Source organism: Streptomyces sp. NPDC096013 (assembly GCF_044763565.1).
Taxonomy (GTDB): domain Bacteria; phylum Actinomycetota; class Actinomycetes; order Streptomycetales; family Streptomycetaceae; genus Streptomyces.
Window position 1 is genome coordinate 454,289 of sequence record NZ_JBIWGK010000006.1, and the last position, 57,671, is coordinate 511,959.

General features: G+C 69.5%; 49 protein-coding genes, 9 tRNA genes and 1 other RNA gene. 37 read left to right on the top strand and 22 right to left on the bottom strand.

Annotated features, from left to right (window positions below; all coding sequences use genetic code 11):
• Positions 1–417 precede the first annotated feature (417 nt).
• A complete protein-coding gene (locus ACIRB1_RS22920; RefSeq protein ID WP_403466750.1) occupies positions 418–1,725 on the top strand; it encodes a hypothetical protein in 1,308 nt (435 codons plus the stop codon).
• 294 nt (positions 1,726–2,019) lie between these two features.
• Positions 2,020–2,586 (top strand): hypothetical protein, encoded by a 567-nt coding sequence (locus tag ACIRB1_RS22925; RefSeq protein ID WP_403466751.1) that lies wholly within the window; start codon positions 2,020–2,022, stop codon positions 2,584–2,586.
• A 1,442-nt stretch (positions 2,587–4,028) separates the two neighbouring features.
• On the opposite strand, the gene ACIRB1_RS22930 is transcribed toward ACIRB1_RS22925, so the two are convergent.
• Positions 4,029–5,138 carry a DUF1152 domain-containing protein gene (locus tag ACIRB1_RS22930; RefSeq protein WP_403466752.1) on the bottom strand — a complete coding sequence of 370 codons (1,110 nt, stop codon included), beginning with the start codon at positions 5,136–5,138 and terminating at the stop codon, positions 4,029–4,031.
• 82 nt (positions 5,139–5,220) lie between these two features.
• On the opposite strand from ACIRB1_RS22930, the gene ACIRB1_RS22935 reads away from it, so the two are divergent.
• The 14 genes from ACIRB1_RS22935 to ACIRB1_RS23000 all read left to right on the top strand — a co-directional run bounded on the left by ACIRB1_RS22935 (position 5,221) and on the right by ACIRB1_RS23000 (position 14,199).
• Entirely contained in the window at positions 5,221–5,961 is a 741-nt protein-coding gene (locus tag ACIRB1_RS22935) for a GntR family transcriptional regulator (protein ID WP_352179720.1), read from the top strand.
• Positions 5,962–6,237: 276 nt separating this feature from the next.
• A complete protein-coding gene (locus ACIRB1_RS22940; RefSeq protein ID WP_352179719.1) occupies positions 6,238–6,675 on the top strand; it encodes an ATP-binding protein in 438 nt (145 codons plus the stop codon).
• 86 nt (positions 6,676–6,761) lie between these two features.
• Entirely contained in the window at positions 6,762–7,490 is a 729-nt protein-coding gene (locus ACIRB1_RS22945; RefSeq protein ID WP_403466753.1) for a GntR family transcriptional regulator, read from the top strand.
• 191 nt (positions 7,491–7,681) lie between these two features.
• On the top strand, positions 7,682–8,032 hold the full coding sequence (locus tag ACIRB1_RS22950; protein WP_403466754.1) for a hypothetical protein: 351 nt from the start codon (positions 7,682–7,684) through the stop codon (positions 8,030–8,032).
• Positions 8,033–8,037: 5 nt separating this feature from the next.
• A complete protein-coding gene (locus ACIRB1_RS22955; RefSeq protein WP_403466755.1) occupies positions 8,038–9,411 on the top strand; it encodes an FtsK/SpoIIIE domain-containing protein in 1,374 nt (457 codons plus the stop codon).
• A gap of 81 nt (positions 9,412–9,492) precedes the next feature.
• Positions 9,493–9,756, top strand: a complete 264-nt coding sequence (locus tag ACIRB1_RS22960) for a hypothetical protein (RefSeq protein ID WP_403466756.1) — start codon at positions 9,493–9,495, stop codon at positions 9,754–9,756.
• Positions 9,756–10,382, top strand: a complete 627-nt coding sequence (locus ACIRB1_RS22965; protein WP_403466757.1) for a DUF2637 domain-containing protein — start codon at positions 9,756–9,758, stop codon at positions 10,380–10,382. The genes ACIRB1_RS22960 and ACIRB1_RS22965 overlap by 1 nt, the downstream gene beginning before the upstream one ends.
• 20 nt (positions 10,383–10,402) lie before the next feature.
• Positions 10,403–10,594, top strand: a complete 192-nt coding sequence (locus ACIRB1_RS22970) for a hypothetical protein (protein WP_403466758.1) — start codon at positions 10,403–10,405, stop codon at positions 10,592–10,594.
• Positions 10,594–10,785, top strand: a complete 192-nt coding sequence (locus tag ACIRB1_RS22975) for a mobile element transfer protein (RefSeq protein WP_403466759.1) — start codon at positions 10,594–10,596, stop codon at positions 10,783–10,785. The genes ACIRB1_RS22970 and ACIRB1_RS22975 overlap by 1 nt, the downstream gene beginning before the upstream one ends.
• 9 nt (positions 10,786–10,794) lie before the next feature.
• On the top strand, positions 10,795–10,989 hold the full coding sequence (locus ACIRB1_RS22980; RefSeq protein WP_403466760.1) for a hypothetical protein: 195 nt from the start codon (positions 10,795–10,797) through the stop codon (positions 10,987–10,989).
• Positions 10,990–11,006: 17 nt separating this feature from the next.
• Positions 11,007–11,252, top strand: coding sequence for a SpdD protein (locus ACIRB1_RS22985; RefSeq protein WP_403466843.1), 246 nt, complete (start codon positions 11,007–11,009; stop codon positions 11,250–11,252).
• Between the two features lie 131 nt (positions 11,253–11,383).
• Positions 11,384–12,688, top strand: a complete 1,305-nt coding sequence (locus ACIRB1_RS22990) for a replication initiator (protein ID WP_403466761.1) — start codon at positions 11,384–11,386, stop codon at positions 12,686–12,688.
• Positions 12,681–12,914, top strand: coding sequence for an excisionase family DNA-binding protein (locus tag ACIRB1_RS22995; protein ID WP_352179707.1), 234 nt, complete (start codon positions 12,681–12,683; stop codon positions 12,912–12,914). Before ACIRB1_RS22990 ends, ACIRB1_RS22995 begins: the two co-directional genes overlap by 8 nt.
• A gap of 10 nt (positions 12,915–12,924) precedes the next feature.
• Entirely contained in the window at positions 12,925–14,199 is a 1,275-nt protein-coding gene (locus ACIRB1_RS23000) for a tyrosine-type recombinase/integrase (protein WP_403466763.1), read from the top strand.
• Between the two features lie 79 nt (positions 14,200–14,278).
• On the opposite strand, the gene ACIRB1_RS23005 is transcribed toward ACIRB1_RS23000, so the two are convergent.
• Positions 14,279–14,366, bottom strand: a tRNA-Ser gene (locus ACIRB1_RS23005).
• Between the two features lie 71 nt (positions 14,367–14,437).
• Between ACIRB1_RS23005 and ffs the strand changes: the two genes are divergently transcribed.
• The 6 genes from ffs to ACIRB1_RS23035 all read left to right on the top strand — a co-directional run bounded on the left by ffs (position 14,438) and on the right by ACIRB1_RS23035 (position 23,305).
• Positions 14,438–14,536: signal recognition particle sRNA small type (gene ffs, locus ACIRB1_RS23010), an RNA gene on the top strand.
• A gap of 110 nt (positions 14,537–14,646) precedes the next feature.
• The gene (locus ACIRB1_RS23015; protein ID WP_403466764.1) at positions 14,647–16,899 is read left to right on the top strand and encodes a DNA polymerase III subunit gamma and tau; all 2,253 of its coding nucleotides are present in this window, start codon (positions 14,647–14,649) and stop codon (positions 16,897–16,899) included.
• Between the two features lie 118 nt (positions 16,900–17,017).
• On the top strand, positions 17,018–18,271 hold the full coding sequence (gene purD / locus ACIRB1_RS23020) for a phosphoribosylamine--glycine ligase (RefSeq protein WP_352179704.1): 1,254 nt from the start codon (positions 17,018–17,020) through the stop codon (positions 18,269–18,271).
• A gap of 412 nt (positions 18,272–18,683) precedes the next feature.
• Positions 18,684–20,531: a hypothetical protein gene (locus ACIRB1_RS23025; RefSeq protein ID WP_403466845.1), complete on the top strand. Its 1,848-nt coding sequence runs from the start codon at positions 18,684–18,686 to the stop codon at positions 20,529–20,531.
• Between the two features lie 281 nt (positions 20,532–20,812).
• Positions 20,813–22,312, top strand: a complete 1,500-nt coding sequence (locus ACIRB1_RS23030) for a N,N-dimethylformamidase beta subunit family domain-containing protein (RefSeq protein ID WP_352179703.1) — start codon at positions 20,813–20,815, stop codon at positions 22,310–22,312.
• 93 nt (positions 22,313–22,405) lie between these two features.
• Positions 22,406–23,305 carry a phosphoribosylaminoimidazolesuccinocarboxamide synthase gene (locus ACIRB1_RS23035; protein ID WP_352179702.1) on the top strand — a complete coding sequence of 300 codons (900 nt, stop codon included), beginning with the start codon at positions 22,406–22,408 and terminating at the stop codon, positions 23,303–23,305.
• 46 nt (positions 23,306–23,351) lie between these two features.
• Here ACIRB1_RS23035 and ACIRB1_RS23040 read toward each other — a convergent pair.
• From ACIRB1_RS23040 to ACIRB1_RS23075, 8 genes are all read right to left on the bottom strand, one after another.
• Positions 23,352–23,424 (bottom strand) — tRNA-Gly (locus ACIRB1_RS23040).
• A 23-nt stretch (positions 23,425–23,447) separates the two neighbouring features.
• On the bottom strand, positions 23,448–24,065 hold the full coding sequence (locus tag ACIRB1_RS23045) for a response regulator transcription factor (RefSeq protein ID WP_352179701.1): 618 nt from the start codon (positions 24,063–24,065) through the stop codon (positions 23,448–23,450).
• Between the two features lie 844 nt (positions 24,066–24,909).
• Positions 24,910–26,148: a histidine kinase gene (locus ACIRB1_RS23050; protein WP_352180084.1), complete on the bottom strand. Its 1,239-nt coding sequence runs from the start codon at positions 26,146–26,148 to the stop codon at positions 24,910–24,912.
• A gap of 17 nt (positions 26,149–26,165) precedes the next feature.
• Entirely contained in the window at positions 26,166–26,939 is a 774-nt protein-coding gene (locus ACIRB1_RS23055; RefSeq protein WP_403466765.1) for an ABC transporter permease, read from the bottom strand.
• Positions 26,936–27,874, bottom strand: coding sequence for an ABC transporter ATP-binding protein (locus tag ACIRB1_RS23060; protein WP_352179699.1), 939 nt, complete (start codon positions 27,872–27,874; stop codon positions 26,936–26,938). The genes ACIRB1_RS23055 and ACIRB1_RS23060 overlap by 4 nt, the downstream gene beginning before the upstream one ends.
• A gap of 122 nt (positions 27,875–27,996) precedes the next feature.
• Positions 27,997–28,072, bottom strand: a tRNA-Gly gene (locus tag ACIRB1_RS23065).
• 83 nt (positions 28,073–28,155) lie between these two features.
• Positions 28,156–28,227, bottom strand: a tRNA-Gly gene (locus ACIRB1_RS23070).
• Between the two features lie 125 nt (positions 28,228–28,352).
• A complete protein-coding gene (locus ACIRB1_RS23075) occupies positions 28,353–28,670 on the bottom strand; it encodes an Lsr2 family protein (RefSeq protein WP_019073805.1) in 318 nt (105 codons plus the stop codon).
• A gap of 371 nt (positions 28,671–29,041) precedes the next feature.
• On the opposite strand from ACIRB1_RS23075, the gene purS reads away from it, so the two are divergent.
• Genes purS through purL form a run of 3 tightly spaced genes read left to right on the top strand, consistent with a single transcriptional unit; the run spans position 29,042 to position 32,237 of the window.
• The gene (gene purS / locus ACIRB1_RS23080) at positions 29,042–29,305 is read left to right on the top strand and encodes a phosphoribosylformylglycinamidine synthase subunit PurS (protein ID WP_266770661.1); all 264 of its coding nucleotides are present in this window, start codon (positions 29,042–29,044) and stop codon (positions 29,303–29,305) included.
• Entirely contained in the window at positions 29,302–29,982 is a 681-nt protein-coding gene (purQ, locus tag ACIRB1_RS23085) for a phosphoribosylformylglycinamidine synthase subunit PurQ (protein ID WP_352179698.1), read from the top strand. The genes purS and purQ overlap by 4 nt, the downstream gene beginning before the upstream one ends.
• The gene (gene purL, locus ACIRB1_RS23090; protein WP_352179697.1) at positions 29,979–32,237 is read left to right on the top strand and encodes a phosphoribosylformylglycinamidine synthase subunit PurL; all 2,259 of its coding nucleotides are present in this window, start codon (positions 29,979–29,981) and stop codon (positions 32,235–32,237) included. Before purQ ends, purL begins: the two co-directional genes overlap by 4 nt.
• Positions 32,238–32,326: 89 nt before the next feature.
• On the opposite strand, the gene ACIRB1_RS23095 is transcribed toward purL, so the two are convergent.
• Positions 32,327–33,484 carry an FAD-dependent oxidoreductase gene (locus ACIRB1_RS23095; protein ID WP_403466766.1) on the bottom strand — a complete coding sequence of 386 codons (1,158 nt, stop codon included), beginning with the start codon at positions 33,482–33,484 and terminating at the stop codon, positions 32,327–32,329.
• A gap of 160 nt (positions 33,485–33,644) precedes the next feature.
• On the opposite strand from ACIRB1_RS23095, the gene ACIRB1_RS23100 reads away from it, so the two are divergent.
• The 5 genes from ACIRB1_RS23100 to purM all read left to right on the top strand — a co-directional run bounded on the left by ACIRB1_RS23100 (position 33,645) and on the right by purM (position 38,203).
• Entirely contained in the window at positions 33,645–34,241 is a 597-nt protein-coding gene (locus ACIRB1_RS23100) for an O-methyltransferase (protein ID WP_403466767.1), read from the top strand.
• Positions 34,242–34,473: 232 nt separating this feature from the next.
• Positions 34,474–35,271: a sterol carrier family protein gene (locus tag ACIRB1_RS23105; RefSeq protein ID WP_352179695.1), complete on the top strand. Its 798-nt coding sequence runs from the start codon at positions 34,474–34,476 to the stop codon at positions 35,269–35,271.
• Positions 35,272–35,302: 31 nt separating this feature from the next.
• Positions 35,303–35,476, top strand: a complete 174-nt coding sequence (locus tag ACIRB1_RS23110; RefSeq protein ID WP_352180083.1) for an META domain-containing protein — start codon at positions 35,303–35,305, stop codon at positions 35,474–35,476.
• A 61-nt stretch (positions 35,477–35,537) separates the two neighbouring features.
• Positions 35,538–37,064, top strand: coding sequence for an amidophosphoribosyltransferase (purF, locus tag ACIRB1_RS23115; protein ID WP_352179694.1), 1,527 nt, complete (start codon positions 35,538–35,540; stop codon positions 37,062–37,064).
• A 38-nt stretch (positions 37,065–37,102) separates the two neighbouring features.
• Positions 37,103–38,203 (top strand): phosphoribosylformylglycinamidine cyclo-ligase, encoded by a 1,101-nt coding sequence (gene purM / locus ACIRB1_RS23120; RefSeq protein WP_352179693.1) that lies wholly within the window; start codon positions 37,103–37,105, stop codon positions 38,201–38,203.
• A gap of 133 nt (positions 38,204–38,336) precedes the next feature.
• On the opposite strand, the gene ACIRB1_RS23125 is transcribed toward purM, so the two are convergent.
• On the bottom strand, positions 38,337–38,591 hold the full coding sequence (locus ACIRB1_RS23125) for a DUF3073 domain-containing protein (protein ID WP_352179692.1): 255 nt from the start codon (positions 38,589–38,591) through the stop codon (positions 38,337–38,339).
• 303 nt (positions 38,592–38,894) lie between these two features.
• A complete protein-coding gene (locus ACIRB1_RS23130; protein WP_352179691.1) occupies positions 38,895–39,989 on the bottom strand; it encodes a Glu/Leu/Phe/Val dehydrogenase dimerization domain-containing protein in 1,095 nt (364 codons plus the stop codon).
• A 222-nt stretch (positions 39,990–40,211) separates the two neighbouring features.
• Here ACIRB1_RS23130 and ACIRB1_RS23135 point away from each other — a divergent pair, with 222 nt between their 5' ends.
• On the top strand, positions 40,212–41,057 hold the full coding sequence (locus ACIRB1_RS23135; protein WP_352179690.1) for a hypothetical protein: 846 nt from the start codon (positions 40,212–40,214) through the stop codon (positions 41,055–41,057).
• Between the two features lie 530 nt (positions 41,058–41,587).
• Positions 41,588–41,794, top strand: coding sequence for a developmental transcriptional regulator BldC (bldC, locus tag ACIRB1_RS23140; protein ID WP_003949541.1), 207 nt, complete (start codon positions 41,588–41,590; stop codon positions 41,792–41,794).
• Positions 41,795–42,195: 401 nt separating this feature from the next.
• Here the strand turns inward: bldC and ACIRB1_RS23145 are convergent, their stop codons facing one another.
• The 9 genes from ACIRB1_RS23145 to ACIRB1_RS23185 form a co-directional block, all read right to left on the bottom strand.
• The gene (locus tag ACIRB1_RS23145; RefSeq protein ID WP_352179689.1) at positions 42,196–42,372 is read right to left on the bottom strand and encodes a DUF6274 family protein; all 177 of its coding nucleotides are present in this window, start codon (positions 42,370–42,372) and stop codon (positions 42,196–42,198) included.
• 152 nt (positions 42,373–42,524) lie between these two features.
• Positions 42,525–42,599, bottom strand: a tRNA-Asp gene (locus ACIRB1_RS23150).
• A 95-nt stretch (positions 42,600–42,694) separates the two neighbouring features.
• Positions 42,695–46,678, bottom strand: coding sequence for an ATP-dependent RNA helicase HrpA (hrpA, locus tag ACIRB1_RS23155; protein WP_403466768.1), 3,984 nt, complete (start codon positions 46,676–46,678; stop codon positions 42,695–42,697).
• Between the two features lie 54 nt (positions 46,679–46,732).
• Positions 46,733–47,095 (bottom strand): hypothetical protein, encoded by a 363-nt coding sequence (locus ACIRB1_RS23160; protein ID WP_352179687.1) that lies wholly within the window; start codon positions 47,093–47,095, stop codon positions 46,733–46,735.
• 69 nt (positions 47,096–47,164) lie between these two features.
• A tRNA-Phe gene (locus ACIRB1_RS23165) sits at positions 47,165–47,238 on the bottom strand.
• Positions 47,239–47,262: 24 nt separating this feature from the next.
• Positions 47,263–47,337 (bottom strand) — tRNA-Asp (locus ACIRB1_RS23170).
• Between the two features lie 50 nt (positions 47,338–47,387).
• Positions 47,388–47,460: transfer RNA gene (locus ACIRB1_RS23175), tRNA-Glu, on the bottom strand.
• 80 nt (positions 47,461–47,540) lie between these two features.
• On the bottom strand, positions 47,541–49,175 hold the full coding sequence (locus tag ACIRB1_RS23180) for a metallophosphoesterase (protein WP_403466769.1): 1,635 nt from the start codon (positions 49,173–49,175) through the stop codon (positions 47,541–47,543).
• Positions 49,176–49,217: 42 nt separating this feature from the next.
• Positions 49,218–49,568 carry a metallopeptidase family protein gene (locus ACIRB1_RS23185; RefSeq protein WP_266770685.1) on the bottom strand — a complete coding sequence of 117 codons (351 nt, stop codon included), beginning with the start codon at positions 49,566–49,568 and terminating at the stop codon, positions 49,218–49,220.
• Between the two features lie 275 nt (positions 49,569–49,843).
• Here ACIRB1_RS23185 and ACIRB1_RS23190 point away from each other — a divergent pair, with 275 nt between their 5' ends.
• From ACIRB1_RS23190 to ACIRB1_RS23210, 5 genes are all read left to right on the top strand, one after another.
• Positions 49,844–50,353, top strand: coding sequence for a hypothetical protein (locus tag ACIRB1_RS23190; protein WP_352179685.1), 510 nt, complete (start codon positions 49,844–49,846; stop codon positions 50,351–50,353).
• 221 nt (positions 50,354–50,574) lie between these two features.
• Positions 50,575–52,767, top strand: a complete 2,193-nt coding sequence (locus ACIRB1_RS23195) for a DEAD/DEAH box helicase (RefSeq protein ID WP_403466770.1) — start codon at positions 50,575–50,577, stop codon at positions 52,765–52,767.
• 166 nt (positions 52,768–52,933) lie between these two features.
• Positions 52,934–55,702: an FG-GAP repeat domain-containing protein gene (locus ACIRB1_RS23200; protein ID WP_403466771.1), complete on the top strand. Its 2,769-nt coding sequence runs from the start codon at positions 52,934–52,936 to the stop codon at positions 55,700–55,702.
• A 69-nt stretch (positions 55,703–55,771) separates the two neighbouring features.
• Positions 55,772–57,331, top strand: coding sequence for an amino acid permease (locus ACIRB1_RS23205; protein ID WP_403466772.1), 1,560 nt, complete (start codon positions 55,772–55,774; stop codon positions 57,329–57,331).
• A 131-nt stretch (positions 57,332–57,462) separates the two neighbouring features.
• Positions 57,463–57,535, top strand: a tRNA-Lys gene (locus ACIRB1_RS23210).
• Positions 57,536–57,671: the final 136 nt, after the last annotated feature.

Here is a 57,671-nt window from a genome sequence, read left to right on the forward strand (position 1 = left end):
CTGGAACGGTGCGGAGGCGGTCGCCGACTTGTTCCCCGCTGTTCCCCGTGGTTCTCCGCAGGATCTGGCACATATCTGGCACGTCCGATAGCCCGGCTGAGAGGCTGTGCCGTGACTGATGGTGAGGTTGTCGAGGCGTTGCGGATCGTCGCCCTGGCGGGGACTTTTCCACCGCCCGCGACACCAGAGGCTGCCCCGGTTGCGGCAGTTGGAGAGACACTTCATTGGTCTCGGTTCCGAACTCTGTCCTCGACATGGACTGCCGACGGATGGGGGGACCCAGGCGCTGTAGAGGTGCTGAACTGACGGGACCTCAACTGTCAGACCTGGCCGCTACGCTGGAAACGCGCAGGCTCGGACATTCCACGTTCGTCTACCCAACCTCGCGCAGAAGTGCATCATTCAGCGGAGGCGCTCGTGAGCGTGGATAGCCTGTGGTCCAAGATCGATCTCTCAGTTCAGGCTGCGCCTAGCAATGGGGTGGCGAGCGAGGGGGAGGAGCCCAGCTTCGAGAGCCGTTGGAAGGCATGGCCCAAGTGGACGTTCCGCCTGCTCGACGGCGCTGGCTCCTTTGTTTGGATTTATGTTTTCTTCAAGCTCTTTGTCTTTGATGTTGACAACTATCTGATCGAAAGATTCTTTCCGGGCGCTGGCTCAATTATCAGCTACCGCTTCCTATTCGCCGGTGGCATTTTTGTGCTGCTCGTCCTATTTTCGAAAGGGCGGCGGATGAAATATCTCTACGTGGGTTTTTTCCCCTTTGTTGTCGCGTTTTGGAAAGTTCCCAAATGGCTCTATAAGGCGAAGAGTTGGGTTGCGGTATTCACCTTTGTCAACGTGGCTGCCACGGCGGTCGGGCATCTTAAATTCAATGTGACGACGCGATTCTGTGCCATTCTTGCTCTTGTGGGAGTGGCTGTGGCCTCCAATCATGTGGTTTTGGCTCTTTGTGCAGCCTATTTGGGTCTCTATTTCTTTCTTCTCATGGCTCGAACAATTTGGTTCTCAGTGAGGCCCTCGCACTTTCTCAAGTCTCAGCAAAAGCTGATCGATCAGGTCTCCAGTGCAGGTTTCATTGCTCAAGTTACTTCGGTCAGCCCGCAGCTCAGGGATGCCAGCGTTGAGAAGTTTAGTGCCGCTCAGCTGGTCACGTTCCAATCGAACTTGGGAATGGCGGTGCTGTGCAGCAGGGCAACGTATTACTGGGCCTATCAACTGGAGAAATACAGGAAGAGTGCTGCGGCATTCATCTTGAGCATGGTCGCGTACGTTAGTCTTTACCTGCAGGGAACGGTTGCATTCTCGGCAATTAACTGGGCGATTCTTAAAATTGACCCTGTGGCCTTCTCTTACTCGGGACATCCAAGCTATCTACAGGTGGCGTACTACTCGCTCTTCAATGGCGCAGGGTCCGCCCTTACGCCGATTTCTGGAATTGCGATATTTGTGAAGATTGCAACCAACGTTGTGGCGCCGCTTTTCATTACGGCACTTGTTACTCAGTTTCTAATTAATCGCCGTCAGGTTGAGCAGGATGCTGCTGCGCAAGAGGCTGTGAAGAAAATCAAAGCTGCGGGCGTGGAGCTTGAGAAGAGATTTAGACAGGAATATGAGATTTCGACTGAAGAGGCTATTGTGCGACTCCGGGATTTGGGTGAGTCAATCTTCATGACTCTCATTATGGCCATGTCCTCTCAGCTGCCGCCCGATTACGACAGCGACTAGCCCATGAAGCGGTGGAGCGTCAATGAGCGCGTTCAGCACCACCAGTTGGAATCAGCAGCCTCGGGGATTAAATCTTCAGGCCTACTGGACGTTATGCGGCGCTCAGCCCTTCGATGCGAACTACGGGCCGGACGGTCGCTGCGGTCTGCTCGGCTGCTCAGACGGTCGTGCGGCGCTGCCGGCGGTGCCACCTTGGTGCACCCCCGTTGTCTGGCACGAGAGGGGCACGGCTTATCATGCCCAACCTTGTAATTGCGACGCGCCGTCAGGGCCAGGTGCGGGAAGGTGATGGTCATGACCGATTCACCCAGCGTGGCCTACGACTTCGAAGATCTCTACCCTGCCCTCGGGCAGCTCGTCGTGGCGAGCGCTGACATGGAGTCGCGCCTCCGATACGTCGTTTCTGAGCTGGCAGGGAACGATGATGCTGGCTGGATCGTCTTTGAGGGGCAGTCGGTGGAATGGCTTGTCTCAAATGGCATAGCGCTGTTGGGACAGCTTGAGGAGATGCGTCGTTGGCCGACGGCGAACTCGCAGCGAATCCGTTCGGCCCTTCTCGCCGCACAGGAGGTGAACCGATTGCGCAACCTAATGGTTCACGGCGAATGGCGTGCGGAGTGCGTCCTGCCCGGTGAGGGGTGCGTAGGCCGGCCTGGCGGTAGCCCGCCGGATCATCGCGTGTTCCACGTCTGTCGAAGCCGTTACAGGAAGGGCTTTGAAGAGCGCCAGTTCGCTGTCATCGATGTTGAAACCATCGCGAGCAAGATGTGGGATCTCGAAACCGAGCTTAGAGAGGCCAGCAAGGCGGCTGTTGACGCGTGGCTGGGGAGGAGCGCCGTAGTGCCGCACCTGCCAGCATGATCAATCTTGAAAACCGTCGTCGCAGCGATGTGACCGTGGGTTCAAATCCCACACCCACCGCGGGTGAACGGCCCCTGACCAGGTAACTCGGTCGGGGGCCGTTCTAGTACACGCTGCCTGTGAGCGACCGTCATTCCCCGTTGCTTCCCGGCTGATCGGGCACGGCAGGGGCACGGTGGTGGGGTAGGTCAGCTCCGGTACAGCACGGCCGCGAGGCCTGTCAGGGCAGTGATCAGATTGGCGAGTGCAGAGATCATCACGGCTGTGTTGGGGGCCTTGACTGCTCTGCCCATTGCCCCGGGTGTACTATTCTGAGACGGGCAACAAGTGTTGCCCGTCTTTGAGAGCGGTAGAGGTTCGTCATGCTCAGACATGACTTCCTTTCATGTATCGGTGACCCGTATGGCGCTGTGTCTTGTCGGACGCGCCGTACGGGTCTTCGGTGTGAAGTTGCGCAACCCTAGCAGGGCCTGCACATGAACTACGTGAGACCGCTTGACAGTTGTTCCTGCCGGGTGAGCTGATCCGCTCGGAGACCGTAGCAGCGGCTCGCCTACGGCCCAATTCAGTCACCAGGGAAGCGTTCACTTCCAGCAACAAAGCGCTTGGCGTCAGGCCAGTTCTATGGTGCGAGGCATTTCGGCGTTGGCGCTGGTTACGAGGTCAGGGTGTATCTACACTGTGTAGTCAACGTGTGGCTACAGTGCACCCGTTAACGTTGGCTGGAAAGTATCCACAGACGTGTTCCCCAACGTCCTGGCCCACCACTCGCCCCGCTTCCATCCCGTCCGCCGTCGACCCACACACCGTGGAGCGGGCGTGGTTCATGGCGTCCAGGTGGAGCGCGCCACTGTACGAACGACCTGGACGCCATGGGCCGCGTCTGCTCGGCTCTGCCTGGGTCGATGGTGGTCGGGATGGAAGCACCCCACGCACACCCCTACGGGCCCGCAGTCGCGCACGGCGCCCCCTCCATCCCGGTGCCGGCTGATCCCCCGCCGGAGGCATTGCCCGGACAGTGGCGCGCGTACGGTGCTCACCCATCACCCCGGACCCCCACGTGGGCGCGCGTCGGCGCAGCGCGGGCGGAGCGAGCCGAAGGCAGGAGCGGCGCCCGCAGCGGAGCCGAGAGCGCGCCCGGCGGAGCGGAGCGCAGCCGGGGCTTGAACCCGTAAGGAAGGTTGTAACTCAGGCGTCCGATGGGCGTTGTGGGCCTGGTGAGCTCTCAGGCTTCGAGGCTGCTGCCATGTGTCGGGATTCCGCTGCGGCTCGCTGAAGGGCTTGGGCTACCTGCTCGGCGTCCTCTGGAGAAAGCTGCATCTCTTGGGTCCAGAGGATCGACAGCCTGATGTTGCCGGTCACTAGGTTCAGGGCAACGTCAGCTTCGGCTCCGGTGCCGGTGGCGTCATGCACAGCCAAGTCGAGGTCGCTCCTGAACACGCTCACGATGATGGGGTCTCAGTGGCGGTGAGATCCCACAGCGGAGCCGCGTACTGCTCCGGCGCGGTCTCCAGGAGTAGCGACCGTAGTGCTTCTCGCTGGCTGCCAGGAAGGCCGAGTGCTTCAGCGAGGCGGCGGAACGTCGTGTGAGTGACTCCGCGGCTTCTGGCCTCGTTCTCGAAGCGTTCGAGCTGAGACAGCACCGTGCCGGGGTCGAACTCTTCCGCAGGCTGGTCCTTAAGCCACGTCGCCTTGTTGCGCTCGTAGTCGATTTCGGAGAAGCCGCAGACCTCGCGGCTCAGTGCCTCTACCTCGCCCAGGGTGGTTGTCGTCATGATGGCGCGAGCCAACTCGTTGCGGCTCAGGGCCTCGTCCAGGTCGACCAGGTGGACCGCTGGGCTCTCGTCGGTAAGGGATATGGGAAGTCCCGCGTCTCGGACCTCGCATGTGCCCCTTACGCCCCGCGCTGTTGCAGCGAGCATCCCTGTCGCCTCGGAGGGATGCCACTCCAGGACCGAGCCGATCGGTTCCGCGTCCTTTGCCGTGAACGTGTGGACGACTGGGCCGAGTATGCCGCGCAAGTCCTTGTGTGGCAGCTCGCCGTCCAAGCCGGGCCCTGCGACCAACAGCCGGATCGGCGCGTTCACTTGACCGCACGCAGCCAGCGTCAAGGAGTCGGCGAGAGGGCTCTTCAGAGTTGGCTCGTTGCCTCGGGCCAACACATCGCCGCCGACGTCCAGGAGATCGATTGTGGTCGGCCGCAAGCGGGTGACCAGTTCTTCGACTTGGCGCGTGACACCCTCGGCGCCTTGCCTTGGATCGATCAGCGCGAACGTGTGCGGGAGTTCTGCCGCGAGCCGTGGGAGCGTCGAACCTGCCGGAGCGATCGGGCGAGCCTTCGCCGGCACCTTCCAGACGGCCGGGGTGATCACTTCGAGGCCGGTGAAGTCGTCGACTCCTCTGGGGCCTGGTACCGGGTCGACCAGCAGGCGGTCCCACGCGTACGTGAGGATCACTGCATGGTCGCCCTCGTCGCCGTAAAGGGCGGCGTCAAGCATTGCGGCGGCGACTGCGTCGCCCCCTCCTCCTGCTGCGACGATCAACCGCGTCATGGTGCCCAAGCGTACGGGGTCGGTCCTTGACCACTCACCCTATAGTGGCTAGAGGCTATAGCCACTTGGACGAGGAGGGGACATGCCTCAGATTGAGGAGGCTCAGCCGAAGTATCTCCAGATCGCACACTTCATCCGCGATCAGATCCTTCGGGGTGACCTACGGCCGGGGGACGAGGTTCCTTCGGAACGGCAGTTGGCGGCGGACTGGAAGGTGTCCCGGCCGACGGCGGCGCGGTCGTTGGAGGCGCTGAGCCATCAGGGGCTCGTCGAGAAGCGGCAGGGGTCCGGCACATACGTGCGGAGTCTCGAAGTGAACCGGCGGGCACGGGAGTTGTACGGGCGGGCCCGGCAGACCGGGAAGATCTACACGCCCGGTGAGTACGCAGTGATCACGTCGGCCGGGTGGCTGGACGCGCCGGACCACGTTGCTGAGGCGTTGGGCCTCGTGAAGGATCGACGGGCCGTGCATCGTCGGCGCGTCACGAACAACCAGGACGGGCCTCTCTCGCTGTCCACCTCGTGGTTCGCGCCGGACGTCGGGCAGCGGGCGCCCAAGCTTCTGGAGCCGGAGCGGATCCAAGAGGGCACCTTGATGTACGTCGAGAACCTGACGGGACGGCAAGGGAGTTACGCGGAGGACCGCATGTGTGCCCGGCCGGCGACCGAGGAGGAGGTAGTTGACCTTCAACTTGAGCCAGGCTCCGCCGCGTTGATCGTGCATCACGTCGTCTTCGACCTCCAGGACCGGCCGTTGGAGTTCGCCGAAGCCACCTATCCCCCGCATCGCTGGGCGTTCGAGCAGGGGTATCCGCTTACCTGATGGGTCGTCACTTCGTTGAATCGCTTGCGCGTCGCAAGTGGCTAATGCCACTATCCATTAAGTGGCTAAGGCCACTTGATCGGAAGGGGGCACGGAGTGACGAGTCAGGAGCCGGACCAGGGAGCGCGCTTACCTTGCCGGAGTTGTCGGGGACGTGGTTGGAAGCGTGTCAGTTCGCGTACTTCCCTGGCGCTCGCCGCTGCTGCTGACCGCACCCGTGCCACATCGAAGCGGCGCTGCCTCGACTGCGACGGCAGCGGCAAGGAGTGAACGCGGATGACCTACGCGATCGACCACCACCCCTCTGGGGACTCACCGCGACTCGGTGCGATGAGCCTGCATCCGACTCCGGAGTCCGTCCCTCGGGCCCGACGCTGGTTCCGGAAGTTCATCGCCCCGTACAACCCGGCCTGCTCGGTCGAGGACTGTGCGCTGATGATCTCGGAACTCGTGACCAATGCCATCCGCTACGGGCGGGCTGACGAACCGTGGGTCGTGCGGGTGGAGTGGTTCCGGGACGGGGCCTCGCTCCGGGTCGAGGTCCACAACCCCGGATTTCCCGCGAACGTGCGGTTGCGGCACCCGGACGCGAACGACGCGCACGGGCGCGGACTGCTGCTGGTCGACTCCATCGCCGAGTCGTGGCACTCCGGGCCCAGTCGCTTCGGCGGCACGGTCGTCTCCTTCGTAGTGGCCGATGCCTGGCCGGCCTGAAGAGGCGTCTGGGTTCTCTTCCCCGTTCGCTGCCGCTAGTCTGGTTGACCGGTTGACTTGGCCAATCTCGACAGGCGGCGGCGTTCATGGCGTATGACGTGGAGGCACCGAAGTACGTTCGCCTCGCTCAGACCCTTCAGGGTCGCATCGAGGACGGCACATACGCCCCCGGAACCCGCGTACCCAGTGAAAACCAGCTGGTACAGGCTTTCGGGATGTCCCGCCCGACCGTCGTCCGGGCGCTGGAGCTGCTGAAGCGTGACGGCTGGCTGGAGTCCCGGCAGGGGTACGGCACGATCGTGCGCGGTCGTCCCGCTGTCGTCGAGCAGAAGGACCGCCGGGGGAGTGCAGCGCTCACCCGTGATGAGTCCCAAGCCCCGGGGCGGCTGGTTGAGGTCGGCCGTGTCTCCGTTCCGGCGCGCGTCGCCTCCGCACTCGGGTTGCCGAAGCGTGCCAAGGTCCTCATGCGCCGATTTCTGGTTGAGGAGGACGGCGAACCCGTCGAGCTGGTCTCGTCGTACTTCCCCGCGAGCCTGATCGAGGGCACTGAACTGGAGAGTGCCGCACCCCTGAGTGGTGGTACCCGTGCGCACCTGGAAGCGCGGAAGAAGGTCCGCTTCGACCACGTGACGGAACGCGTCTCGGCACGACTGCCGGACAGCGGAGAAGCTCAGCTACTCGGCCTGCCTGACGGTGTCCCTGTGCTCAGCGTCCTCGTCATCGCGCGCGACGCGTCGGGCCAGGCGTTGCAGGCCTCTGACGTGCTGCTTCCCGCTGATGGGCAGGAACTCGAAGACACCTACCGGTTGAGCTGACGGATTCTCTGGCTCTGGCTCATGTGTGTGGTTGACGGCTGGCCAGGCGGTAGACCCTGTACGTGATTCCCAGGATGTGGTTGAAGGCTACTCGCCAAGTGACTTGACAAGTCAACCTGGCAACTCTAACTTCGAACTTGCTAAGTCAACCTGTCATGCGACGGGTTGTCGATCTCAAAGGAGAACTCTCTGTGCGTGCAATCCGAGTTGACGCCTCGTCCGCCACGATCCTTCTCACCGAAGCGCCGGCACCGAAGGTGCGCGACCGGCAGACCGGTGAGATCGCCAAGGACGCCGTGAGCGGTGAAGCGCTGATGACTGTGGGCGTCGTCTACATCGACGGGGGAGACTCGTCGATCGTCCAGGTCACCATCCCTGAAAGCGGCGTGACGGAGGGCCTGACCGTCGGCGCTCCGGTGTCCCTGCCGGGGCTCGTCGCCCGGCCGTGGGAGAGCGTGTTCAACGGCCAGCAGCGGCACGGCATCGCTTTCCGCGCCACGGCCGTTGCTCCGGGTGCCTTCCCCATGGCTGAGGCGGTCTGATCGACGTGACCGACCTCGTGACGCTGGCCGAGCTGGGCGGGTCGCTCGCTGCGATAGGCGGCGCTGCCTACGCCCGGCACGCGTACCCGGCGGCGTACTGGTCCACGGTCGGGCTGCCAGTCTCGGTGGCCCGGCTGCTGGGCTCGTATACGTCGACCATGGACGCCTGCGGCCTGACGGTCGAACCGTCCCGTTGGCGGGCGCTCGCCGTCAAGGCGACAACTCGCCGTGAGGTACGGCCCGTTCCGCCTCGCCGGGGCGTGATCCGACCGACCTCGACGGGCCTCCGAATCCGGCTTCGGCTGGCTCCGGGACAGGAACCGGCGGACGTCGCCGCCTCGGCGGAACGGCTCCGTCACGCGTGGGGCGTACATGCCGTGTACGTCCGGGACGTCAAGCCCGGTGTCGTCGAACTGCGACTCGTCGGGTTCGACGTCCTACGCAAGGTGCGCATGCCGCGCCGAACCGCTGCTGACTTCCTACGGCTACCGGTGGCTCTGCGGGAGGACGCCACCGCGTTCGTACGCGACTACCGCGCCGTACCGCATGAACTCGTCCTCGGCGCCACGCTGTCCGGCAAGTCCATGTACCTGCGGAACCTGCTCACGAAGTTGGCTGCTCAGCCGGTTGTCCTTCTCGGCATCGACTGCAAGCGGGGCGTCGAGCTGGCGCCCTTCGCCGCCCGGCTCTCCGCGCTGGCGACCGATCCCGACCAGGCGGCCGAACTGCTTCCCGTGCTCGTCAAGGAAATGGAGGACCGCTACGACCTGATCAAGGCACGGCAGGGCATCGCCCTCGGCACTCCGGAAGAGCTGATCACGTCGGACATCTGGGGTCTGCCGGAACGCGAACGTCCCGCTCCCATCGTGCTGTTCATTGACGAAGTGGCCGAACTCTTCCTCATCGCAACGAAGAAGGAAGAAGAGCGGCGGGACGAGATGGTGACGCACCTCATCCGGCTCGCTCAACTCGGCCGTGCCGCCGGCATCTATCTGGAGGTCTGCGGCCAACGCTTCGGCGCCGAACTGGGCAAGGGTGCGACCATGCTCCGCGCCCAGCTCACGGGCCGCGTCTGCCACCGCGTCAACGACGAAGCCTCCGCCAAGATGGCGCTCGGTGACATCGCTCCTGAAGCGGTCTACGCCGCCTGCGCCATCGCCCCGGAACGCCCCGGCCTAGCCGTCGTCGGCGACACATCCGGCGGATGGTCCCGCATCCGAACCCCGCACCTGACCCTCGCAGACGCTGCGGCCATCTGCCGCGAGACGGCACAACTCGCCCCCGACGTACCGGCATTCACGCCCTTCCGGCCCTACGTCCCGCCCATGCCCGCAGAGGCATCCGGGTCGGTGGCTTCGCCTCACCCGGTCACCGAGTAAGCGCACCCGCTCCAACGGCCGGCGCGGACGTCCCGCGCCAAGTCCCTACCCAACCCATGCCCAAACAAGAGAGGACACCCTGTGACCGCCTCAATGTCCTTCTACGCGGACGCCGACACCACCGTTCGACTCAGTGAGTACGGCACGAACCGCGCTCCCATCCTCACCCTCGACGGAGAAGACCACTCCCTGTCAGTCTCCGCCTTCGACCGGGTACCGATCGCCGATCACCTGACCTTCGCCCGCGACCTGGCCGCTGCCTGCGCCGACTACGTCAAAGCTCTGGAGGCCTACGCCGCCGCCCTGGCCGACGACTGCGACCAGGAGCCGGACGAGGAGCGCTGATGCGGCTTCCGCTCCGCCTCGACGCCGTACTCGTCCAAGCACTCATCGCCGCTGCCCTGTCCTTCGCCCACCTGCACGACCTTGCCTCTGCCGCTGGACAGCACGGATGGAAAGCCTGGGCCTACCCGGTCTCCGTCGACCTCCTGTTGGTGGCGGCCTGGCGGCGGCTCCGCTCCGGCGGGGCGAAAACGGCCGGGTGGTGCTGGTTCCTGGTCGCACTGACCGCATCGCTCGGCGCCAACGTCTCCACCGCCGGACTACTCGACCTGAACGCAGTACCGGCCTGGCTCCGCATCCTCGTCGCCGGGTGGCCGGCCGTCGCCTTCCTCGGCGGAACGCTGCTCGCCCACGAAGCCCCGAGGTCCGAAGGGACCCCGGTGGTAGCGGAAGAAGCCACGGCCCCGCCCATCTCAACTCCCGAACTGCCCATCACGGAACCGGAGTCGAAGCCTGAACCCGCTCCGCTCCCTGCAACTTCCGTCCCGCCCGCGCTCGTCGCCATGGCTCGCAAGGTCGCCGGCGAACACCGCACCCGGACCGGAACCGCCATCGACACCTCGACGCTTCGCGCCCGACTCGGCGTCCCGATGCCGCTCGCCGAAGCCATTGCCACCCAACTCACCTGACCCCGGGAGAACTTCCAACCGTGCGTCCGACCACGCTCCGCGCGCTCAACCGTGCTGCCGAGCTGACCCGACAGAACCGCTTCACCGAAGCCGTGCTCATCGCCGAACCGGTGATCCTCACCGCCGACCACCACGAGGGCGAGGAAATCCGCCGCTGGCTCATCGACCACGTCACCGACTTCACCGACGAGAACTCGAAGGAGGCGGCCTGATGCCCGCCAACCCCCGCTTCCGCAGGGTCGTCCGAATCGGACCCGTCCAGGTCGCCACGTACTACGACTACCGGGGCGCCGAAAAGCACACCGCCGCCTGTACGGCCCCGCGCTGCGGCTTCGCCACCGACTACGACAGCCGCGCTGCCGCCGAACTGGCCGCCCGCACCCACCGCTGCCGCGTCCGCTGAGGAGATCCCGTGACCGTCTCGCTCCCGCTCGTCTTCGTTCTGGGCGTCATCGCCTGGACCGCGATCAAGTTCCTCGGTGTCCGCCTCTGGGTCGCCGTCGTGATCGCACTGTTCGGCTTCTGGCTCTCGCACACCTTCCTCGCCCCCGCCATCGAGACCGGCACCCGTTCAGGGGTCGGCGTCGTCAACGGCACCGACAAGTGACAAGGAGGTACGCCGTGTTGTTCCGTCCGCAGCTCCCCGACACTCCGCACTTGCCCCCGGCCGTCACCACGCAGCACCAGGTACAAGCTCCGGTGCAGTCCACCGGACGTCAGCTCACTCCCTACGTGGGTGCGGTCGCCGCCGTGGTCGTCGTAGGGATCGTGCTCACCGCGCTCCTGGCGGCCGTCGCCGTATCGGCCGTGTCCGTGGCCATCGCCGCCGTGGTCCTGCGCTCCCTCGTCACCAACGCGCACAAGCGCTGACCGGCCCCGGGGCGGTGACAACGCCGCCAAGCATCCCGCCGCCCCAGGGCCGTCCCTCCCAACCGCAGAAACAGCCGAAAGGAACCCTCATCATCACCCGGCAGACTCCGCCACCGTTGGCGGAACTCTCCATGCTGGCCTCCCTCGGCACCATGCCCGAGCTGGCCCGCCAACTGTCCGGCCTGGGTGGCTGCACCCACCCGGTCCGCCTCGACGGCCACCGCACGGAGTACACGGTGAACACTGCAACCGGCGAGATCGGCCGAGTCCTGAACCAACTCGACTCAGGGGCCCTCCCCGCCGGTCAGCTCCTCGTCCGCTGCAACAACCGTCGTGCGACCCGCTGCGCCGCCTGCGCCGAGACCTACCGGCGCGACACCTTCCACCTGATCACCGCCGGACTGCGCGGCGGCAAGGGCACATCGGAACAGGTCTCCACCCACCCACGCGTCTTCGCCACCTTCACCGCCCCCGGCTTCGGCCCGGTCCACAACCGCCGCACCGATGGCCGCCCCTGCCGCTGCGGCACCCACCACGACCAGGAGGACGCCGTACTCGGCACTCCGCTCGACCCGGACACCTACGACTACGAAGCGGCCGTGCTCTGGAACGCACACGCCGGAGCACTCTGGCGTCGCTTCTCGATCTACCTCCGCCGTGAGGTCGCCAAGCGCGCCGGCCTCACCCAACGCACCCTCCGCCACCATGCCCGCATCTCGTTCGCAAAGGTCGCCGAGTACCAGAAGCGCGGGGCCGTCCACTTCCACGCGGTGATCCGCCTCGACGGCCCGGAAGGCGGCGACACCCCGGCCCCGGCCTGGGCCACGGCCGAGCTGCTGACCGACGCCATCCATGCCGCCGCGACCGCCGCACGTATCGACGGCCCGGAGAACGACGGCAGGGCCCACCGTTTCGCCTTCGGGCGACAACTCGACGTCCGTCCGATCCGCTCGGCCGACTTCGACGGCGGCCAGGAGCTGACCGAGCGAGCGGTAGCGGCGTACATCGCCAAGTACGCCACCAAGGGCGCGGAAGCGGCGACCGGCACGCTCGACCGCCCCATCCGCTTCCTCGCCGAGCTGGCACAGGCCCGGATCACCGATCACGCCCGACGCCTGATCCGGATGGCCTGGGCGCTGGGCGCTCGCCCCGAGCTGGCAGACCTCCGCCTGAGGGCCTGGGCTCACATGCTCGGCTTCCGCGGCCACTTCTCCACCAAGTCCCGCCGCTACTCGACCACCCTCGGCGCCCTCCGTACCGCCCGTGCCGACTGGCGCCGTGCACAGGCCGTACCGCCCGTTCCACAGGACGGCGAAACCACGCTCGTCCTCGCCCACTGGATGTTCGCCGGAACCGGTCTCAGCGCTGGCGAGACCTGGCTCGCCGCGTCCCTCGAACCCGCCCCCGGAACGGAAGGAGAGCCCACACGTGGTTGATCCCCGAGTATCGGCGAGCACCCCGGACAGCGCTGATCCTTCCCTGGCCCTCCTGACCGTGGAAGAGGCGGCCAGACGGCTCCGCATCGGCCGTACGACGTGCTTCCGGCTCGTACGTGCCGGAGAGATCGAGTCCGTCACGGTAGGGCGGCTCCGTCGAGTCCCGGCCGACGCCGTGCCCGCCTACGTCACCAAGCTCCGTCACCGACCCGCTGAAGCGGCCTGAGAGGGACGTCATGCCAGAGAAGAAGCCGCGCACACGACAGCCCAACGGGGCCTCGTCCATCTACCTCGGCAAGGACGGGAAGTGGCACGGTCGAGTGACGGTCGGCGTCCGGGATGACGGCACCCCGGACCGCCGCCACATCGAGCGCAAGTCCAAGGCCGAAGTGACCCGGGCTGTCCGCGAAATGGAGCGGGCGCGTGACGACAAGAAGCTCCGGAAGCCGGGCCAGAGCTGGACGCTGCAAGCCTGGCTTGAGCACTGGGTCGAGAACATCGCCAAGCCGTACGTCTCCGAGAACACGTACGACGGGTACGAGGTCGACGTGCGCGTTCACCTCGTGCCGGGCCTGGGCGCTCACAAGCTCGACAAGTTGGAGCCCGAGCACCTGGAGCGCTTCTACCGGAAGATGCAGGAATCCGGGAGCTCCGCCGGCACCGCTCACCATGCTCATCGGACGATCCGAGTCGCACTCGGTGAGGCCAAGCGGCGTGGTCACGTGGTCACCAACGTTGCCGAGATCGCCAAGGCTCCGCGTCTCGAAGAAGAGGACATCGAGCCGTTCACGATCGAGGAGGTTCAGAGCCTCCTCGTCGAGGCCGCCAAGCTCCGCAACAGCACGCGTTGGGTCGTCGCCCTGGCGCTCGGCCTCCGGCAAGGGGAGGCGCTCGGGCTCCACTGGGAAGACGTCGACGTGGAGGCGGGATACGTCCGCATCCGCAAGAACCGTCTTCGTCCCAAGTACGCACACGGCTGCGGAGACAACCCGTGCGGCCGGAAGGCCGGTTACTGCCCCCAGAAGCAGCAGACCCGCCGAGAGCACAAGTCCACCAAGTCCCGCGCCGGACGCCGCACGATCGGCCTCCCCGATCCGCTGATCAAGCTTCTCCGCCAGCACCAGGAGCAGCAGGAGAAGGAGCGGAGCGAGGCAGGTACCGACTGGGAGGGCAAGGGATACGTCTTCGCCTCCCCGACCGGTGGCCCGCTCAGCCCGAACACCGACTTCCACATCTGGAAGCGGCTTCTCAGGGACGCGGGTGTGCGGGACGGCCGTCTTCATGACGCTCGCCACACCGCCGCGACCGTCCTCCTGATTCTCGGCGTCCCGGACGTCGTGGTGGACGCGATCATGGGTTGGGAGCCCGGGGGAGCGGCCAGGATGCGCGCTCGCTACATGCACGTCACCGGAACTCTTCTGCGGAAGGTCGCCCAACAAGTCGGCGACGCTCTTTGGGAGCCGGCCGGAGCGGACAACGAAACCGTCGGAGCGGGCAACAAAGCCAACTGAGACGGAAACTGAGACGGACAACGACGAAGGGCCCCGCTGCGAACAGCGGGGCCCTTCGACATCGTGCCCGGTGAGGCACTGGCGGAGGATACGAGATTCGAACTCGTGAGGGGTTGCCCCCAACACGCTTTCCAAGCGTGCGCCCTAGGCCACTAGGCGAATCCTCCGCGGCAAACAATACAAGACGTTGAGGAGTGCTCGCGAACTCGTTCCCCCCGCTCAGATCCTGTAGCCTGTGCGGAGCCCCTCACGCGGCGCTATCTGACTGAACTCCCCCAGGGCCGGAAGGCAGCAAGGGTAGGTTGGCTCTGGCGGGTGCGTGGGGGGCGCTTGCGTTCCCGGGGCGGGGAGCGCCGCCCTGGATGCGGGGAGCGTGGATGCGGGGAGCGCCGCAGCGGATCCTGTCGGCGGCCCGCGTTGTCAGTGGGCGCCTATAACCTCGTACGCGTGTCGTCTCTCGCGCTGTACCGCCGTTATCGCCCGGAGTCGTTCGCCGAGGTCATCGGGCAGGAGCATGTAACCGACCCGTTGCAGCAGGCGCTGCGGAACAACCGGGTCAATCACGCGTACCTGTTCAGCGGGCCGCGCGGCTGCGGCAAGACCACGAGCGCGCGCATCCTGGCCCGCTGTCTGAACTGCGAGAAGGGCCCCACCCCGACCCCCTGCGGAGAGTGCCTGTCCTGCCGCGACCTCGCGCGGAACGGACCGGGTTCGATCGACGTCATCGAGATCGACGCCGCGTCGCACGGTGGTGTGGACGACGCCCGTGAGCTGCGCGAGAAGGCGTTCTTCGGACCCGCGAGCAGCCGTTACAAGATCTACATCATCGACGAGGCCCACATGGTCACGTCGGCGGGCTTCAACGCGCTGCTCAAGGTCGTGGAAGAGCCCCCGGAGCACCTCAAGTTCATCTTCGCGACCACCGAGCCCGAGAAGGTCATCGGGACGATCCGGTCCCGGACGCACCACTATCCCTTCCGGCTCGTCCCGCCCGGCACCCTGCGCGAGTACCTGGGACAGGTCTGCGGCCAGGAGAACATCCCCGTGGAAGAGGGCGTGCTGCCGCTCGTCGTTCGCGCGGGCGCCGGTTCCGTGCGTGACTCCATGTCCGTCATGGACCAGTTGCTCGCGGGGGCGAGCACCGACGGTGTGACGTACGCCATGGCGACCTCCCTGCTCGGCTACACCGACGCCTCGCTCCTCGACTCCGTCGTCGAGGCCTTCGCCACGGGTGACGGCGCCGCCGCCTTCGAGGTCGTCGACCGCATCATCGACGGCGGCAACGACCCGCGCCGCTTCGTCGCCGACCTCCTGGAGCGCCTCCGCGACCTGGTGATCCTCGCCGCCGTCCCGGACGCCGTAGAGAAGGGCCTCATCGACGCCCCGGCCGACGTCCTGGAACGCATGCAGGCCCAGGCGGGCACCTTCGGCGCCGCCGAACTCAGCCGCGCCGCCGACCTCGTCAACACCGGCCTCACCGAGATGCGCGGCGCTACCTCGCCCCGCCTCCAACTGGAGCTGATCTGCGCCCGCGTGATGCTCCCCGCCGCCTACGGCGACGAGCAGTCCGTCATGGCTCGCCTCGACCGCCTGGAGCGCGGCGTCAACTTCTCGGGCGCCGCCGCAGCGCCCACCATGGGCTACGTCCCCGGCCCCGACGCCCACATCCAGGCGCAGCCCCCTGCGCAGGCCCAGGCCCAGGCTCAGGCCCCCGTCCCCCCGGGCGGCGGAGCCGCCGCCGCGCGCGCGGCCGTACGAGGGCCGGGCGCACCCGGCACGCCCCCGCCCGCGATGCCGGCGGAGCAGACCCCGGCACCTGCCGCCCATACCCCACCGGCCGCGCACACCCCGCCCACCCCGGAGCCCCCACAGCCCCAACCCCAACCCCAGGCACAACCCGCGGCCCCCGCCCCCGGCGCCTGGCCCACCGCCACGGCCGCGGGCAGCGGCAGGCGCCCCGGCGGCTGGCCCACGGCCGCCCCGGCAGGTGGCGGCCAACCCCCGGCCCCCGCGCGCAACACCCCCGCGCCCACCACCGCACAGGCCCCCGCACCCCAAGCCGCGGCCCCCGCCCAAGCCCCCCCGGCCGGCGGCCCCGACCCCCGCACCCTCTGGCCGAACATCCTGGAAGTGGTCAAGAACCGCCGCCGCTTCACCTGGATCCTGCTCAGCCAGAACGCGCAGGTCACCGGCTTCGACGGCACGACCCTCCAGATCGGCTTCGTCAACGCCGGGGCGCGGGACAACTTCAACAGCAGCGGCAGCGAGGACGTCCTCAAGCAGGCGCTGGCCGAGCAGTTCAACGTCCAGTGGAAGATCGAGGCAGTCGTCGACCCGTCGGGCGGCGGCACCCCGCCCCCGCAACAGGGCGGTCCCTACGGCGGCGCAGGCGGCGGCACAGCAGGCGGCTACGGCGGAGCCCCGGCCGGCGGCTACGGCACCCCGGCCCCCGCGGCACCGGCCCCCCGCCCGACGTCCGCCCAGTCCACGCCCCCGCCCACCCCCAATCCCTCATCGGCACAGTCCCCGGCGCCCGCCCAACCCCCCACGCCCCAGGCCCCCGCCCCCCGCATGGTCTCCGCCGAGGACGACACCCCGGAAGACGACGACCCGGACCTCGACGAATCAGCCCTCTCCGGCCACGAACTGATCGTCCGAGAGCTGGGAGCCACGGTGATGGAAGAGTTCACGAACGAGTAGCCCCACCCCTCGACCCCGCCCACCGCTATGCCTCCAGACCTCCCGCGAACAGCCCGACCCCCCACCCCGAATCCGGCCCCCACCCCGCCCCACCCCCACGGTGACCTAGGCTGACCCCGTGAAGGTCCTCGTCATCGGTACCGGTGCCCGCGAACACGCCCTCTGCCGCTCCCTGTCCCTAGACCCCAACGTCACCGCCCTGCACTGCGCCCCCGGCAACGCAGGCATCGCCGAGGTGGCCGAGCTGCACCGGGTGGACCCCCTCGACGGCGCGGCCGTAGCCGAACTGGCGACGAAGCTCGGTGCCGAGCTGGTCGTGGTCGGTCCGGAGGCCCCCCTCGTCGCCGGCGTGGCCGACGCCGTGCGTGAGGCGGGCATCCCGGTCTTCGGCCCCTCCGGTGAAGCCGCGCAGCTGGAGGGCTCCAAGGCCTTCGCCAAGGAAGTGATGGCGGCGGCCGGTGTGCCGACCGCCCGTTCCTACGTCTGCACGACCCCCGCAGAGGTCGACGAGGCCCTGGACGCCTTCGGTGCGCCGTACGTCGTGAAGGACGACGGCCTCGCCGCGGGCAAGGGCGTCGTCGTCACCGCAGACCTCGAAGCGGCGAAGGCGCACGCCAACGCCTGCGAGCGGGTCGTCATCGAGGAGTTCCTCGACGGCCCCGAGGTCTCCCTGTTCGCGATCACCGACGGCGTGACCGTCGTACCCCTCCAGCCCGCGCAGGACTTCAAGCGCGCGCTGGACGGCGACGAGGGCCCGAACACCGGCGGCATGGGCGCGTACTCCCCGCTGCCGTGGGCCGACCCGAAGCTGGTGGAGGAGGTACTCCAGACCGTCCTCCAGCCCACCGTCGACGAGATGCGCCGCCGCGGCACCCCCTTCTCCGGCCTCCTCTACGCCGGTCTCGCGATCACGAGCCGCGGTGTGCGGGTCATCGAGTTCAACGCCCGCTTCGGCGACCCGGAGACCCAGGTGGTCCTGGCCCGGCTGAAGACCCCGCTGGCCGGCGTCCTGCTCGCCTCCGCGAACGGCACCCTGGACGACCTCGCCCCCCTGCGCTGGAGCGAGGACGCGGCGGTCACCGTCGTCATCGCCTCGCACAACTACCCCGGCACCCCCCGCACCGGCGACCCGATCACCGGCCTGGACGAGGTGGCCGCGCAGGACGCCCCGCACGCGTATGTGCTGCACGCCGGGACCAGGCACGACGGCGACACGGTCGTCAGCGCGGGTGGCCGCGTCCTGTCCGTCACGGCGACCGGCACCGACCTCACCCAGGCCCGCGAGCGCGCGTACGCGGCCGTGGCCCGCGTCCGCCTCGACGGCTCCCAGCACCGCACGGACATCGCGGCGCGGGCGGCGGCGGACGCGTAACGGGCGACCAACCGCCCCGACAGCACTCGGCACCCCCGCAGCCCCGGACAGCACCCGGCACCCCCGCAGCCCCCGGCAGTCCGCCACACCCCGGCGCTCCGCCACCCCGGCACCGCCCCGAAACACCCGGTATCACCGGCCTCCGATGAACCCCACAGGCCCCGAATCCGTCTCACGATTCGGGGCCTGATCCTTGCCCTCTGTCATCCACCTTTCCCCTGAGCCATTCCATCGAGTGACCGATGCCCCAACCGGCTGACGGGGGCCGGGGCCCCAACTATGGTGCGGCGCAAGCGTTCCGGCACTTGGCCCACCGGCATTGCGATGTCAGTGACGGGTGCCACAGTGGGGGAGTGAGCAACGCCAGCAGAGCGGGACAGCACGGAGGGGGTGAGGTCCGGTCGTGACCGGTATGGGTGTGGAGGCGGGCGCGCAGGCGGCGCGGTCCAGGGCCCTGGCCGTGCTGCGTATCCGCAGCCGGGCGCTGGCAGTCGCCCTGTTGCCCGCGGCCGTCGCGGTGATCCTGCTCGCGGGCGGTTCCACCGGCCATCTCGTGGGCCGGGGCTGGGACGTCTCCCGTTGGGTCATGGGCGTGGCCGCCGTCGTCGTGCTGCTCGCGGCCGGCGCCATCGCGCTGGTCGTCGCGCGGGCCCGCCCCGCGGTCAGTCCCACGGTCGCGATCGCCGAGGAGTCCGCCCCGGACCTGTACCGCATGGTGCGTGACCTGGCCGACCGCCTGGATGTCCCGGCACCCTCCGCGATAGCGCTCACCCCGGACTGCGACAGCTGGCTGGAGGACCGCACCCATCCGGCCCACGGCCCGCCCCCGCAGGAGGACCGCGACGAGATCACGGGCGTACGGGGCCTCACCCCGGGCCGTTCCCGTCGTACGGCTGCCTCGCCCGTCCTCGTCATCGGCTCGCCGTTCCTGTGGTGGATGCGGGTGGGTGAGCTGCGCGCGGTGCTCGCGCCGGTCGTCGCCGGCACGGGACCCTCCGCGCATCCGGACATAGCCGCGGCCCGCCGGTTCGTGCGCGGGCTGGACGCGGCGGTGGCCGTGACGTCGGCACCCCGCGGGCCCGTGGTCCGTTCGGTGCTCGCCGGTGTCGGCTGGGTCGCCCGGCTGCTGCTGCGCGGTTGCCGGGGCCACGCGGCCGAGATGGAGCGGGGCGTGGCCGCCGCTGCCGCCGAGCGCGCACAGGCGGTGGACTACGGCCTGCGGATCGTCGCCCAGGAGCAGGTGGGACTGGCGTACGCGGGCTGGGACCGGCTGCTGACCCGGGTCGCGCTGCCCGCGTGGCGGATGGGCCGCTGGCCGTCCCGGCTGGACGCGGGCGTGGTCGCCGCTCTCACCGAGCTGTCCCGGCGCGACCGCCTGGCCGAGGGCTTCGCCTCCCGGCTCGGCGAGCGCCCCGCCTGTGACCTGCTGGAAGAGCCCGGTTCGATCGACGAGGCGACCTCGCTCCTCGCCGCCCGCCTCTTCCACGGCGGCCCGGCCGAGGCCGGTCCCGACTGGGCGCCGGTGGACTGGCAGGAGTATCCGGAGGAGGTCGTCGACCGTAAGTGGCGCACGGACGCGGCCCGTCTCCACCGCGTCCTGGACACCCTCGGTGTCCGCCGCGCCCCCGACCCGGCCACGCCCCACCATGACGCCCCGACCCTGGCCCGGGTGGTGGACCATCTGACGGACCCGACGGCGGAGTCCGCCCGGTACGGCGAGCCGGACGGGGAGACCCACGGCGCGGGACCGTTCGGGACGGTCACCACTCCGCCCTCGCCCCTGGACACCCCCCTCCCCGAGCCGGAGCCGTACAGGGCGATGGCGGCCGACGACGACGAGGAGCTCGGCGAGAGCGGGTCCCCGCACAGCGCGGCCCTCGCCGCGGGCCTCACCGCGGAGCTGGCGCGCGAGGAGGGCGCGGCCCCGCCTCCGAGTTCGGCCCCGCCCGGCCAGGGGCCCGACACGGCACTCTGGGACGACGGTTCGCTCCCCCTCTTCCCGCTCCAACCGCCGCGCACAGGACGGGAGTTGCTCGCCGACCACGTCACGGCGATGGTGTGCTGCGCCGCGATGGACACCGCGGGGGCGACCCCCGGCCTCGACTGGCTCGACGGCCCGACGCTGCTCGTGAACGGCGAGCGGGCGGCCGATCTCGCCCCGAGAGTCCTGTGCCTCGTCGAGGACGGCGACCCGGCCCCCCTGCGGGCCTGGCTGATCGACCTCGGCATACGCCCCGAGAAACCTGTCCGCCTCGTCTGACTCCGGTCAGCGCTCCGATCCCGCCCGCCCCCATGCCCTTCAGGAGCGCGGGGAACCGCGTGACCAGCGCCCACGCCGCCGCACTCGCACACCACCCGAGCCACAGCACCACCCGCCCGTATCGGAATCGAGTCCTCCACTTTTGGTCAATTAGCGACGACCAGTGACAGGGTGCGTGCTTAATGTGATGTGCTGGGCCCGATCCCGTACGTGGCAAGAGCACGCGACATACGACAGTTGAACGAAGGACCACTACGGGGGCATGAAGGAGGGGAGCGGCCATGGGGTCGGAGCAGATCCGCCGCTGGGAGTCGGGAGCGCTGGCGCACGCCGTCACGGACCCCTTCGGGCAGGGCCCCGTCCCCTGGCTCCGGGGCAGCGAGACCTATTTCGACGACACCGGCCACGTCGTCCCCTGGTACGTGGACCCGGCCCCCGCCCACACCTCCGGCAGAGACGCCCCCAAGGTCCCCGCCCCGCGCGGCTCCGGCGGCGCCCCCCGCTCCGCCGACGACGTCCGCCGCCAGATCAAGGGGTTCACCTCCGCCGGCGCGGTCGCCCCCGGCGAGGCCCTCGACTTCCATGTCACGGTCGACCCGCCGCAGGAGTTCGCCGTGGACATCTACCGCATCGGCCACTACGGCGGTGACGGCGCCGCGAAGATCACCACCAGCCCGCGCCTCTCGGGCATCGTGCAGCCCCCGCCGCTCACCGCCGACCGCACGGTCTCCTGCCACCACTGGTGGCTGTCCTGGCGCCTTCAGATCCCGGGTTACTGGAGCATCGGCGCGTATGTCGCCGTCCTCACCACCGCCGACGGCTACCGCTCGCACATCCCCTTCACGGTCCGCGACAACCACCCCGCCGACCTGCTCCTCCTCCTGCCGGACATCACCTGGCAGGCGTACAACCTCTACCCGGAGGACGGCCGCATCGGCGCGAGCCTCTACCACGCCTGGGACGGCGACGGCCGTCTCCTCGGCGAGTCCGAGGCGGCCACGACGGTCTCCTTCGACCGCCCGTACGCGGGCGCGGGCCTCCCCCTCCACGTGGGCCACGCCTACGACTTCATCCGCTGGGCCGAGCGCTACGGCTACGACCTCGCCTACGCCGACGCCCGCGACCTGCACTCGGGCCGCGTGGACCCCACCCGCTACCGGGGGCTGGTCTTCCCTGGCCACGACGAGTACTGGTCGCAGCCCATGCGCCGTACCGTCGAACTCGCCCGCGAGCACGGCACGTCCCTCGTCTTCCTCTCCGCCAACACCATGTACTGGCAAGTGGAGTTGGGGCCCTCCCCGTCCGGCGTCCCCGACCGCCTGCTCACCTGCCGCAAGCGCCGGGGCCCGGGCAAACCGGTGCTGTGGCGTGAGGTCGACCGTCCCGAGCAGCAGGTGGTGGGCATCCAGTACGCGGGCCGGGTGCCCGAGCCGCACCCCCTGATCGTGCGCAACGCCGACCACTGGCTGTGGGAGGCGACCGGCGCCGGCGAGGGCGACCCGATCGAGGGCCTGGTCGCGGGCGAGGCCGACCGGTACTTCCCGCGCACCCAGCTCCCCCCGCACGACGAGCGCATCCTGCTCGCCCACTCCCCGTACACGGACGGCGAGGGCGCCCTCCGCCACCAGGAGACCTCCCTGTACCGCGCGCCGTCCGGCTCCCTCGTCTTCGCCTCCGGCACCTTCGCCTGGTCCCCGGCCCTGGACCGCCCCGGCCATGTGGACGCCCGCGTCCAGCGGGCCACGGCCAACCTCCTGGACCGCATCTGCAAGCACCACTGACCCTGTGACCAGCGGTCGGCCAACCCCGCGACCGGCGGTCGGCCCCGCATACGGGACAATCGAGCCAGTTGGACAGACCCACTGGAGGAACCCGTGTCCGGATTCGTAGAAAAGCCCGAGCCGCTCCAGGTTCCTGGCCTGACGCACCTCCACACCGGAAAGGTGCGCGAGCTGTACCAGAACGAGGCGGGTGAGCTCGTGATGGTCGCCAGCGACCGCATCTCCGCGTACGACTGGGTGCTGCCCACGGAGATCCCCGACAAGGGCCGCGTCCTCACCCAGCTCTCGCTCTGGTGGTTCGACCAGCTCGCCGACCTGATCCCCCACCACGTCCTCAGCACCGACCTCCCGCCCGGCGCCCCCGCCGACTGGGCGGGCCGCACGCTGATCTGCAAGTCCCTCCAGATGGTCCCGGTCGAGTGCGTGGCCCGCGGCTACCTCACCGGCTCGGGCCTGCTGGAGTACGAAGCCTCCCGCACGGTCTGCGGACTCGCCCTCCCCGAGGGCCTGGTCGACGGCAGCGAACTCCCGGCCCCGATCTTCACCCCGGCCACCAAGGCGGCCGTGGGGGAGCACGACGAGAACGTGTCGTACGAGGAGGTCGCCCGGCAGGTCGGCGCGGAGACCGCCGCGCAGCTGCGGCAGGCGACCCTCGCGGTCTACGGGCGGGCCCGGGACATCGCGCGGGACCGGGGGATCATCCTCGCGGACACGAAGTTCGAGTTCGGCTACGACGGCCGGACGCTGGTCGCGGGCGACGAGGTCCTCACCCCGGACTCGTCCCGGTTCTGGCCGGCCGAGGAGTGGGAGCCGGGGCGCGCGCAGCCGTCGTACGACAAGCAGTTCGTGCGCGACTGGCTGACCGGGCCGGAGTCCGGCTGGGACCGCAGGAGCGAGCAGCCTCCGCCGCCGCTGCCGCAGCAGGTCGTGGACGCGACCCGGGCGAAGTACATCGAGGCGTACGAGCGCCTGACGGGCCTGAGCTGGAGCTAGCGGAACGAAAGAACCCCGGTCCACCCGGACCGGGGTTCTTGCTTTGAGCGGACGACCAGGTTCGAACTGGCGACCTCAACCTTGGCAAGGTTGCGCTCTACCAACTGAGCTACGTCCGCGCTGCGCCGTGGCGCGAGAGCAACTATACCCAACCTCGCTCGCGTGCGAGACGCACTGCCGTATGACGGTTCTCGGCACCGAGTTTCGAGGCGGCGGAGGAGAGGTAGTTGCGCACGGTGCCCTGTGAGAGCGCGGCCCGTTCGGCGATCTCCGCGACCGGCGCCCCGTCGGCGGCCAGTTCCAGCACCTCGGCCTCGCGGGCGGTCAGCGGGGAGTCCCCGGCGGAGATCGCGTCGGCGGCCAACTCGGGGTCGACGTAACGGTTTCCGGCATGCACCGTACGGATGATCTCCGCGAGCCGCTGCGCGCTGACCGTCTTCGGCACGAACCCGCGCACCCCGGCCGCGAGTGCCCGCTTCAGATGCCCCGGCCGCCCGTGCCCGGTCACGATCAGCACCCGGCAGCCGGGCAGTTCGGCCCGCAGCGATGTGGCCACCTTCACACCGTCCGCCCCCGGCATCTGCAGATCGAGCACCGCCACATCCGGCTCATGCGCCCGAGCCATGGCCAACGCCTCGGGCCCACTCGCCGCCTCGGCCACCACCACAAGATCATCCTCAAGCCCGAGCAACGCGGCAAGCGCCCCCCGGATGAGGTGCTCGTCATCAGCGAGCAGGAGTCTTACGACGGCTCCGGTCATGGGGTGCTCCTGGTCGAGATAGGGAGGGAAGGAGGTCGCCGGGCGCCAACGAGGCGCCCTCGCCTGCGGCGGGCGGAGGCTGTGCGACGCTTCCGGCTGCCGGGCTCTTGGCCTTGCGCGCAGTGTGCCGGGATGCCGAGGTCTACGGTGTGGCGTCCTCGCCTGCGGCGGGCGGAGGCTGTGCGACGCTTCCGGCTGCCGGGCTCTTGGCCTTGCGGGCAGTGCGCCGGGATGCCGAGGTCGACGGTGACGTGTCGTCGCCTGCGGCCTGCGGAGGCTGCATGACGCTCCTGGCTGCCGGAGTCTCTGCCCCGCGCGTAGCGCGCCCGGGATGCCTCGGTCGATCGCAAAAGGCGTCCTCGCCCGCAGCCCGCGGAGGCTGTGCGACGCTTCCGGCCACCGGGCTCCCGGCCTCGGGCGCGGTGCGCCGGGGTGCCGAGGTTGACGGTGTGGCGTCGTCGCCCGTGGTCTGTGGAGGCTGCCTGACGCTTCCGGTCACTGGGCTCTCGGCCTCGCGCGTAGCGCTCCGGGATACCCAGGTTGACGGTGAGGCGTCGTCGCCCGCGGCCATCGGAGGCTGCATGACGCTCCCGGCTGTCGGAGTCTCGGCCTCGCGCATAGCGCGCCGGGATGCCTCGGTCGATCGCAAGGCGTCCTCGCCTGTGGTCGGCGGAGGCTGTGCGACGCTTCCGGCCGCCGGGCTCTCGGCCTCGCGCGTAGCGCGGCGGGATACCCAGGTTGACGGTGAGGCGTCCTCGCCCGCGGCCCGCGGAGGCCGTACGACGCCTCCGGTCACCGGAACCCCCGCCCCCGGCACCCCGCCGACGTCCCGCGCGCACCCCCCTCATGAGACGCCGCCCCCCGCCCCCATCGCCGAGGGCACCGGGACCGTGGCTGTCACGCGGAAGTGGTCGGTGTCCACGGGGCCCGCCTCCAGTTCGCCGCCGATCGCGGTCAGTCGCTCTCGTAGTCCGATCAGTCCTGCCCCGCTGCCGCTCTCGGGCAGTGCGTCCGCCACCTTCGCGCCGTCGTTCTCGACGGTCAGGACGACCCGGCCCCCGGTCACCCGTACCTCCACCACGCATCGCCCCGCATCCCCGTGCCGGAGCACGTTCGTCGTCGCCTCGCGGACCACCCAGCCGAGCGCCGACTGGACCTCGACCGGCAGTCCCGCCGCGTCGCCCGTCACCTCGCACTCGATGCCCGCGGCGCTCAACACGCCCTGCGCTCCCGCCAGTTCGAGCCGGAGGTCGGCCTCGCGGTAGCCCCGTACGACCTCGCGTACCTCGCGCTGGGACTCGCGGGCGATCCGCTGGACCTCGATCATCTGCTCCACGGCCTCGGTCCGTCCCCGGCGCGCCAGCTGCACGGCCAGTTCGCTCTTCAGGGCGATCACCGACAGGTTGCGGCCCATGACGTCGTGGAGGTCGCGGCCGAACCGGAGCCGTTCCTCGGCGACGGCGAGGCGGGCGCGGGTCTCGCGGGCCTCGTCGAGTTCGTAGACGGCGTCGAGGAGCCAGACGGAGAACGCGGCGGTGAAGGCGAGCCCGCCGCCCGCGATGAGCACGCCCAGCGCGGTGCCGAGCGCGGCCGGGGCGGCCACCTCCAGCGGGAGCTGGGCGAGCAGCGTGCCGGCGACCGCACCGGTCACCACCGCGAGGATCTGCCGCGGCCCGCGCATCCCGAGCGTCAGCGTTCCGACGCCGAAGGTCAGCACCCCCACGAAGACCGTGCTCGCGGCGGCCCGCGCCTGGTCGTCGGCGGGACCCCGTTCGCGCAGGACCAGCGCCACCAGGGCGATCAGCACGGTCACCGCGCCGAGGAACCACATCAGCCGTACGGGCCGCGCGCGCCGGTCGCGGGTCCAGTCGAGCGCCCGGGACGCGGTCGCGGAACAGCTCAGCGCGTGCACGGCCACGAGGGCCGCGAGCCAGGTCGCCGTACCCGCCCCGACCTGCGCGAACAGCGGCAGTCCGAGCGAGGCGACCTCGATCAGGGCGAAGAAGTGGAAGGACCACCGGGTGTACGTCTCGACCTTCCCGGGCGTGCTCTTCCGTCCCCACCAGCCGCCGGATGCCTGCATCACGTGGTCCCCGTACCTCAGCGCCGCGGTTCCCAGCGGAACCACCGGCGTACAGCAAACACCGCGAGGACGGTCCAGGCCAGCGCGGTCACGACGGCGCCGAGGGCGTCGTAGGCGGACAGGTCGCCGGTCCAGCCGCCGCCGATCAGCCGGATCACGGGGGAGAAGGGGAGGAACTGACAGACGTCCGCGACCCGGTCGGACAGGAACTGGAGCGGGACGATGATCCCGGACCCCATCATCGATACCAGCACCACCGGCAGCGCGGTCACCTGCGCGCTCTCCGCCGTCCTGGTCACACTGGCCGTGAGAGCCGCCAGCGCGGCGCTCAGCACGAGCCCGAACAGCAGCCCCAGGACGACGAGTTGGGGCATCGCCGGGGCCCCCGCGCCCAGCAGCAGCGCGCAGGCCACCGCGAGCAGCACCGACTGGACGAGCCCGAGGAGCACCGACGGCAGCGCGGTCCCGGCGAGGATCTCGGGGTCGCCCAGCTCGCCGGTGCGCAGCCGCTTGAGGACCAGTTCCTCCCGCCGTGCGACGAACGCGCTCACCAGCGACGAGTACACGGCGAAGAGCAGCGAGAAGCCGATCGCGGCGGTCAGCATCACCGAGCCGACCGACAGCCCCTCCCCCTTCAGATCCAGCTGGTCGATCGCGGGCCGCACACCGAACGGCAGCGCCAGCGGCACGAACAGCGCCGTGACCGCCGCGTTCCGGTTCCGCCCGAGCAGGCTCAGCTCGGCCCGCCCCAGCGCCCGCAGCCGCCCGGCCGGAGTCGTCGTAGTACTCATGCCGCCACCCCCTGTTCCCGCGCGATCCCGAGGAACGCCTCCTCCAGCGAGGCCGACCGCATCTCCAGCCGCCGCAGCTCGACCCGTCCCCGCTCGGCCCACACCAGCAGCCCGGTCGCCGCCCGCTGCAACTCGTGCGTCTCCAGCCGTACGACCCTCCCGGCCACCTCGTGCCCGACGACCCCCAGCTCGGCGAGTGGCGGCAGGTCTCCCACGAAGAATCCGGCGGGCAGTTCGAAGGAGATCCGCGAGGGCCGCCCGGCGGTCACCTCGGCCGGGGTCCCGGTGACCGCGATCCGCCCCTCACGCATGATCGCGAGTCGGTCGGCGAGCCCCTCCGCCTCCTCCAGGTAGTGCGTGGTCAGCAGCACGGTCGTCCCGCCGTCCCGCAGCGCCCGCACCAACTCCCAGGTGTCCTGGCGCCCTTCGGCGTCCAGCCCGGTCGTCGGCTCGTCGAGGAACAGCACCTCGGGCGACCCGAGCAGCGCCAGCGCGAGATCGAGCCGCCGCCGCTCACCCCCGGACAACTGCTTCACCCGTACGTCCGCCCGCCGCGCGAGCCCGACAAGACCGAGCGCCTCCGCCTCGGGCCGCGCCCCGCTCGTGCACCCGGCCCACATCCGCGCGGTCTCGGCGACGGTCAGCTCGGACGGGAACCCGCCCTCCTGGAGCATCACCCCGGTCCGCGGCCGTACGGCGGCCCGCTCGCGGTAGGGGTCGTGGCCGAGGACGCGCACCCGGCCGCCGGACGCCGGTGCGAGGCCCTCCAGGAGTTCGACCGTGGACGTCTTGCCGGCGCCGTTGGTGCCCAGGAGCGCGAAGACCTCCCCGCGCCGCACGGAGAAGGTGATCCCCCGCACGGCCTCGAACCCGCCCCCGTACACACGGCGTAGGTCGGTGACCTCAATCACGTGTTCGTGTTCGTTGGTGTCCATGGCTTCAGCGTCCCGGCGGCGGGGGCGCGGGAGCAGTGCGCGGTGTCATCACTCGGCATGACAAATGTCAGACGGCTCCGGGCACACAAAAAACCCCGGTCCACCCGGACCGGGGTTTTCGCTGGAGCGGACGACCAGGTTCGAACTGGCGACCTCAACCTTGGCAAGGTTGCGCTCTACCAACTGAGCTACGTCCGCATTGCCTCCGACCGGCTCTCACCGATCGGCGCGAGCACCAGCCTACCCGATCCAACAGAGTGGTCCGGACGGTGATGCCGCAGAGCGGGTGACAGGAATTGCACACTGCGCCTTCCCCCTGGAAGGGGGATGTTCTGCTACTGAACTACACCCGCATGTACTCCGTGAGCTGGGCCTTTCGGCCTCGCCCCTCGGCGTGTTCCGAACTCTAGCCGACCGGGAGGGGTGCAGCGCAAGTCGGTTGTCCCGAGGGGCCGGTGACCGGCTGTCGGCTCACGTCCTACTGCGCGGCGGCGAACGCCTCGTAGACCTTCTTGGGGATGCGTCCGCGCGCCGGCACGTCCATCTTGTTCGCCTGGGCCCAGGCCCGGACGGCCGCCGGGTCGGGTGCCACCTCGGTCTGGCGGTAGGCCTTGCCCGACCTCGACCGCTTGCGACCTGCGTCCACGTAGGGCGCGAGCGCCTTACGCAGTTTCTTGGCATTGGCTTGATTCAGGTCGATCTCGTACGACTTGCCGTCGAGTCCGAAGGCGATCGTTTCCGCCGCTTCCGAGCCGTCGATGTCGTCAAAGAGAGTGACCACGACCTTCTGCGCCACGAATATCGGTCCCTTCGTGCGACCCCTCCGACACCTCTATCCGTGAGGACGTACGGAGACGCCACGGAGGTGCGGAGATGTCGACTGTCCGCCTGTTAATGGGCAAAGTATCGGCTATTGCCAATTCATTTGTACAGTGCCCGGCAATGCAATGTGAAGCCCGACTAAATCTTCCCGCGTGTCTCCGCGCAATAGGGAACCGGGATCGATCCGGGATCTTTCCCTGAACTTTTCGTGAAGACCCCTGCCCGACACCAGATCGTGATGGTCATCACGTAGTTTCCTACAACTCTACCCGCGTAGAAATTTTGTGCAGGTAGTCTGAAGTCACCTGCAGGGACCTGCTCAGCACCACACCACCGGGAGTGCCCGTGGCACGCGTCGTAGTCGACGTCATGCTCAAGCCGGAGATCCTCGACCCCCAGGGCCAGGCGGTGCAGCGCGCACTGCCGCGCCTGGGATTCGACGGGATCTCCGACGTACGTCAGGGAAAGCGATTCGAACTGGAAGTGGACGGACCGGTCGACGAGGCCGCGCTCGCCCGCATCCACGATCTTGCGGAATCCTTCCTCGCGAACACCGTGATCGAGGACTTCACGGTGCGCGTCGATGAAGTCGCGGAGGCCGCGAAGTGACCGCTCGTATTGGCGTCGTCACTTTCCCCGGCAGCCTGGACGACCGCGACACCCAGCGCGCGATCCGTCTCGCCGGTGCCGAACCGGTAGCCCTCTGGCACAAGGACAAGAACCTCCACCAGGTCGACGCCGTCGTCCTCCCGGGCGGCTTTTCCTACGGCGACTATCTGCGCGCGGGCGCCATCTCCCGTTTCTCGCCGGTGATGGAGACGGTCATCGAGCAGGCGAAGTCGGGACTCCCCGTCCTCGGAATCTGCAACGGCTTCCAGATCCTCACCGAGGCGCACCTCCTCCCCGGCGCGATGCTCGGCAACAACCACCTCCACTTCATCTGCCGCGACCAGAAACTGCGGGTGGAGAACGCGGACACCGCCTGGACCAGCGACTACAGCGCCGGCCAGGAGATCCACATCCCGCTGAAGAACATGGACGGCCGCTACGTCGCCGACGAGCACACGCTCGACGAGCTGGAGGCGGAGGGCCGTGTCGTCTTCCGCTACCTGGACCTGAACCCGAACGGCTCGCTGCGCGACATCGCCGGCATCACGAACGCCGCCGGGAACGTCGTGGGCCTCATGCCGCACCCGGAGCACGCCGTCGAGCCGCTCGTCGGGTCCGGCCGCACCGACGGCCTTCCCTTCTTCACCTCGATCCTCAAGAAGCTGGTCAACGCATGAGCCGGACGCCTCTGGACACGGTCGAGCACGCGGCCGAGACCCCCGACGTCGAGCTGCCCTGGGCCGAACTCGGCCTGAAGAAGGACGAGTACGAGCGCGTGGTCGAGATCCTCGGCCGCCGCCCGACCGGCGCCGAGCTGGCCATGTACTCCGTCATGTGGTCCGAGCACTGCTCGTACAAGTCCTCCAAGGTCCACCTCCGTCAGTTCGGCGAGAAGGCCCCCCAGTCGGACGCCCTCCTCGTCGGCATCGGCGAGAACGCGGGCGTCGTCGACGTCGGCCAGGGCTACGCGGTCACCTTCAAGGTGGAGTCGCACAACCACCCGTCCTACGTCGAGCCCTACCAGGGCGCGGCCACGGGCGTCGGCGGCATCGTGCGCGACATCATCGCGATGGGCGCCCGCCCGGTCGCCGTGGTGGACCCGCTGCGCTTCGGCGCGGCCGACCACCCCGACACCAAGCGCGTCCTGCCGGGTGTCGTCGCGGGCATCGGCGGCTACGGCAACTGCCTGGGCCTGCCCAACATCGGCGGCGAGGTCGTCTTCGACGCCTGCTACCAGGGCAACCCGCTGGTCAACGCCGGCGCCATCGGCGTCATGCGGCACGAGGACATCCACCTCGCGAAGGCCTCCGGCGCGGGCAACAAGGTCATCCTCTACGGCGCCCGCACGGGCGGCGACGGCATCGGCGGCGCGTCCATCCTCGCGTCCGAGACCTTCGACGACGCCAAGCCGTCGAAGCGTCCGGCGGTCCAGGTGGGCGACCCCTTCCAGGAGAAGCTCCTCATCGAGTGCACCCTGGAGGCCTTCGCCGAGAAGCTGGTCGTCGGCATCCAGGACCTCGGCGCGGCCGGACTCTCCTGCGCCACCAGCGAGCTGGCGTCCAACGGCTCCGGCGGCATGACCGTCACCCTGGACGACGTACCGCTGCGCGACTCCACGCTCTCGCCCGAGGAGATCCTCATGAGCGAGTCGCAGGAGCGGATGTGCGCCGTCGTCGAACCGGCGAAGGTCGACCGCTTCCTGGAGATCTGCGAGAAGTGGGACGTCATCGCCACGGTCATCGGTGAGGTGACCGACGGCGACCGGCTGGAGATCTTCTGGCACGGCGGCAAGATCGTGGACGTCGACCCGCGCACGGTCGCGCACGACGGCCCGGTCTACGAGCGCCCGTACGCCCGCCCGTCCTGGCAGGACGCGCTCCAGGCGGACGACGCCAACCAGCTCGCGCGGCCCGGGACTCCGGAGGAACTCCGGGACCAGGTCCTGGCGCTGGTGTCGTCCCCGAACCAGGCGTCCAAGAAGTGGATCACCTCGCAGTACGACCACTTCGTGCAGGGCAACACGGTGCTGGCGCAGCCCGAGGACTCGGGCATGATCCGGATCGACGAGGAGACCGGCCTCGGGGTCGCCATCGCGACGGACGGCAACGGCCGGTACGCGAAGCTCGACCCGTACGCGGGCGCCCAGTTGGCGCTCTCGGAGGCGTACCGGAACGTGGCGACGACGGGCGCGAAGCCCCTCGCCGTCTCCGACTGCCTGAACTTCGGTTCGCCCGAGGACCCGGCGGTGATGTGGCAGTTCGCGGAGGCGATCCGCGGACTGGCCGACGCCTGCCAGCAGTTGGGCACGCCGGTCACCGGCGGCAACGTCTCCCTCTACAACCAGACGGGCGACGTCGCCATCCACCCGACGCCGGTGGTCGCGGTGCTGGGCGTCATCGACGACGTGGCGCGGCGCACCCCGGTCGCGTTCCAGGAAGAGGGCCAGCTCCTCTACCTGCTCGGCGACACCCGTGAGGAGTTCGGCGGCTCGGCCTGGTCCCAGGTCGTCCACGACCACCTCGGCGGACTGCCCCCGAAGGTCGACCTGGAGCGCGAGCGGCTGCTGGCCGAGATCCTGATCTCCGCCTCCCGCGACGGCATGATCGACTCCGCGCACGACCTGTCCGACGGCGGTCTCATCCAGGCGGTCGTGGAGTCGGCGCTGCTCGGCGAGAAGGGCGCGCGGCTGATCGTGCCCGACGGCCTGGACGCGTTCACGTTCCTCTTCTCGGAGTCGGCGGGCCGCGCGGTCGTCGCCGTCCCGCGCTCGGAGGAACTGCGCTTCAACGACATGTGCGGCGCGCGGGGTCTGCCCGTCACCCGCATCGGTGTCGTCGACGGTGAATCCGTGGAGATCCAGGGCGAGTTCACGCTCACCCTGGAGGAACTCCGCGAGGCGCACGAGGCGACGATCCCGGCGCTGCTGGCGTAGCGCCCGGGTCGAGGATGACGAAAGCGTTCGTGGAACGGTCGGCCGGCCGTTCCACGAACGCTTTTCCTATGCCCCTCCCGTCCCGACGTCTACTGCCCCTGCCCCTGTCCCTCCCCCTGGCTCCGCACGTCCGGGCCGAAGGCCTTGATCAGCTCCTGGCCCATGTCCTCGTTGACGGCCACGGCCTCGGCCGCCGCCGTGGCGCTACGGGGGAACAGCGCCGCCTCGTACGCGGTGAGCGCGGCCTCGATGTCGTAGGGGTGTTCGGCGATGAGCTTGCCGAGTTCGGCGCCGTCCTGCATCGCCAGGTTGGCGCCCTCGCCGTCCGGCGGCGAGAGATGCGCGGCGTCACCGAGGAGGGTCACTCCCGGTATCCGGTCCCAACGGTGGCCGATCGGCAGCGAGTTGAGCGGCCGTACGGCGGGAGGGGTGTCGCTGTCGGTGATCAGGGCGGTGATCTCGGGGGCCCAGCCCTCGAACTCGGCGGCGATGCGTGCGGTGGCCGTCGCCGCATCGTCGAAGTCGATGGCGGCGAACCACTCCTGCGGCTCGGCCAGCATCGCGTAGGCGTGCAGGGTCTCGCCGCTCTCCCGGTGCGCCCCGATCCACTTCCCGCTCGCTCCGGTGTCCGCGGCCAGCGCGAACAGCGAGCCGCCGCCGACCGTCTTCGCGGCGACCGGGTGCCGGGTCTCGCTGTCGTACAGATAGGTCTCGACGAACGACCTCCCGAAGTACACGGGAGCCGCATCGGACAGCAGCGGGCGCACCCGTGACCAGGCGCCGTCCGCGCCGACGAGGAGGCCGGTGACGACCGTGCCGCCGTCGGCGAAGGCCACTTCGTGGCGGCCGTCGCCGAGGGTGCGGGCGCCGCTGACCTTGTGGCCCCAGCGCACGGTGTCGGCCGGGAGCGAGTCGAGCAGGATCTGCCGGAGTTCGCCGCGCTGCACCTCGGGCCGGCCGCCGGTTCCGTCGTCGGGTTTGTCGAGCAGGACGGTGCCGTCCCGGTCGAGGACGCGGATGGCCTGCCGGCCCTCCAGGATGATGGCGCGGAACTCGTCCATCAAGTCGGCTTCCCGCAAGGCGAGTTGGCCGTTGTAGTCGTGGATGTCGAGCATCCCGCCCTGGAGCCGGGCCGTGGGGGAGGCATCCGCCTCGTAGACCGTGGCGGGGATGCCGTGGAGGTGCAGGACGCGGGCGAGGGTCAGTCCGCCGAGTCCGGCGCCGACGATCGTGACGTGGGGGTTCATGACGATTCCTTGCGGGTCGCGGGCCTGCCGGACGATCGTCCGTCCGGTACTCAGGACGCTCCCAGCGCCGACCGACAACCCGCCGACGCGGCACCGACACGACCGACAGCCGACCGACACGGCTGTTGCGCGGCAGGCACGGCGCTCGCATCATCGCCGGATGGACGACACCCCACGCTCCACCCCAACTGCCCTTGCTCGTCTGCGTGTTGCGGCCTCCGCCGCGGACTTCACCAGGTCCTGCGACGCGCGCACCGGCAGCCTGCTGGCCGTGCTCGCGGCAGCCCGCCCGGCCGGCCGCGTCCTCGAACTCGGTACCGGCGTCGGCGAGGGCACCGCCTGGCTGCTGAGCGGGATGGGCCGGGCCGCGCGCCTGGTCACCGTCGAACTCGACGTCGGCGTCCAGGCGATCGCCCGCGAGGAACTGGCTGCCGACCCGAGGGTGACCTTCGTGACGGCGGACGCGGGTCACTGCCTGGAGGAGTACTCCGGTGAGCCCTTCGACCTGGTCTTCGCGGACACCTGGCCCGGCAAGTTCACCCACCTGGAACGGGCCCTGGATCTCGTCGCCCCAGGCGGCACCTACCTGATCGACGACCTGACCCCTCAGCCGGACTGGCCGGAGTCCCACGCGGTCGCCGTGACCCGCCTGCTGGCCGACCTGGAGGGCCACCCGGATTTCCGCTCCGTCCGCCTGGCATGGTCGAGCGGCCTGGTCATGGCGGTGCGGGCTGCGCATGGCGAGCGCGAGAGGTAGGCCGATAGCGGTGGGTGGGTGGGGGTCGCTGGAAGCCGGGTGCTTTTCTAACCACTGCCGTGCCGCCTGAGCGGTTAGAAAGACACCCGGCTTCCGGAGGACGCCGGTGCGGGAACGGCGGCCACGCTCCGTGCCGCGTCCCGGGGCCGTCGTACAGCCCGGTGATCACCGGACCCGCCTGACCCCGGAAAACGCGATGAGGCGACCCGGCCCGAGGATTAGGCTCACCGCCATGCCCCCGGCCAAGAAGCGCGCGCGTACCTACGACCCGGCCAAGACCCGCCTCGCGGTACAGGCCCAGTTCGGGAACGTACGGAAGGCGGTGGCGACCCTCACCCCCGACCAGCTCGCCCTGCCCACACGGCTGGGCGACTGGACCGTACGCGAACTGGTCGCGCACATCGGCATGGCGCTCACCGCGATCCACCGCTCCCTGGACCGCCCCGCCCCGCCCGCGCAGGACGTCGTGCTCCTCGACTGGCCCTTCGCCACATCGGCCAACTCCGAGGCCATCGCCGACTTCACCCGCACCCTCGCCGCGGACCACCCCGACCTCGACGCCTACCTCGCCGACATCGACCGCGGCCTCGGCGAACTCCTCGACACCCACCCCGGCACCCGGCTGCTGGAGACCAACGTCGGCGCGCTCCCCCTCGCCGACTACCTGGTCACCCGCACCGTCGAACTCGTCGTCCACACCGACGACCTCAACGCCGCCGTCCCCGGCCTCGACATCCCCTACGACCGCCAGGCACTCGCCGCCTGCACCCGCCTCCTCGCCGACGCCCTCGCCACGAAGGCCCCCGGCGGTTCGACCGAGGTGCGCGTCCCGCCGTACGCCGTCGTGCAGTGCGTCGAAGGGCCCCGGCACACCCGTGGCACCCCGCCCAACGTCGTCGAGACCGACCCCCTGACCTGGCTCCGGCTGGCGACCGGGCGGACCCGGTGGAAGGACGCCGTGGAGGAGGCGAAGGTCAGCGCGAGCGGGGAGCGGGCGGATCTGAGCGCGCTGCTGCCGATCATGGGGTGACGCGCCCAGCGGGCCCGTCCGTGCCGCGCGGATCACGCTCGGCCGTCCCTCGGCCACCCGAATGATGTGCGACGCCTCACTCATGGGCACCGAACGCGCCCTGCCCGGTCTCCTCATCGGCCGGTTCGACCACCGAGTCGATCACGACGACACCGCGCTGACCAGCGAAAACGGCAGGATCGTGCGGACCGTTGCCGACCAGTGATCCGCTACCGGCGAGTAACCCGAATTCGGACCAGTGGTCGATCTCGCCTACACTCGGTGCCGTGCCACGTGGTGACGGTCGACTCAGTCATGATCTGCTCCCCGGCGAGAAAGGACCCCAGGACGCTTGCGGCGTCTTCGGAGTCTGGGCTCCCGGTGAAGAGGTCGCCAAGCTCACTTACTTCGGGCTCTACGCCCTCCAGCATCGAGGCCAGGAATCCGCGGGAATCGCGGTCAGCAACGGCTCGCAGATCCTTGTCTTCAAGGACATGGGCCTCGTCTCGCAGGTCTTCGACGAGACCTCGCTCGGTTCGCTCCAGGGTCATATCGCGGTCGGTCACGCCCGCTACTCGACCACCGGCGCCTCCGTGTGGGAGAACGCCCAGCCGACGTTCCGCGCCACCGCGCACGGCTCGATCGCGCTCGGCCACAACGGCAACCTGGTCAACACGGCCCAGCTCGCCGAGATGGTCGCCGACCTGCCCAAGCAGGAAGGCCGTACGCCCCGCGTCGCGGCCACCAACGACACCGACCTCCTCACCGCGCTGCTCGCGGCCCAGGTCGACACCGACGGCAAGCCGCTGACCATCGAAGAGGCCGCCCACGCGATCCTCCCGCAGGTCAAGGGCGCCTTCTCGCTCGTCTTCATGGACGAGCACACCCTCTACGCCGCCCGCGACCCGCAGGGCATCCGCCCGCTGGTCCTCGGCCGCCTGGAGCGTGGCTGGGTCGTCGCCTCCGAGTCCGCCGCCCTCGACATCTGCGGCGCGGCGTACGTCCGCGAGATCGAGCCGGGCGAGTTCGTCGCCATCGACGAGAACGGCCTGCGCACCTCCCGATTCGCGGAAGCGAAGCCCAAGGGCTGCGTCTTCGAGTACGTCTATCTCGCCCGCCCGGACACCGACATCGCCGGCCGGAACGTGTATCTCTCCCGTGTGGAGATGGGCCGGAAGCTCGCCAAGGAAGCTCCGGTCGACGCCGATCTGGTGATAGCGACTCCGGAGTCCGGCACCCCGGCCGCGATTGGCTACGCGGAGGCCTCGGGCATCCCGTTCGGTGCGGGTCTGGTGAAGAACGCCTACGTCGGCCGTACGTTCATCCAGCCGTCGCAGACCATCCGGCAGCTCGGCATCCGGCTGAAGCTGAATCCGCTGAAGGAAGTCATCAAGGGCAAGCGCCTGGTCGTCGTCGACGACTCGATCGTGCGCGGCAACACCCAGCGGGCGCTGGTGCGCATGCTCCGCGAGGCCGGGGCCGCCGAGGTCCACATCCGGATCTCGTCCCCGCCCGTGAAGTGGCCCTGCTTCTTCGGCATCGACTTCGCCACCCGCGCGGAACTCATCGCCAACGGCATGACCATCGACGAGATCGGCACCTCGCTCGGCGCCGACTCCCTGTCGTACATCTCCATCGACGGCATGATCGAGGCGACCACCATCGCCAAGCCGAACCTGTGCCGCGCCTGCTTCGACGGCGAGTACCCGATGGACCTCCCGGACCCCGAACTGCTCGGCAAGCAGCTCCTGGAGACCGAGCTGGCGGCCGGTCCGGCCGCCACGGCCGCGGCCGACGCGATCCGTCGCCCGTAAAGCCCCGCCGCATCAATCAACGCGAAAGATCCCAGGCAATGTCTGCTGCATCCGATCAGTCGACTCCGTCGACGGGCTCACCCTCCGGTGCTTCCTACGCAGCCGCCGGCGTCGACATCGACGCGGGCGACCGCGCCGTCGAACTCATGAAGGAGTGGGTGAAGAAGACCCAGCGCCCCGAGGTCCTCGGCGGCCTCGGCGGCTTCGCCGGGCTCTTCGACGCCTCCGCCCTCAAGCGGTTCGAGCGCCCCCTGCTCGCCTCCGCCACGGACGGCGTCGGCACGAAGGTCGACATCGCCCGCCAGCTCGGTGTCTACGACACGATCGGCCACGACCTGGTCGCCATGGTCATGGACGACATCGTGGTGTGCGGTGCCGAGCCGCTCTTCATGACCGACTACATCTGCGTCGGCAAGGTCCACCCCGAGCGTGTCGCGGCGATCGTCAAGGGCATCGCCGAGGGCTGTGTGCTGGCCGGCTGCGCCCTGGTCGGCGGCGAGACCGCCGAACACCCCGGACTGCTCGGCCCGGACGACTTCGACGTCGCGGGCGCCGGTACGGGCGTCGTGGAGGCCGACCGGCTGCTCGGCGCCGAGCGCATCCGGACGGGTGACGCGGTCATCGCGATGGCGTCCTCGGGACTTCACTCGAACGGGTACTCGCTCGTCCGGCATGTGCTCCTGAACCAGGCCGGCCTCGACCTGGAGGCGCGGATCGACGAACTGGGCCGCACGCTCGGCGAGGAACTCCTCGTCCCGACCCGGATCTACTCGCTGGACTGCCTGGCGCTGACCCGTACGACCGATGTGCACGCCTTCTCGCACGTCACCGGCGGCGGACTCGCCGCGAACCTCGCCCGGGTCGTCCCGGACGACCTGCACGCGATCGTGGACCGCTCCACCTGGACCCCGGCCCCGATCTTCGACCTCGTCGGCCGGACCGGCCAGGTCGAACGCCTGGAGCTGGAGAAGACCCTCAACATGGGCGTCGGCATGATCGCGATCGTCCCCGAGGAGTCGACGGACGCGGCCCTGGCAACCCTGGCCGACCGCGGGGTCGAGGCGTGGGTCGCCGGCGAGATCACCGAGCGGGGAGATCACGCGACGGGCGCGGAGATGGTCGGCGACTACTCGGCCTGATCCACGACAGCCGCCGTACGACAGCAGCTGTACGACAGGCAGCACAAAACCCGGTCCGGTGCTTGATGCCCCGGACCGGGCGAGGTGCAGTCAGCTGACAGGAAGATCTAACCGCTGAGCGCGCTGCAAGCGATTACGCACCGCGACGTTGCGATTGAGGACCGGACTCGTCGTCCTCGTCCTCATCGTCGTTATAGAGATCCGCGTACTGAGCGTACGGGTCGTCTTCTTCCTCGTCGTCGTCCTCGAACGGCTCGCCATTCGGCGGCTGGCTCGAAGTCGAAGCGCCCAGCTCATTGGCCAGACGCGAGAGGTCAGTCCCGCCGCTGCTGTACTTCAGCTGGCGGGCGACCTTCGTCTGCTTGGCCTTTGCCCGGCCGCGCCCCATGGCTCGACCCCCTCGGATACGGGGCTCGATGGCCCCAGAGTCTTGACACGCGTTCATGATCTGGAACGGACTCTCCGTGGAGAGACCGGTCCGTAGGGCTTCCACGGTACCTGAGCCCGCGCCCATACGGTACGTCGCCCGCAGCACGTGCCGGGCTCCAGGACCCGCGAGGTGCCCTGTACTCGCTGGTCAACCGCGATTTTAACCACTTCTTGGCAGGCGACCCGCCGACGAACGTGAGAGTTCTCTCGAAGTCGTCGCCGACGGGTACCGAAGACGGCTGCCGAGGGGCTTACCGGAACCTCAGCGTCCGCGTGCTGCGGCCGCCTCGTGCATCCGCTGCTCGGCGATCCGGTCGGCCGCGGCGGCCGGCGGAATGCCGTCTTCCTTCGCACGTGCGAATATGGCCAGCGTCGTGTCGAAGATCTTCGCGGCCTTCGCCTTGCACCGGTCGAAGTCGAACCCGTGCAGTTCGTCGGCGACCTGGATCACGCCACCGGCGTTCACCACGTAGTCCGGCGCGTAGAGGATTCCGCGGTCGGCGAGGTCCTTCTCGACGCCCGGGTGCTCCAGCTGGTTGTTGGCAGCGCCGCACACCACCTTGGCGGTCAGCACCGGCACGGTGTCGTCGTTCAGGGCACCGCCGAGCGCGCAGGGGGCGTAGATGTCGAGCCCCTCGACCCGGATCAGCGCCTCGGTGTCGGCGACGGCCGTCACGCCCGTCGGGTGCTGGTCGAGGACGCGCCGTACGGACTCCTCGCGCACGTCCGTGATCACGACCTCGGCGCCCTCGTCCCGCAGGTGCCCGACCAGGTGGTGCCCGACCTTGCCGACGCCCGCGATGCCGACCCTGCGGCCGCGCAGCGAGGCGTCGCCCCACAGGTGCTCGGCGCTGGCCCGCATGCCCTGGAAGACACCGAAGGCGGTCAGGACGGAGGAGTCGCCCGCGCCGCCGCTCGAAGGGGAGCGCCCGGTCGTCCAGCGGCACTCGCGCGCCACGACGTCCATGTCGGCGACATACGTGCCGACGTCGCACGCGGTGACGTACCGCCCGCCGAGCGAGGCCACGAACCGGCCGTAGGCGAGCAGGAGTTCCTCGGTCTTGTCGCGCTCCGGGTCACCGATGATCACGGCCTTCCCGCCGCCGTGGTCGAGACCGGCCATGGCGTTCTTGTACGACATGCCGCGCGCGAGGTTGAGCGCGTCCGCGACGGCGTCCTCCTCGCTGGCGTAGGGGTAGAAGCGCGTACCGCCCAGGGCGGGGCCCAGGGCGGTGTTGTGGATGGCGATGACGGCCTTGAGGCCGCTGGCCCGGTCCTGGCAGAGCACGACTTGCTCATGACCGCCCTGGTCCGAGTGGAACAGGGTGTGCAGGACGCCGTTGTCTACGTCGGTCACGGTGGTGACTCCTGGGTAAGTGGCGGCGGTTGGAGACAGGCTCCCGTAGGGGTGGCGGGTGCCGTGGCATGAGCGTAGAGCCTGCGTCAGGCCGCCATCCGTGCAGTGTTCAGGATCACCTACCGAAGGGGGGTGTCCGTGCGACGATTTGCATAGTTTTCCCGCGCGTTTGTCAGCGGGTTCCGGAGGTTTTCCTGGCGGACGGCGGGGGAGGGAGCAGGCGTGCCCAAGAAGGTGTCCTCGGTGATCGTTCCGTACGCGAGCTATCTACGGGTCTACGAGCCGCTGGCCGCTTTCCCCGAGCCGGAGCGCGGCCACTGGGCGCGTTACGCCCGCCGCCCGGACCGCCCGTCGTACCAGGACGAGCTCCGCCGGGCCCTGGCCGACCTGCTGCCCACCCCGCCGGTCCCGGTCCCGGTGCACGAGAGCGCCGACGCCTTCGTGGTGGAGGTCGACGGCGTGGTCTGCGTCTGCCCCTGGCGCACCCGGCTGCGTGGCTGGCAGGCCCTGGGCGACCTCGCGGAGGAACTGCCGCCGTCGGTCCTGGACGCCGTACTCCCGCCGCTCGTACGGCACCAGGCCACCCAGGACTACGAGCGCTGGCTGGCCCGGAACCCGGATGCCCGGCCGTGGATCCGGACGGCGACCTGGCAGGTGCCGCTGAACTGGTTCGTGCTCGTCGGCGACGAGGAGCGGCGCTACGACAAGGCCTCCGGGGACGATCCGCCGATGCTGCGGTACCGGACGCCGATGGTGCAGGCGCGGCGGCGGGTGGCGCGGGCGCTGCGGGCCCTGAAGGACGCGATCGACGAAGGCCCGCTGATCGACGGCCTGGTGGACGTGGGGCGCTGGCTGGAGGAGTTCCACCCGCGGTCCCTGGTCGAGCTGGACTACGGCGGGCTGGTGCACGTCCTGCCGGCCGGCGAGCTGGAGGACGACCACTCGGCGGCGGACGTGGCGGCCGGCATCGAGGCGCTGCGGACCGGGGACGGGGCGGCGGCGGGCGAGGCGTACGGACGGCTCGTGGAGCGCTGGCGGTCGGTCAGGGACCGGCGCTCGGCGAACTGACCCCACGATCGCCTCTGTCGCACCGTCGAACGTGGCTGACATCTTCGAACAGATGCGCATAGGATTCTTACGGTTCGTCAACACGGGACGTAGGTCCTGATCCGGGCGATTGCCCTCAAGCGTGACGGACCGCACGTGCAGATGCCTTGCGCCGCTTGCCCCCCCTCATGCCAAAATAGGACAAGGAGTCCGGGGAGGACTCCATCCGTCATGCTTTGGGCGGAATCTCGGTATTGCGCGCTTTGGGGGGTCTGGATGACTCCTGATCACCCCTGTGACTGATCGTCACAGTGGTGTGACTGTCCGCTATGGCATGGTCCATCGGCTTCCGTCGCTGATGGACACCTGGGAGGGCAATTCCATCGGTTTGGCCTACGCGGTTGGACAGATGGTGTAGTTGTAGTGCCGAGGACAAGCCGTTCGTCCTATAACCGACTCGACTCGCGTCCGCCATTTCGGGCAACGCGGGTCAAGGTGCAGAATTTAGAGGAAAGAACCGAGAAGGTTCGGTTCTCCCGAGGAGGCCGCTCATGACCGCTCGCACCCCTGATGCCGAGCCGCTGCTGACCCCGGCTGAGGTCGCCACGATGTTCCGTGTGGACCCCAAGACGGTCACGCGGTGGGCGAAGGCCGGCAAGCTCACTTCGATTCGCACGCTCGGCGGACACCGCCGTTACCGCGAGGCGGAGGTCCGTGCACTGCTCGCGGGCATCCCGCAGCAGCGCAGCGAAGCCTGACCAACTGAATACGGGCGAATCGGCAGGTCCCCCAACCCGCCTGACGTCCGACAGCACAGCTCCAAGCGACGCGGGTTCTGCCCCAACAGGGCCCACGCCCCAAGGCTTTTGAAGTAACTGAACAGGGTGCGTCGTAGATCGCGCTGGACTCCGCCGGGTCCAGCGCGATCTTTTTTGTGCCTGGTCGTGGGTGCGCGCGTGGCCGCCGCGGGGTTCTGTGAGGGACCTTGTCGGAGTCTGGGGAGGGGTGTCGGATCTCCTGTGGACCATCCCTCGTGAGGGTGCAATTGCACATATTAAATTGACCAGTTGTAGGTGAGGTGTAAGTTCCGACGTTTCAAAAACTTATGCGGTGACACCCGTCACATGCCAGATGGCTTGTTGCCTCTGACTTATGTGCGCTAGGAGGATTGGCTCCGCGGCTCGTCCGCCGGCTCCCGGGGCGGCGGGGAGTCCATCGCCAGCCGCAGCAGGCGGTGGCAGATCGGGCAGTGCCGGGTCGCGTGGCGGTACGAGGTGGCGGCCGCCAGGTGCGCACGGAGCAGAGCCCGCGTCTCGTGCCTGACCGAAGCCGCCATGCGCCACCTCCGTGGCCCTGTGGGGAACGGGGCCTGGTTTCTGGGTACCTGGCGGGTGGTGCGGCGTCAAGGGTGCCCTCGAACGCCGGGCGATGCGGGCCTGCGGGGACACGAAAAAACCCACCCCCGAAGGGAGTGGGTTTCGTTCGCTGCGGTCCTGACGGGATTTGAACCCGCGGCCTCCACCTTGACAGGGTGGCGAGCACTCCAAGCTGCTCCACAGGACCTGGTTTCGCGGCACTTGATGGTGCGTTGTGCTGCGAGATGAGACTGTACAGGAGGCGGGCCCGCCTGGTCGAACTCACTCGGTGTGCAGGGTTCGTCACGGTGCGGCGGCGTCGATCGCCTTCACGATCCGCTTGTCGGAGACCGGATACGCCGTGCCGAGCGCGTGGGCGAAATAGCTCACCCGGAGTTCCTCGATCATCCAGCGGATGTCCCGGACGGAGTCGGGGACCGGGCGGCCCTGGGGGAGTTGTTCCAGGAGCCAGGCGTACTCGTCCTGCATCTCGTGGACCTTCTCCATGCGGGTGGTGTCCCGCTGAACCCCCGTCGGCATCTGCTGGAGGCGGCGGTCGGCGGCCACGAGGTAGCGCATCAGGTCGGGCAGGCGGCGTATCCCCACCGCCGTGACGAAGCCCGGCTTCACGAGGGCGTCCAACTGGGCGCGCACGTCCGCGAGGTTGGGCAGGAGCGCGGGGCTGTGCGCGGCCTTCAGGCGGCGCTCACAGGCCTGCCAGGCGGCCAGCACCTGCTGGACCTGGCCCACCGCGCGGACCGTCGTGTCGACGATCTCGGCACGCACCTTCTCGTAGAGCTTCCGGTACGACTCCTCGTCCCACGCCGGGCCGCCGAAGTCGCCGATGAGCTTGTCGGCCGCCGCGAGCGCGCAGTCGTCGAACAGCGCCTGGATCGAACCGTGCGGATTCGCGGACAGGGCGAGCTTCTGCGCGTTGGTGAGCTTTTCGGACGCGAACTTCGCCGGGTTCACCGGGATGTTGCGCACGATGAGCCGGCGCGTGCCCTTCCACATCGCCTCCGCCTGCTCCTCCTCCGTGTCGAAGAGCCGCACGGAGACGGTGTCGCCGTCGTCGACCAGCGCCGGGTACGCCTTCACCGGCTGGCCGGCCCTGCGGGTCTCGAAGACGCGGGTGAGCGTGCCGATCGTCCAGTCGGTGAGGCCCTTGCGCTCCAGGGACTCGCCGCCCTCGCGCTCGGCCGTCGCCGCGGCCGCCTGGGAGATGGCCTGGCGTGCCTTCGGCTTCAGGCGGACCTTCAGCGCCTCCAGGTCCTTGTCCTCGGCGATCTTGCGGCGCCGCTCGTCCACGATCCGGAAGGTGATCAGGAGGTGGTCGGGGACCTTCGACCAGTCGAAGTCCTCGGCGGTGAAGGGGACTCCGACCATGCGCTTCAACTCCCGCGCCATGGTGGTCGTCAGGGGTTCCTGGAGCGGGTTCGCCGTCGCCAGGAAGCGCTGGGCGAAGTTCGGGGCCGGCACGTAGTTGCGGCGGATCGGCTTGGGGAGGGAGCGGATCAGTTCGGTGACGACCTCCTCGCGCAGGCCCGGGATCTGCCAGTCGAAGCCCTCGTCCGTGACCTGGTTGAGGACCTGGAGCGGGATGTGGACCGTGACACCGTCCGCGTCCGCGCCCGGCTCGAACTGGTACGTCACCCGGAACTTGAGCCGTCCCTGGTGCCAGGAGTCGGGATAGTCGGCCTTGCTGATGTCTCCGGCCCGCTCGTTGATGAGCATCGAGCGCTCGAAGTCGAGGAGTTCGGGCTCTCTGCCTTCTTCGGTCCGCTTCTTCTTCCACCAGGAGTCGAAGTGGGCGCCGGAGACGACGTGTTCGGGCACCCGCTGGTCGTAGAAGTCGTAGAGCGTCTCGTCGTCGACGAGGATGTCGCGGCGGCGGGCGCGGTGCTCCAGCTCCTCGACCTCGGTGAGGAGCCGGCGGTTGTCGGCGAAGAACTTGTGGTGGGTGCGCCAGTCGCCCTCGACCAGCGCGTTGCGGATGAACAGCTCGCGGGACGCCTCCGGGTCGATGCGGCCGTAGTTCACCTTGCGCTGGGCGATGATCGGGACGCCGTAGAGCGTGACCTTCTCGAAGGCCATCACGGCTGCCTGGTCCTTCTCCCAGTGCGGTTCGCTGTAGGTCCGCTTGAGGAGGTGGCCGGCGAGGGGCTCGACCCACTCGGGCTCGATCCTGGCGTTGACGCGGGCCCAGAGGCGGGACGTCTCCACCAGTTCCGCCGACATGACGAAACGCGGGGTCTTCTTGAAGAGGGCCGAGCCGGGGAAGATCGCGAACTTGGCGCCGCGGGCGCCGAGATACTCGTTCTTCGCGCCCTCCTTCACGTCCTTCATGCCGATGTGCGAGAGCAGTCCGGCGAGGAGGGAGACGTGGACGCTCTGCTCGGCCGCGTCCTCCTCGTTGAACTGGATGCCCATCTGCTTGGCCACCGTGCGGAGTTGGCTGTAGATGTCCTGCCACTCGCGGATACGGAGGAAGTTCAGGTACTCCTGCTTGCACATGCGACGGAACGCCGAGGAGCCGCGCTCCTTCTGCTGCTCGCGGATGTAGCGCCACATGTTCAGGAACGCGAGGAAGTCGCTCGACTCGTCGCGGAACCGGGCGTGTTGCTGGTCCGCCTGGGTCTGCTTCTCCGCCGGGCGCTCGCGCGGGTCCTGGATGGAGAGCGCGGCGGCGATCACCATGACCTCGCGGACACAGCCGTTCTTGTCGGCCTCCAGGACCATGCGGGCCAGGCGGGGGTCGACCGGGAGCTGGGCCAGCTTGCGGCCGGTCTGGGTGAGGCGCTTGCGCGGGTCCTTCTCGTCCGGGTCCAACGCGCCCAGTTCCTGGAGGAGTTGGACGCCGTCGCGGATGTTGCGGTGGTCCGGCGGGTCGATGAACGGGAACTTCTCGATCTCCCCGAGACCGGCCGCGGTCATCTGAAGGATGACAGAGGCGAGGTTCGTCCGCAGGATCTCGGCGTCGGTGAACTCCGGGCGGGCCTCGAAGTCCTCCTCCGAGTACAGCCGGATGCAGATGCCGTCCGAGGTACGGCCGCAACGCCCCTTGCGCTGATTGGCACTTGCCTGGCTGATGGCCTCGATGGGCAGGCGCTGCACCTTCGTACGGTGGCTGTAGCGGCTGATGCGGGCGAAGCCGGGGTCGATGACGTACTTGATGCCCGGGACGGTGAGGGAGGTCTCCGCGACGTTCGTCGCCAGAACGATCCTTCGGCCTGTGTGCTGCTGGAACACGCGATGCTGCTCGGCGTGCGAGAGCCGGGCGTAGAGGGGGAGGACTTCCGTGAACCGGTAGTTCTTCTTCGTGAGCGCGTCCGCCGTGTCGCGGATCTCCCGCTCCCCCGAGAGGAAGACCAGGATGTCTCCCTTGCCCTCGCCCTGGAGCTCCTCCACGGCGTCGCAGATCGCGGTGATCTGGTCGCGGTCGGCGTCCTCGGAGTCGTCTTCGAGCAGGGGGCGGTAACGGACCTCGACCGGGTACGTCCGGCCGCTCACCTCGATGATCGGGGCCTCGCCGAAGTGCCGGGAGAAACGCTCGGGGTCGATGGTCGCCGAGGTGATGACGACCTTCAAGTCCGGGCGCTTGGGCAGCAGTTGGGCGAGGTAGCCGAGCAGGAAGTCGATGTTCAGGGACCGCTCGTGGGCCTCGTCGATGATGATCGTGTCGTAGGCGCGCAGTTCGCGGTCGGTCTGGATCTCGGCGAGCAGGATGCCGTCCGTCATCAGCTTGATGAACGTCGACTCCGGGTTCACCTGGTCCGTGAAGCGGACCTTCCAGCCGACGGCCTCGCCGAGCGGGGTGTCCATCTCCTCCGCCACGCGCTCGGCCACCGTGCGGGCGGCGATACGGCGGGGCTGGGTGTGGCCGATCATGCCGCGGACGCCGCGGCCGAGTTCGAGGCAGATCTTGGGGATCTGGGTGGTCTTGCCCGAGCCGGTCTCGCCCGCGACGATCACGACCTGGTGATCGCGGATCGCGGCCGCGATGTCGTCCTTCTTCTGGCTGACCGGGAGCTGCTCGGGGTACGAGACGGTGGGGACACGGGTGCGTCGCGCGGCCATCCGCTCCTCGCCGCGGGCGACCTCGGTCTCGATCTCGGCGAGGACCGCGGCGCGGGCCTCCGGTTTCCGGATCCTGCGCGCGCCTTCGAGCCTGCGGCCGAGACGGTGCGCGTCGCGCAGGGTCAGCTCGGACAGGCGGGGGGCGAGGTCACCCAGGGCGGGGGCGCCGGGTGACGGGGCGCCGGGTGCGGAGGCGGGGTGCGTAGACATACGCCGTCAAGGATCTCACCTCGGCGAAATTCCTGGCGAATGAATTGTCCCGGGTCAATGGTCCGGGGTGGGCGCCGGCGACGGGAGCTCCGTCCCCAGGCCCCCCATCGGCCCGGAAGGGGCCTCGTCCTCGGCCGCCGGAGGGGCTGGACTCTGCCGGGCCGCGTCCTGCTGGTGACCCGCGTCCTTGGACATCGACTGCGCCGTGTTCGACACCGCCTTGATGCCCAGGTACGCCGTCGTCAGGCCCGCCATCGCGGTGAACGCCGAGGTCAGTACGCCTACGATCACCGCGCGGTCGCCGTCCAGCTGCCATACGCCGAAGACCGCCACCGCGGTGATCCCGAAGTTGCTGCCCACCACCGCGAGCAGTCCGTACCGCGCCCGTATCTTCTCCAGGTCGGTGTCCTGGCCCATCGCGCCCCACCCTGTGTCGTCCGGTCACGACGAAAGCCCCGTCCCGGTGGGACAGGGCTTTCGATCCGGTGGCTGGGGCCGGGGTCGAACCGGCGACCTATCGCTTTTCAGGCGATCGCTCGTACCAACTGAGCTACCCAGCCACGAGGTTCCTCACGGAACCTCAGCGGTCCTGACGGGATTTGAACCCGCGGCCTCCACCTTGACAGGGTGGCGAGCACTCCAAACTGCTCCACAGGACCAAGCTGTTGCGTGCTGACTGGCGAGAGCCAGTGTCGCACACGGTGTTGCGTGCCCCCAACGGGATTCGAACCCGTGCTACCGCCTTGAAAGGGCGGCGTCCTAGGCCGCTAGACGATGAGGGCTATCGGCCCGCCTGGGCGCTTCTCAGCGCGTCGGGGACGTGAGAAGCATATGGGATGGCGGGAGGTATCGCCAAAACGGTTTACGGGGCCGATGGGGAGGGGCTGGGGGAGGGGGTCCGGGGCGGACTCGGAGACCGGGCCGGGGTCCCGCTCGGGGACGGGCTCAGGGAGGGACTCGGGGACGGGCTCGGTGACTGGGGTGCGCCCGGGAGGTTCTCCTTCGGGAGGTGGCGGCTCACCTCCGCCGTCGTCAGGCCGAGGCCGCCGAGCTTGATCTCGTCCCAGGCCTGGAGGCGGCGGGTGTCACGGTCGACGTAGAGGATCGACGCCTCGATGGGGTCGGGGTACTTGCCCTCGACCGCGCGCAGGCCGCTGCCGCCCGTCGAGCCCTCGATGCGCAGGCGGGTGCCGTGCTTCATGACCTCGGTGCCCTCGTGGTGGAGGTGGCCGGCCAGGACGAGGGGGACCTCGCCGTCGGTCTGGCGTGCCGCCGACGGTTCGTGGACGAGGGCGATGTCGACCGGGGTGCGGGCGGCCCGTTGGTCGCGGAGCGCGGAGGCGAGCTGGTCGCCGGCGAGTTCCTCCGAGTTGTCGGCGCCGGGGGCGGTCGAGCGGTCGGGGGTGAACTGGGGGTCGCCGATGCCCGCGAAGCGCAGGCCCGCGACCGTCTGGGCGCGGCCCTCGTCCAGGACGTGCACGTTCTTGATGTGTTCGAGGTAGCGCTGGGTGGCGAGGGAGTCGTGGTTGCCCCGGACCCAGACGTAGGGGACATCCAGGTCGCCGATCGGGTCGAGGAAGCCGTTCTCGGCGGTCGTGCCGTGGTCCATGGTGTCGCCGGTGTCGACGATCACGTCGACCTTGTACTGCTCCACCAGGGACGCGATGATCTTCCAGCTCGCGGGGTTCAGATGGATGTCCGAGACGTGCAGGACGCGGATCGTGGTGGGGTCCGGCTGGTACGCGGGGAGCGTCGACGTGACGTCGTAGAGCTTGGTCACGTTTGTCACCAGGCGGGCCAACTCCTGCTGGTAGACGTCGAATTCGGTGACGATGCTGCGGGCGTTGCCGACCAGGGACGGGGCGCTGGAGAGCAGGCCGGAGAACTTCGGTTCGAGGATCGACTTGGGGTTCCAGGTCGCGTACGCCGTCGCCCCGGACGCGGCGAGGAGCGTGAGCGCCAGGCCGCCTGCCGCGAGGGCCCGGCGGGGGCGGCGGTAGATCGCGAGGCCCAGTGTCGTGGCGCCGAGGACCACGGCCGTGCAGGACCGTACGGCCAGGTCGAGGGTGCCGTGCTCCACGTCGCGGGCGACCTCGTCCTGGAGGCCGGAGATGCGCTCGGGGTGGTCGACGAGGGACTGCGAGCGTTCCGGGTCGAGCTGGTCGACGTTGACGTCGAGGCGGACCGGGGCGTGGTGGCTGTCCAGGGACAGGGCGCCGAGCGGGGACACGTTGATCTTCGTGCCGCCGGTGAGGGACGGACGCAGGGTCATGGTCGTGTTCATGGGGCCGACCTGGGCCCGGACGTTGCCGACGATCAGCAGGCCGAGCCAGGCCCCGACCAGGACGACCATGACCAGGCCGAGGGCGCGGGTCCAGGGGTGCGGCTGCGGGACGAGCTCGACGGTGGGGCGGGGACGGCGGCTGCGGTACCGGCGGATCAGGGCGTACCGGGTTCGGCGGAGGCGGTTCAGGGCGGCGAGGGGGACGCTGGCCATTGGTCCCGTATGCCCAGGGGTGGGGGAGGGTATGCGGGTGCGTCAGCCCCAGCCCAGTTCGTGCAGGCGCTCGTCCTCGATGCCGAAGTGGTGGGCGACCTCGTGGACGACGGTCACGGCGACCTCGTGGACGACCTCCTCGGTGGTCGCGCAGTGGCGCAGGGTCGGGCCCATGTAGATCGAGATGCGGTCGGGGAGGACGCCGGCGTACCACTCGCCGCGTTCCGTGAGCGGTGTGCCCTCGTAGAGGCCGAGCAGCTCGGGGTCGGACGGGTCGGGTTCGTCCTCGACGAACACCGCCACGTTGTCCATGACCCGCGTCAGCTCCGGCGGGATCCGGTCCAGGGCTTCGCTCACCAGCTCTTCGAACGCCTCGCGTGTCATTTCCAGCACACGCCCATTGTCGGGGACGAACGCCGGTTCGGGGCGGCTGTCGCGCGGCGGGCTTGTCCTGTGTGTGCCGGGACAGGGCGAAATGGTGTGCGGGGGCGGGCAGTTGGGGACAGGGGTGGTCGTCGTAGCGGCTGCTTCCGGCCGGTGTCGGGGCGGGAAGGGGTGTTCTCCGGCCAGGAACGGGCGGCGGCGGTCGGACGCGTGTCTTCCGGTGGGCGGTGGGAGTTGAGAGGGGGACTCCCTTTTTCCGCCTCGGAGGTGGCCCCGTGCGCCCCATGTACGTACCCGTCCGTCTGGCCGCCGCGGTCGCCGTCGTCGCCGCTGCCGCCGGCTGCATGAGCGTGGGCGACGACGCGGGCGGCGGTGCCAAGCCCTCGCACTCCGCCGGACAGCACGCCGGCGAGGCGCCCGACGGCGGTTCGGGGGGACCGGGGGGCGGGATCGGGTTCGGCGGGTCGCGGGGTGACGGGAAACACGGGCACGGCAAGCCCCGGCCCGGGGAGTCCGCCTCGGGGTCGGCCTCGCCGTCCGCGCCCGGCGGTGCGGCGAGCCCGGCCGGGTCCAAGGCGCCCAGACCCGGCACGAGCGCGAAGCCGGGCGGGCCGACGACGGCCGCGCCGCAGCCGACCCCGACGCGGACCCCGCCGCCCCCGGACCCCTCGCCGAGCCCGCAGTCGCCGTCCGCCCAGCCGACGGTGGCGGAACCCTCGTCCTCCGCGCACGAGGACCCCGCCCCGCAGCTGGTCGACCGTGAACCGGCGCCGGCGGCCGGATCACCGGCGTAGGAACGGTTGTGACGCACGTCAATCGAGGCGGGTTTGCCTCCGGGGGTGGTGGGTGCGTATGGTGGTAGATCGTTTGATCCCATTGCCCGGCGCCACTGCAGAGCGCGCCGTGTGGCGCGTACTCTCCCCTTGCCGTGGCGGACCGCATTGAGGCGGTCGATAGCGAATCACGGAGTTGACGGGCGCGTGCCGACGGAGACTCCGGAAGGTTTCGCATTCGCATGTCCATTTCCAGTACTGATCACATCGTCATGCCCGAGAACGAGGGCGACGAGACGGCCGTAGAGGCCACCACCGAGGCAGCTCCCGAGGTCACCTTCGCGGACCTCGGTCTCCCCGAGGGCATCGTGCGCAAGCTCGCGCAGAACGGTGTGACCGCCCCCTTCCCGATCCAGGCCGCGACCATCCCGGACGCCCTGGCCGGCAAGGACATCCTCGGCCGTGGCCGCACCGGCTCCGGCAAGACCCTCTCGTTCGGTCTGCCGCTGCTCGCGACGCTGTCCGGCGGCCGCACCGAGAAGAAGCGCCCGCGCGGCATCATCCTCACCCCCACCCGCGAGCTGGCGATGCAGGTCGCCGACGCCCTCCAGCCCTACGGCGACGTCCTCGGCCTGAAGATGAAGGTCGTCTGCGGCGGCACGTCCATGGGCAACCAGATCTACGCCCTGGAGCGCGGCGTCGACGTCCTCGTCGCCACCCCGGGCCGTCTGCGCGACATCATCAACCGCGGCGCCTGCTCCCTCGAGGACGTGCGCATCGCCGTCCTCGACGAGGCCGACCAGATGTCCGACCTGGGCTTCCTGCCCGAGGTCACCGAGCTGCTCGACCAGATCCCGGCCGGCGGCCAGCGCATGCTGTTCTCGGCGACGATGGAGAACGAGATCTCCACCCTCGTCAAGCGCTACCTCACCGACGAGGTCACCCACGAGGTCGACAGCGCGCAGGGCAACGTCACGACGATGTCCCACCACATCCTCATCGTGAAGCCCAAGGACAAGGCGCCGGTCACCGCCGCGATCGCCTCCCGCAAGGGCCGCACGATCATCTTCGTCCGCACCCAGCTGGGCGCCGACCGCATCGCCGAGCAGCTGCGCGAGTCCGGCGTGAAGGCCGACGCGCTGCACGGCGGCATGACGCAGGGCGCCCGCACCCGGACGCTGGCGGACTTCAAGGAGGGCTACGTCAACGCGCTCGTCGCGACCGACGTGGCCGCCCGCGGTATCCACGTCGACGGCATCGACCTGGTCCTGAACGTGGACCCGGCCGGCGACCACAAGGACTACCTGCACCGTGCGGGCCGCACCGCGCGTGCCGGTCGTACGGGCACCGTCGTGTCCCTCTCCCTGCCGCACCAGCGGCGCCAGATCTTCCGGCTGATGGAGGACGCGGGCGTCGACGCCGGGCGGCACATCATCAACACCGGTACGGCCTTCGAGCCCGAGGTCGCCGAGATCACCGGCGCCCGTTCGATGACCGAGGTCCAGGCCCAGTCGGCGGGCGACGCCGCGCAGCAGGCCGAGCGCGAGGTCGCCCAGCTCACCAAGGAGCTGGAGCGGGCCACGCGCCGCGCCGCCGAGCTGCGCGAGGAGTCCGACCGGCTGATCGCCCGTGCCGCGCGCGAGCGGGGCGACGACCCGGAGGCCGCGGTCGCCGAGGCCGCCGCCGTCGTGGAGGCCGCCGCCGAGGCGGTCGCCGCGGAGCCCGCGCCGGCCCGCGAGGAGTCCTCTTCCTACGACCGTCCGCGTCAGCAGCGGGACGACCGGGGCAACTACGAGCGCCGTGACCGCCGTGACGACCGCGGTGGCCGTTCCTTCGAGCGCCGTGACGACCGCCCCTCCGGCGGCTTCCGTCGCGACGACCGGCGTGACGACCGTGGCGGCCGTTCTTTCGACCGTCGTGACGAGCGTCCCTCGGGCGGCTTCCGTCGTGACGACCGTGGCGGCAACGACCGTGGCGGTTTCCGCCGCGACGACCGTCCCTCCGGCGGCTTCAACAACGACCGTCGTGACGGCGACCGCGGTGGCCGTTCTTTCGACCGTCGTGACGAGCGTCCCTCGGGCGGCTTCCGCCGTGACGACCGTGGCGGCAACGACCGCGGTGGCAACGGCGGCGACCGTGGCGGCCGTTCTTTCGAACGTCGTGACGACCGCCCCTCCGGAGGCTTCCGCCGTGACGACCGCGGTGGCAACGACCGCGGCGGCGACCGTGGCGGCTTCCGCCGCGACGACCGTCCCGCGAGCGGTCACCGGGGCAGCGACCGTCCGTTCAACCGCGACCGCCAGGGCGACCGCCCCGGCTTCCGCACCGGCGGCCACGACCGCCCGTACGGCCACCGCGGCACGACCGGCACGGGTACCGGCACCGGTTCCTTCGGCCGCCGTGACGACAAGCCGCGCTGGAAGCGCAACGGCTGACACCGAGTGAGCTGACGAAAGGGCCCGTACGACATGGTCGTACGGGCCCTTTCGTATGCCACGGAAACCCCGGTGGCCCCAGGACCGCTCGCTGATACGCTCCCGTAGCCCTCTCAGGGCATGCACATTTCATTCACAGATACGGGTCGAGGGGCCGGGGGGTTCCGTGAAGGGCCGCACGTTCGTACGGCGGCGGGGGCTCGGGGGCGTGGCGCTGGCCGCCGTTCTCGCGCTGGCCGTGGGTTCACCAGGGGTTGTCGGGACGGCGTCGGCCGCCGGGGCGGCGGGTGAGACCGTGCTGCCGGCCGGGGTCAGGACCGTCCCGCGCTCCGCGGGGCTGGAGGGGTACGGCGACACCGGGCTGCTGTCCCAGCCGGAGGGCACCGAGCACCAGCAGTGGACGGACTACGCGACCGGACAGTCCCGGGACCTCACCGACTTCTCGCGCTGGGACGGGACACAGGGGCAACTCGGCCTGGCCCAGTCCGACACGGCGTTCGAAGCACTGGGGAGGACCCCGTACACGATCCGGTTCCGTGACATCGGCACGGGTGCGGACCGCGGGACGGTCACCCTGCCGAGCACGCTGCAACCGGACGGTGTGGCGGGTGTGGCGGTCGTCGCGCACGAGGGCACCAGCCGGCTGGACATGCGTACGGTGCACGTGCTCAGGCCGACGGCCGACGGCGGCACCTCCGACACGGTCGTGACCGGCATACCCGAGGGCGCGAAGGTCCAGTCGCCGGGCGCCCGGGACGCCCGCTCGCTGCTGCTGCACTACCGCGTGCCCACGGACGACCCGAACGTCCTCCTCACCCAGCTCGCCCTCGTCGACCTCCACGACGGCACGGTCACCCCCGTCTTCGAGCCGTACAAGCCGAATCTGGCCTGGATCCCCCTGCTCACCCACGACTACGTGGGCTGGTGGCAGCCCAACCTGGGCGCCCGGCTGGTCCGCCGGGACGACCCGCGGGGACCGGCCGTCGAGATACCGGCGTCCGCCACGGCCGGGAAGATCGCGCTCACCGTCGTCGGGGACCACCTGGTCGCCGTCGACGACAGCACCCGCGCGCTGCTGACGATGCCTCTGAGCGGGGGCGAATGGCGCCAGTTGGTGCCCCGGGCGCAGATCTCCCTGACGCAGACACCGGACGGATCGGCCGTCGTCGAAGGCGGTTCGGGGCCGCGGGACTGGGGTGTGTGGCGGGTGACCCGGTCCTCCGAAGGCGAGCCGACGGTCACCAGGATCGTCGACCTGCCGCCGGTGCCGGCCCCCGTCGACGGGGTGGCCCTCGCGGGCGGCACGCTCACCTACACCGACCAGACCGCGCCTTCGTCGGCGGACGTCATGTGGAACTCCCGCACTGTCTCGACGAGTTCGCCCCCGCAGGTCGGTCCGGTGCGCCAGGGCGGCGGCGGCAAGCCCTGCCCGACCCAGTGGGCCTGTACGCGTCTCTTCGCCCTCGGGGACGGCTCCGTCGTGTACGACGACACCCCGGGAGGCAGCAGCGGGGCGATCCACCGGCGCCTGCCGTCCGGCACGGTGGACACCGTGAGGGTCGGCGGCCCCTTCGCCCACGTGGTGGCGGCGGACGGCCGGTACACGGTCGTGTCCGACGACACCGAGCAGTACGTCTACGACTGGACACGGATGACGGTGGCCGCGACGCGTACGGCCACGGCCGCCACCGTGTGGGACGACCAGCTGTGGACCACCGCGGCCACCGCCGGCCATCTGACGCTGACCAGGCTCGGCTCAAGCCTCCCGGCCGTGGACGTCAACGTCGGCTCGGGCTGTGTGCCCGACGAGTTGCAGGTCGTCGGCCGCTGGGTCCACTGGGCCTGTACGGCACAGGGGACGGCCGGTGTGTTCGACCGCTCCCGGGGCCGCTCGGTGGCCGTACCGGCCGGTGACGCCCTGCTGGCCGACGGCTTCCTGATCCGGCACGACACCGCCCGCGGCAAGCTGGTCCGCACCGACGTCCGCTCCGGCGGTGCGGTCACCGCGGACGTGGCCGACCTGCCCGCGACGCCGAACCTGGACGGGCGGGTCGCCTCCGACCGGGGCATCCGCTGGACGCTCGAAGCGAACGGCGACCGGGTGGCGTACGTCGACACGGCGGAGCGCGTCCACATCCTGTCGGCCGGCACCCCGGCCGCGCCCGTGCGGCGCGACCACGCCGGCCGGGACGGCATCGCCGACCTGCTCACTCTCGACTCCTCCGGCGCCCTGGCCTTCCAGGAGGGCACGGGCAAGGGCGGGTTCTCCGGAAAGGTCACCGGCACGGGCTGGGCGACGAGCATCAGGCCGGTGGCGTTCGGTGACCTGAGCGGGGACGGCTGCAACGACGTCCTGGTCAGGTTCAGCAGCGGCGCCCTGCGCGCGTACAAGCCGGGCTGCGGTGCGGCGGTCAGGCCGTCGACGCCGTACACGTCCCTGGGGACGAGCGGCTGGAACCAGTACGACGTGCTGACCGCCCCCGGTGACCTCAACGGCGACGGCCGCCCGGACCTGATCGCGCGGTCGGCCTCGTCCGGCACCGTCTACCTCTACAAGGGGACGAGCACGGGCACGCTGTCCGCGCGCGTGAAGCTGTACGCCGACTGGAGGACGTACAAGAAGGTCGTCGGCGTCGGTGACCTCAACGGCGACGGCGTCGGCGACCTGATCGCCCAGGACAGGTCGAACACCGTGTACCGCTACTACGGCACCGGACGGGGCACCTTCGGGGCCCGGGCGAAACTGTTCACCGCGTGGGGCGGGTCGTACAACACGGTCGTCGGGGTCGGGGACATCACCGGGGACGGGAAGGCGGACCTGGTCGAGCGGGACTCGGCCGGGGTGCTGTACCGCAACAGCGGTGACGGGAGGGGGTCGTTCGGGGCGCGGGTGAAGATCGCGACCGGATGGCAGGGCTACAGGGGCATTTTCTAGCCACATCGAGTCCTTATCGATTCCTTAAGTGGCGCATGTCACGCCCCCGGCGAGGGAATCGCTGGGGGCATGACAGATGACGCCATAGCGAGTGGGCTGTCAAAGGGAGACGCTCCCGGTCTCTCCGACGAAGAACGGCTTGCCCAGCTCGGCTATACGCAGGTTCTCGCCCGCCGCATGTCGGCGTTCTCCAACTACGCGGTCTCCTTCACGATCATCTCGGTCCTGTCGGGCTGCCTCACCCTGTATCTGTTCGGCATGAACACGGGCGGCCCGGCCGTGATCACCTGGGGCTGGGTCGCCGTAGGCCTGATGACGCTGTTCGTCGGCCTGTCGATGGCCGAGATCTGCTCGGCCTACCCGACGTCGGCGGGCCTGTACTTCTGGGCCCACCGTCTGGCACCCCCGCGCACGGCGGCGGCCTGGGCGTGGTTCACGGGCTGGTTCAACGTCCTCGGCCAGGTCGCCGTGACCGCCGGCATCGACTTCGGGGCGGCGTCGTTCCTGGGCGCGTACCTGAATCTGCAGTTCGACTTCAAGGTGACACCGGGCCGCACGGTCCTCCTGTTCGCGGCGATCCTGATCCTCCACGGCCTGCTGAACACCTTCGGCGTGAAGATCGTCGCCCTCCTCAACAACGTGAGCGTGTGGTGGCACGTGCTGGGCGTGGCCGTGATCGTGGGCGCGCTCGCCTTCGTCCCCGACCACCACCAGTCGACGACGTTCGTCTTCACGAAGTTCGTCAACAACACGGGCTGGGGCAGCGGGGTGTACGTCGTCCTGCTGGGCCTCCTGATGGCGCAGTACACCTTCACCGGCTACGACGCCTCGGCCCATATGACGGAGGAGACCCACGACGCGTCGACGGCGGGCCCCAAGGGCATCGTCCGCTCCATCTGGACATCGTGGATCGCGGGCTTCGTCCTCCTCCTGGGCTTCACGTACGCGATCCAGTCCTACGACAAGGAACTGGGCTCGCCGACGGGCGCACCCCCGGCCCAGATCCTCCTGGACGCACTGGGAGCGACCGCGGGCAAGCTCCTGCTGCTGGTGGTGATCGGCGCCCAGCTCTTCTGCGGCATGGCGTCGGTGACGGCCAACAGCCGCATGATCTACGCCTTTTCACGCGACGGCGCCCTCCCGTTCTCGAACGTCTGGCACACGGTGAGCCCGCGCACGAGGACGCCGGTGGCGGCGGTGTGGCTGGCGGCGGCGGGGGCGCTGGTGCTGGGCCTGCCGTACCTGATCAATGTGACGGCATACGCGGCGGTGACGTCGATCGCGGTGATCGGCCTCTACATCGCGTACGTCATTCCGACGCTGCTGCGGCTGGGGAAGGGGGAGGCGTTCCAGCGGGGGCCGTGGCATCTGGGCCGGTGGTCGAAGCTGATCGGGACGGTGTCGGTGGTGTGGGTGATCGTGATCACCGTGCTGTTCATGCTGCCGCAGGTGTCCCCGGTCACCTGGGAGTCCTTCAACTACGCGCCGATCGCGGTCCTGGTCGTCCTCGGCTTCGCCGCGGCCTGGTGGCAGGCCTCGGCCCGGCACTGGTTCCTGAACCCGGAACACGCCCGCACGAAGGCACGGGTTGCGGCACGGGCGGGGGCGCCGGAACCGGTTGATCCGTAGCGCGCCGGACCAGTCGGTCTCCCGTTTCGTCCCTGCTCGCCCCCTGTTTCACCGTCCGGCGCGGCCGTGTCCCCGATACCCGATCGGAGACACGGCCACCTCCCGCTATGCTCGGGGAGGCAACATCGCCTGGGCCCTTAGCTCAATTGGCAGAGCAGTGGACTTTTAATCCATTGGTTGTGGGTTCGAGTCCCACAGGGCCTACTGGCGCGGGGGAGGGGAAACCCCTTCTGACCTGCGGTGGAGCGCTCGGGTCGGTTTCGGTTGGCTCGGGCGCTTCCGCGTTTTCGGGGCCTTGCGTGAGCGATGCGTGAGCGGATGCGCCGGGGACGCTCCACTG

Bases quoted from the DNA above. Each gene is read 5' to 3' on its own strand.
- ACIRB1_RS22925 (WP_403466751.1), top strand. From the start codon at position 2,020: ATGACCGATTCACCCAGCGTGGCCTACGACTTCGAAGATCTCTACCCT.
- ACIRB1_RS22930 (WP_403466752.1), bottom strand. From the start codon at position 5,138: ATGACGCGGTTGATCGTCGCAGCAGGAGGAGGGGGCGACGCAGTCGCC.
- ACIRB1_RS22935 (WP_352179720.1), top strand. From the start codon at position 5,221: ATGCCTCAGATTGAGGAGGCTCAGCCGAAGTATCTCCAGATCGCACAC.
- ACIRB1_RS22940 (WP_352179719.1), top strand. From the start codon at position 6,238: ATGACCTACGCGATCGACCACCACCCCTCTGGGGACTCACCGCGACTC.
- ACIRB1_RS22945 (WP_403466753.1), top strand. From the start codon at position 6,762: ATGGCGTATGACGTGGAGGCACCGAAGTACGTTCGCCTCGCTCAGACC.
- ACIRB1_RS22965 (WP_403466757.1), top strand. From the start codon at position 9,756: ATGCGGCTTCCGCTCCGCCTCGACGCCGTACTCGTCCAAGCACTCATC.
- ACIRB1_RS22975 (WP_403466759.1), top strand. From the start codon at position 10,594: ATGCCCGCCAACCCCCGCTTCCGCAGGGTCGTCCGAATCGGACCCGTC.
- ACIRB1_RS22990 (WP_403466761.1), top strand. From the start codon at position 11,384: ATGCTGGCCTCCCTCGGCACCATGCCCGAGCTGGCCCGCCAACTGTCC.
- ACIRB1_RS23000 (WP_403466763.1), top strand. From the start codon at position 12,925: ATGCCAGAGAAGAAGCCGCGCACACGACAGCCCAACGGGGCCTCGTCC.
- ACIRB1_RS23025 (WP_403466845.1), top strand. From the start codon at position 18,684: ATGGGTGTGGAGGCGGGCGCGCAGGCGGCGCGGTCCAGGGCCCTGGCC.
- ACIRB1_RS23030 (WP_352179703.1), top strand. From the start codon at position 20,813: ATGGGGTCGGAGCAGATCCGCCGCTGGGAGTCGGGAGCGCTGGCGCAC.
- ACIRB1_RS23045 (WP_352179701.1), bottom strand. From the start codon at position 24,065: ATGACCGGAGCCGTCGTAAGACTCCTGCTCGCTGATGACGAGCACCTC.
- ACIRB1_RS23050 (WP_352180084.1), bottom strand. From the start codon at position 26,148: ATGCAGGCATCCGGCGGCTGGTGGGGACGGAAGAGCACGCCCGGGAAG.
- ACIRB1_RS23055 (WP_403466765.1), bottom strand. From the start codon at position 26,939: ATGAGTACTACGACGACTCCGGCCGGGCGGCTGCGGGCGCTGGGGCGG.
- ACIRB1_RS23060 (WP_352179699.1), bottom strand. From the start codon at position 27,874: ATGGACACCAACGAACACGAACACGTGATTGAGGTCACCGACCTACGC.
- purL (WP_352179697.1), top strand. From the start codon at position 29,979: ATGAGCCGGACGCCTCTGGACACGGTCGAGCACGCGGCCGAGACCCCC.
- ACIRB1_RS23095 (WP_403466766.1), bottom strand. From the start codon at position 33,484: ATGAACCCCCACGTCACGATCGTCGGCGCCGGACTCGGCGGACTGACC.
- ACIRB1_RS23100 (WP_403466767.1), top strand. From the start codon at position 33,645: ATGGACGACACCCCACGCTCCACCCCAACTGCCCTTGCTCGTCTGCGT.
- ACIRB1_RS23105 (WP_352179695.1), top strand. From the start codon at position 34,474: ATGCCCCCGGCCAAGAAGCGCGCGCGTACCTACGACCCGGCCAAGACC.
- purM (WP_352179693.1), top strand. From the start codon at position 37,103: ATGTCTGCTGCATCCGATCAGTCGACTCCGTCGACGGGCTCACCCTCC.
- ACIRB1_RS23125 (WP_352179692.1), bottom strand. From the start codon at position 38,591: ATGGGGCGCGGCCGGGCAAAGGCCAAGCAGACGAAGGTCGCCCGCCAG.
- bldC (WP_003949541.1), top strand. From the start codon at position 41,588: ATGACCGCTCGCACCCCTGATGCCGAGCCGCTGCTGACCCCGGCTGAG.
- ACIRB1_RS23145 (WP_352179689.1), bottom strand. From the start codon at position 42,372: ATGGCGGCTTCGGTCAGGCACGAGACGCGGGCTCTGCTCCGTGCGCAC.
- hrpA (WP_403466768.1), bottom strand. From the start codon at position 46,678: ATGTCTACGCACCCCGCCTCCGCACCCGGCGCCCCGTCACCCGGCGCC.
- ACIRB1_RS23160 (WP_352179687.1), bottom strand. From the start codon at position 47,095: ATGGGCCAGGACACCGACCTGGAGAAGATACGGGCGCGGTACGGACTG.
- ACIRB1_RS23180 (WP_403466769.1), bottom strand. From the start codon at position 49,175: ATGGCCAGCGTCCCCCTCGCCGCCCTGAACCGCCTCCGCCGAACCCGG.
- ACIRB1_RS23190 (WP_352179685.1), top strand. From the start codon at position 49,844: ATGTACGTACCCGTCCGTCTGGCCGCCGCGGTCGCCGTCGTCGCCGCT.
- ACIRB1_RS23195 (WP_403466770.1), top strand. From the start codon at position 50,575: ATGTCCATTTCCAGTACTGATCACATCGTCATGCCCGAGAACGAGGGC.
- ACIRB1_RS23205 (WP_403466772.1), top strand. From the start codon at position 55,772: ATGACAGATGACGCCATAGCGAGTGGGCTGTCAAAGGGAGACGCTCCC.